This is a genomic window from Bilifractor sp. LCP21S3_A7 (genome assembly GCF_052118825.1).
Lineage (GTDB): Bacteria > Bacillota > Clostridia > Lachnospirales > Lachnospiraceae > Bilifractor.
This window is the reverse complement of record NZ_JBQKGL010000007.1, coordinates 1-57,671: the sequence shown is the minus strand read 5'-3', so window position 1 is coordinate 57,671 and position 57,671 is coordinate 1. Positions and strand designations below refer to the sequence as shown.

Genomic DNA, 57,671 nt, shown 5'->3' with positions numbered 1-57,671 from the left:
GCGGGACTGCCAGGAGCCCAGCGGCCGCGTGCCCAACGTCTGCCCCCGCATCCGCAGCGCAGAGGGCAAGCGCGACATGCTCAACGGCGCGATCGGCTGGGCGGATGCCGCGGTCATCCTGCCCTATACGCTGTGGAAACTCTATGGAGATGAGCAATTCATCCGCGAAAACCTGGAGCTGATGCTGGGCTGGCGAGACTATATGATCCAGGCGGCTGCGGACAAGAGCTTTTATCATCTGCCGGACGGCATGCCCGTCAAAAATCAGATCGCACCCTATCTGCTGGGCGATTCTCCCTACGCCAAATACATCATCGAGAGCGGCCTGCACTGGGGTGAGTGGTGCGAGCCGGGCGTGGACAGCGTGGAGGAGCTCCTGCGGCCGAAGGCGGAGATCACCACCGCCTACATGCACTACTCTATGGAGCTTCTCGATGAGATGCTGCGCTCGGTGGATCTTCCGGAAGAGGCTGCGCTCTGCCGCGAGTACGCCGAAGGAGCGAAGAAGGCATACAACTATCATTTCGTCCGGGACGGGAAGATCCAAGCCCCGCGGCAGGCGCCCATGGTGCGCGCGCTGGCGCTGGGTCTGCTGGACACGGAAACGGCCGGTCGCGTGGCGGCGGATCTGAACCGCTCGGCCGTCGAGCGGCAATACACCGTCGGTACGGGCTTTCTCTCCACGCCCTTTGTGCTGGGCGTGCTGGCACAATACGGCTATCTGGACACGGCTTACCGCATGCTGGAAAACACCGTAGCTCCCGGGTGGCTGGCCATGGTGGAGCAGGGCGCCACGACGGTCTGGGAAAACTATCTGGCCTATGATGAAAACGGGCACCCGCTCAAGCAGTCTATGAACCACTATTCTCCCGGCGCGGTCTGTGCGTTCCTGTTTGACACGGTCTGCGGGATCGAGGTGAAAAAGGAAAACCGCTTCACAATCCGGCCCCTACCGGGCGGGAGCCTGCGCTGGGCCGAGGCAAGCTACGACTCCCCCTACGGAACCGTGTGCAGCCGCTGGGAGCGCACGGCAGACGGAACTGCGTTTCAGATTGAGATCCCATCCAATACCGAGGCGGAGCTGACGCTTCCCGACGGGACGCAGAGGATCCTCTCCTGTGGAAGCTATTCCTATCTGCTAAAGCCGATTCCCGATCAAAAGCAGTGATCAAAAATCGCCGCCACCCGTAAAACGGGTGGTTCGGTCCGGGCTATAAGCCCGTGTTGCTAGGCCAGCGTCTCAAGGCGCTGGCTTTCACTTTATGGCTACGGGAAATTTCTTTGATCACTTCCCGCAGCTCCGTTCAAGCCACATTGCTTTTTACTCGTCGCTGCCCCTCAAGGGGCATCCGTATTACTTACCCTGACCCTTAAAAGGGTCTTTGTATTCCTTTACGCTCAGCTTGTCCTGTATGATATCCGCCCGCTCCTGGTCTTGGATATATTTTCTGATGGCAGCTTCATTTAACCCTACTGTACTGACATAATATCCCCCCTTTCCGCACCTCCGGATTCCGGTAATAACTTTGATCTGACCATCCCACATATAGGAAACAAGCTGGTGAAGATAAAGATCAAGTTGTATCATTGACGCCTCCTGATCTCCGAGCGGGTCGCGGTACCCGCCATAGTCAAAATCCTACTTTGCAAAGCAGTCATCGGCGCCCTGAGCGGACTTGCCTTCGACCAGTTTCTCCGTCTGACAAAATACCGTCACAAGACGGAGCGGCGCATCCACGATCTCTGCGAGCGGGAGCACTGCGGCTGCGAGGACGAAGACGAGGGCAGCATTGTGCATGCCGCCCTCGTCCATACCATTCACATTGTGCTGTTTATTTTTCTGATTTCTCTCTTGCTCACGATCCTCGTGGAGGGATTCGGCGAGAACCGGGTCGCCGGCATTCTGACAGACCGGCCTGTGGCCGGCACAATCAATGACCGGCGGCTTCCGCCCTTTTCTCACTCCGCTTATTCCGCCGTCGCCAGCACAGCCATCCACGGCCTGCCCGGCAGATCCACCCAGACTTCCCCAGCAGCGCCCTGCTGCACGGTCTGTCTCGTCATATTCCAGGTATCGATCACCTCCAGACGGTACGTCTTTCCTCCCGGCAGTTCGATCCGCGCCTTGCAGCTGCACTGAATATCGTAATAATGCAGAATCACGCTGTCATCTGCCGTCCTGCCGATGACCTCCGTCTCACAGGCAAAAAAGCGGGCGGCCTCGATCGGGCTCATACGCAGCGCGCTCTTCAGGAAGAACCGGAAGTCCTGCGGAACCTTCCGCTCCTCCAGAGCCCGATCCACCTGCTCCTCCGGCAGACCAGCAAGCATCATCACCTGCTCCAGCTGTGAAGCCTGCGGCTCCAGCGGCGCAGGCAGTGATTCCACGATGCTTCGCAGAAACGCGATCCGCGCCGGACTCTTTCCCACGAGCTTTCCGCCCTTTGCCCACCAGACAATCTCCTTCTCATCCGGATAAAATGTCTCTCCATGTGTGCAGACTGCCCCGCGTACCGTCGCCCGCCAGAACCGCGCCGTCATCTCCTCTCCAGAGATCGCGCCCCACTGGTCCGGCAGATTTCCCTCATAGCAGCACTCATCAATGCAGACAGGCTTGCCGTATTTTGCCTGCATCTCGGGAATGCGGGAGAGCTGCTTCGTCTGCCATGACATATGTGTGATGGCCGGGCGCGCCACGTCATAATACTGGAAACAGTTGTGATTCGACAGCAGATGATGCCAGGGATCATGCTCCGCAATAAACTGCTCGATCTCATGCCAGTCATCCATCGTCTTGGCAGCACAGAAATCATACTCGTTCGCCATGCTCCACCAGATGCCCGGAAACGCCGCGAACCGGCGCAGCAGATAATCCAGATAGATCAGATTGTCCTCCTGCGGCATCGTGGCAAATCCCCAGTTGTCATAGGGATGAAACAAAATCAGATCCACCTGGATGCCAGCCTCAAAGAGCTGGGAGAGCCGCTTCTCGAATGCATCCCAAAAGGCATAGCACGGATGAGCCGGATCCCACGCCCCGTCCGCGCCTTTTTCGAACGCGTAGTGCTGCGGCTCGTTGTGATTGTACTGATAGTGCTTCGGGAAGACGCATATACGGATCTTGTTGAACGGTGCGTGGCGAAGCGTCTCGATTGTCTCATCCATCAGCGCATCCGTCTGAGATGCCAGTGCGTAGACTGTCGTGCCGAATCCATAATACGGCGTCCCGTCGTCAAAATAAAAGTGTATGCCTCTGGCGCGCACCACGCCGTGATGCCCTTCCCGCGCGGGTTCTACGGCAAGTGTCCCTTCGTCTGCCGCAAGACCGCGCACCTTGTACGTATATGTGCCTGCCTGCTCCGGCAGAAAACGGACCATACAAGTGCCGTTTCCCGCATAGAAGCCGCGCACCTCGGTCACACTCCCGTCCGCCGCGCAGGTAAATTCCGCCGCAAGGTCAATCTGCGCCTCATTCACCGCATCCGGCACTGCCGCATAAGTCAGTTCCACAGTCTCGTACTGATACCCTTTTGCAATCATTTCCGTTCTCCTCTGTGATCTCCCATGGCAAACCTCCCTGCTTCTGCAGCTTCCCACTGCCATTTCTGTCACTATGAATGTACATGAACCGTCTCTTAATTTCAGTAATAAATTCAGTATTAATAGCTTAATTATTTACTTAATCATTGAAACTGAACCTTCCTGAAATCATAATGGAAAGTATAGACATCGATGCTTTTTCCGGAGGAAAACGCCATGGGAATTACTGCCAAGAAACTGGCAAAGAAACTGAACTTAAGTGCCGCCGTGTCAATGGCACTGCACGATCAGCCCGGCGTGAGCACAGAAACAAGAAAGCGTGTCAAACTCGCCGCCGGAAAATACGGCTATGACCTGTCCCGCATCCAGAACAGAAAAGCGCAGGGCGGCTCAATTGATTTCCTGGTAAATAAAAAGAGCGGCGCCATCGTCGGATTCGACAACCTCCCCGCCGGAGAGGTTATCAACCCGCCGCTCACCACCATCAACGTTCCGAAACGCGCGCTCGGAGAGGAAGCCGTCCTACGCCTCGTCCGCCGCATTGAGAATCCGAATCTCCCTATAAATCGCCGCCACCCGTGAAACGGGTGGTTCGGTCCGGGCTATAAGCCCGTGTTGCTAGGCCAGCGTCTCAAGGCGCTGGCTTTCACTTTATGGCTACGGGAAGTTTCTTTGATCACTTCCCGCAGCTCCGTTCAAGCCACATTGCTTTTTACTCGTCGCTGCCCCTCAAGGGGCATCCGTATTACTTACCCTGACCCTTAAAAGGGTCTTCGTATTCCTTTACGCTGAGCTTGTCCTGTATGATATCCGCCCGCTCCTGGTCTTGAATATATTTTCTGATGGTAGCTTCATTTAACCCTACTGTACTGACATAATATCCTTCTGACCAAAAACATCGAGCGCATCTCTTTCAGAGATGTAGAACGGGTCGTGACACTTGATAAAATCATACTGATCACAGCCAGGGAAGGCCGTGTCGCTGCCATGAAGAAAGACGGGTTCCTGGACGGAACACCGGAGGAATGCACAGCATATATCCGGGAGCAGAAGAAGGCGTGCCGATGACACGCAGTTTCAGAGCTATGGAATTGTCATTCGTTTTTCTCTTTCAGGGGTTCCTTTTTATCGTTTATGATTGTACGGACCAGGTAGAGCGGTCTGTGTTTCACTTCCATAAAAATGTTGCCGACATAGATACCAACTATTCCGAGTGCGGATAATATAAGACCGCCCATAAGAAAAATGGATGCTATCAGGCTTGTCCATCCAGCAGGTACATTTACTGTAAAATGACGGATGATAATCACGATCACGGCAACAAAGGCAAGGAAAGAGATCGCAAGGCCGGCCCGGAGCATAACCCGAAGGAGCTTGTCTGACTGTGAAGTCAGAATTTCTGTAGCGGCATTGATCCGTTTTTTCAGGTTGTATCCGCTTTTTCCGGCAAATCTCTCATGATGCTGCACATCAACCGATGTCTGCTTAAATCCCATCCATTGAATGTACATTACATAAGCTCTGTGAAGCTCACGCATCATGCAGTAGGAGTCAACAACCCTCCGGCTGCATATCGAGAAGTTGCACAGTGCCGGATCGTATTTTACATCCGTTGCCCAGGAATATAATTTGTAAAATAATCCGGAAAGAAATATCTTGGATTTCGAGTCCTGCCTCTCTGATCTTCTTGCAAATACTACATCATAACCTTCTCTGGCCTTATTATACAGAGTAATAATTTCCTCGGGTGCATCCTGCAGGTCACAGTCCATAACGACGGTCCAGTCTCCGGAACTGTAATCGAGTCCTGCAAGAATAGCCTTGATCTGTCCGAAATTTCTGGACAGATCAATTCCAACCACATGCCTGTCCTTTTTGCAGATATCGCGGATTCCTTCCCATGAATTTCCGGGACAGTGATCGTTGACCATGATAATTTCGTAATCATCACCGGCAAGCTTCGTAAGTGTTTCTGTCAGTCTTCTGTGCAGTTCCGGGATTGCCTCCGGACAGCCATACATAGGGATTACAACTGAAAATTTCATAATGGTAATTATTTATTCTCTCTTTCGGATTACTTATTCGCCCAGAGACTGTCGAATCGTCTCAGCTTTCTTTCTTTTTTGTAGTCTTCCAAATACCTGATATACGGATATTCGGGTTCATATCCGAGCTCTTTTCCGGCCTTGTCTATATCCATGACAAAACTTGTGAACTGATCATGCATTGGAACCTCTATGATCTGTGGATGCGTCCCCTCCGGCGCAAACACATCAATGATGCCCTGTATCTGCTCCCGAAGCGTTGTCCTGATGCCGGTTCCGGCATTGTAGGTTCCGCCGTCAACCTCCGCAAACAGCGCCTTGTACATCATCCGGCAGAGATCCTTTACATACAGAATATCCTTGAACGCATCAGGATTACCCCATAGCTCTATATCCGCTCCCCCGGATGCCTGCTGAATCATCCACCGATAACCGATTTTCTTTTCCTTCCCGTCAACCAGATATGTCATCCGCGGTGCATACATATAGACATTGGGAAGACGGAAGACAAAATTTTTTACACCGTATTCCTGCTTATAGTATTCCATGGTATCGGCAATCATACACTTTGTAATAGAATAAAACGCATGATCTCCGGTATAAAGGAGTTTTCTCGGAAGATCCGGAGAAAGGACCTCCATTTTCCCCCAATATCCTGCCTGTTCCGCCCAGGTCTGCGTGTATAGAACGCGGTCTGCCTTCACCTTCCGCGCATATTCCATAATGCGAAGACTTCCCTTGATGTTTGTCTCAACATATGCGAATGGATCATATTTCTTAAGGTAAGCAGGAAGAAGACCTGTCAGATTGACAATGGCGTAAATATCATCTGTCGGAAGATTTTCAAAATCCTCTGCATGGCAAATATCAACACTTACCGTCTTTATGCCTTCGGCCCCGAAGTATGCCGTGTTTCTTCTCCCAACCGCAATGACCTCAAATCCCTGCGGAAGCTGTTTTGTGCAATAATCTGTCAGGTAAGCGCCGATATAACCGGTTGCGCCGAAGATTACAATTCTTTTCATGTTATTTTGTCCTGTAAAAATCTTTTATAGCTGAAACGACTGTCTTCCGATCCTCATCTGTCAGACCATAATACATCGGAAGTCTTACAAGCCGTTCACTTTCTCTGGTCGTATAAACATCATCTCCGTCAAAACGTCCGAACTTGTACCCTGCCGGCGCCGAATGAAGCGGTACGTAATGGAATGTGAGCTGAACGCCACGTGATTTGCAGTAGTTGATCAGGGCGGTCCTTTCCTGCAAATCCCTGCATTTAATGTAATACATATGTGCGTTATGCTGACATTCTGCAGGAACTGCCGGCACATCGATCCTGCCTGCACTTCTGAGCTCCTGCAATTCATGATGATAATAATTCCAGGTTGTCATACGGTTCTTCTCGATTTCGTCTGCATTCTGCAGCTGCCCCCAGAGATATGCAGCATTCAGCTCGCTGGGAAGATAGCTGTCTCCAAAATCGACCCATGTGTATTTGTCAACCTGGCCACGGAAGAATTTCGATCGGTTCGTGCCCTTCTCCCGGAGGATTTCTGCTCTTTCATTGAATTCCGGTCTGTTGATGACAAGAGCACCGCCTTCGCCCATGGAAAAATTTTTTGTTTCGTGGAAGGAATAGCAGCCGAAATCGCCGATGGTGCCGAGGTATCTGCCCTTATATGTGCTTGTTACAGCCTGTGCAGCGTCTTCAATAACCTTAAGTCCATGGCGGCGCGCTATGTCCATAATTGCATCCATTTCGCATGCAATTCCGGCATAATGGACACAGCAGATAACCTTGGTTCTGTCTGTTATCGCCTGCTCAATTTTCTTTTCGTCTATATTCATCGTGTCAGGACGAATGTCAACAAAGACCAGCCTGGCTCTGCAGAGAATCGGTGCGTTCGCCGTACTGGAGAAGGTATAACTTGGCAAAATCACCTCGTCGCCGGGATTCAGGCCGCATAATTCAAATGCCATATCCAGGGCAGTGGAACCGCTGGTGGTCAGCATAACCTTTTGCGCCTTGAAAGTATCCTCCATCCAGGCATTGCATTTCCTGGTAAACTGACCGTCTCCGCAGATTTTATGAGAATCAATAGCCTGTTTCACATACGCCAGTTCATTGCCCACAAAGGGCGGAACATTAAAATCAATCATTGCGATACTCCTCTTGTTTTCTTATACCATATTAGTGCAATCAGACACAACAAACCAGATATAGAAGCAATGAATCCTTCCATCTGAAGTGGCTGTCTGTAGTGCAGCTCTACAATATTTACACCAGATGGTATCTTAATCGCCTGAAACCCGATATCTGCTCTGTATATTTTTTCCTGATGACCATTGACATCTGCAGTCCATCCTCTGTCCCACGTAACCGGGAGATAGAGATACCCATTTGTCGATGAATCAACCTTTATCAGCATATGACCGCTGTTTTTTCCTGTCCATACTTTTACTGTGGCTGGTGATTCCGGAGCTTGCTTGTCTGTTGATTCATAGTCCGGGTCCTCCAATACCAGGGTAGTATCCAATATCTTCTGCCTTTGCGTTTCTGGAAGATCAAGGAAGTCACTCTTCCTCATGGTATTTGTAAAGACTCTGCCAAATCCCGGAGAATTTTTGTTTTCATATATACTTATACCATCCGCTCCGGTTCCGATTAGCGAATAATTATGCGTGATCGGAGTTTTTGAAAGGACATACCGCACGCCCAATAAAGAGGCCATTTCACTATTATCTGCATCTGCAGTAAATGTCACATAAGATCCGGGATTATGGGAAACATTCACCGTTTTCGGCCATACTTTTGTCACAAACGATATTACATACCTGGAAAATGTTGTGTTGTAATATGAGATACCTTTATAATTTTCCAGGACGGCATCGTTATAATAATTGTCGATGTATGTCTTTTCAATACGAAATAATTCTTTACTGCCCGGCTGTATTGTCTCAAGGGCATGGCAGGTGCTCTCAATATTCTTCCTGCTCTCACTGTCTGGCGTGATATTCATTCTCACCGGGTTCGTCATTGCGGAGTCGGTAATCATGCTGAATGTTATTATGCAAAACACTGTAATGGTAAAAATCCTGTTCTTCGACTTACCTTTCGGACGAGATATCATGATGACGGCAAAAACCAGCAGGCATATCATAATCCCCTTCAGGTAGTAGCTAATTGTAATACTGTCCGGGGTTTTTCCCCTCACATACATCACATAGATGACGCGCAGCATAACAGCAAAAAATACAGTACAGCAAAATGCGGTTATCCGGGTGTCCCGGTGCAGCTTTTCATAATGAGAAAAAAACCACGCTATCATGTAAGCCATGAAGGGGATATAAACAAAGCTATATCTGGTAGCTACGGTTACAAATCTATTGCAGATTGCCCCGCCTAATGGGAGCAGCATCATGATACCTGTGATAGATGCCAATAACACATAAAGCCACCGCTTTGAATCATAATGAATTTTTTCAGTGAAAAAAATGATCATCATGGATGGCCCAAGGCATGAGAAAAACAGCTGGCTTAATTCATAGTAATTCATCGGACCTATATAATTATTACCTATTCCATAAAGATTATTGGAAAATAATCTTGTAAAGATTGCGCGGAAGGTATCGGGATCAAAAAACACAGGAATCGATATATTTCCTCCAATTCTCGCGCTTACCTCTGTAAGCTGATAGTATGCCGGTAATGATAGGATGCCGGAAATTAAACCGGCTATGATCACATCAATGAGAATCGCTGCAAATTTTCTGATTATTTTCCGGGTATCCCATGTATCAACCAAGAAAAAACACCTGAATACCAGATAGGCCAGGCAGGTTAGCGCAATCGAAAAAGCTGTATAAAGACTTGTTGCAAGCGTCAACGCAATCGATAGTATCATCCATACAGACTTCTTTTGATTTTTTATCGTTCTTTCTATCTGATATATGTCCAGTATCGTGAAAACACATGCCGTGGCAAGAAAATAGTGTTGCCCCCACAAAACTAAAAAACCATTAAATGCACATACATACGCTCCCATAACTCTTCCGTACCAGTTAAGGTTAAACTCTGACAGCCATAGGAAGGTAAGGTATCCCGTAAGAAGGCATTTGACTATATGGATGTAAATCAATCCGGAGGCCATGACCCAGCGTCCTCCCACCAGGTATAAGATTACCAGCGGAATGTTAAACGGATCGCAGATGATGGATTGATTGTTGATCAGATCGATACCTGTACCCCAGTTCATACACCAGGGGGAAAGATCACCTGATTTGATTTTTTCAGCGAGCATGGTAAGTACCGGGAAATAATCATCCCATGTATCAGCGCCTATGTCACTGAAGATCCAATAGTTATGACCGAAGAGGTATTTATTATATATGAATAAAGCTGTTCCCAGCATCATGATCATTAATACAGCCAGAGGGTGAAGAGATGCATGATCTGTTTCTGCTTTTATCTGTCTGTTATATCGGCTCGTTGTAATCATAATGACATCATGCCTCCTGAATTGATAAAGGTTTCCCTGTTTATTCCTCAAGACCTCTCATTGTTGCCTCATGTAAGAACAATCCGGTATTTCATGGCAACCGGTGCATGAACGCCGGCGGTATTTCTCAATCATTCCGCCGGCATAAACGCAGCGGGCAGAGATGCCGCCGGCAGAAGAAGCGAAAGCACTCGTCATATCGAGGCAACGATGATCCCTGCTATAATCATGATTAATGCGAGGAGCTTCATCCTGTTCAGCTTCTCATGAAAAAACCTCATGCCAAATATCGTAATATAGATATAGCTTGTCGACTCCAGTACCGGACCAAGTGAGAGCGGCACACCACGGTATGCAAATACCGAACACAGTGTTGCGACAACAAAGATCAGATATGCAGTGATAACAAGAGGGTTTAAATACTCCCGTATTTTGCTGGGATAGGTTTTCAGGGCGGCTTTTTTCAACAATACCTGCGAGATAGCACTGATGAACGTTCCAAACAGGATAAAAAGGGAGTATAAGGCAACTGTTTTATTCATAGCGAATCCCTCTTTTCCTTTACCGATGCATTATCCGGTCTGCTGCTGTCTGTGGATGAATCGTTCTGCTCTGTATTGTCTTTATCGAAAAGCGCATAAATAACCACGCCGAGGAAGACAAGAAGAATCCCTATGATTTTGTTAATATGGATCTTCTCATGGAAAATGAAAAATCCCCAGACAGCGCCCCATATGACAGTCACTGCCCGGTTTGCATATGCCGTGGTGAGCGGAAGAATCTTGATTATCTGCTGCCAGGCTATGGCATAAAAGCCCAGAAGAAAAATTACAAGGCCATAGAACAATATGAATTTCGGACTCAGGAAGGACTGCCCGGAGGCCATTTTGCTGCAGATACCGCTCATGGAATAGATCATCAGCATAATGTGCAGAACAACATATGTAAGAAGTGTTTTTTTCTTCATCATCGTTTCTCCGGCAGATATTTTGTAATATTTCTGGTGCTGCCCGATGTGAATACATAACATCCGAAACGGGTGGAACTATCGGATACTGCAGTATTTGTAATTGGACGGACCTCTTCATAGACAATATGAATCTCCGGATCCTTCTTCATCCGGTTAAGAACATCGACGTCTTCCCTGCTGAATATGTAGCGGACACCGGCCGGGCTTCCTATGCGGTCAGGCTTAAGATCCGGTTCCTCACCCAGGGCAATCTGAATTACGGCTTTCACAAAATCTATGCCTGTCGAAAGATGAACAAGTGTGCTTCCAATAAAATCACCACCCATTCGGCCGCCGATTTCAATAAGACGGATATGTCCGGATTCATCGATTTTAAGCTCTGAATGAGAAGCCCCGTATTCAATGTGAAGAGAGGTAAGGGCATGAACTACAACCTGCCTGACCTCTTCGAGTTTTTCTGCTGAAACCACAGCCGGTTCCAGGTGACCGGTTTCGATAAAATGAGGAGCGCCGGTTGTGTATTTCTGCGTCAGCTGGAGGAAATGATGCTTCCCCTTCCAAGAGACATATTCAACGCTATACTCCTGCCCGGAAGCGAATTCCTCTACCAGAACCTTATGCTCGAAGCTGACTTCTGATGCTTTCTTTACAGCCTCCGCTATTCCCGCTTTAGTCTGCAATTTAAAAATTCCGCGGCTCCCGGATCGGTCGGTGGGTTTTACAATAACCGGATATTGAAAGCCCTTGCTGTTTAAAAGCATGTCTACAGAGTCGTCAGTCATGCCATTCGGAAAATCCTGCATGCGGACCTCTTCGCTCTTTGGCGAAGGGTCACCGTTTTGAAAGAAACACTCTCTCATTGCCTTTTTATTGGTAGAAACTTCTGAAGCATAGGGAGAATTTCCTATAAGTCCCAGTTTATCGGCGACATAGTTTACGGTCGATGCGCCAAGATCCGTCGCAATGGTGCAGATTCCGTCCACGCCGATTTCACGGCATTTATCTGCAATTAAATCTTTTTCAACAATGCTGATCGGGTAGAAAAAATCAGCGCTTTTTTCGCCCACGTCGCCTGCTGCCCATGCAAAAACATGGGTCTCAATTCCCATCTGTTCTGCCTTTTCAATCAGCGGTTCCTGTAAGTATGACGCACCGATAATGGCCAGTTTCTTTTTCTTCATTCCTTTTTGCCTGATGATCTCAGAAGCTGAATCAACATTTCCTTTCTATTTTCTGCGAATTTACCTTTTTCTTCAGTGAATTTTTTCTTCTCGGTAAATTTGCCTTTTCGGTGATTTTATCTTTCCCGGAGGGGTCACCTTTTCCCGTGAATCTCGCGGGGATTCGATCATCTGCTGCCAGATGATTGATTGGCAGCGCCGGCGATCTGATAGTCAGGTCCGTCGTAATTGCGAATATTATTCTAAACCAATAAGGGTACTGATTGCAACTGCTTTCATCCGGTTGCCGTATCTTCCCAAAATGAAATTTTATTTTCCGATCATAAAGCTATAGGCAGAGGCTGGTTTCGCCCGTGATTTTTTGAGACTGGTCATTGACAACTGGTTCTCCATCGGCGAAACTGAACATACGTCGAAAAAGCAGAAATGCTTTTGTAAGGGCTCTATCGAAAGATCGGGCCCTATTTTTCTGACCCCAATATCCTGCAGGTCATTATCGTTGCACCTGCAGGTTTTTAGCTTTCCCTGAAAACGGAAAATCAGCAATATGTGTATCCTCGCCCTTAATACATGTCAGGCTTTCAAACTGTTTTTTGATGTTCGAAAGCTCCGCCGGCAGGAATAGAAAGAGACCGCCGACAGGGCTGGATCCTATTAAAAATAGAATCCGATCCTGTCGGCGGCCTCTCATGTAATTTATCTGGTTAAACCAGCCGATAGTTACAAATCGGTTCCTGAATATTTTGGCCTTATAGACGAAAAGATCAATTTGAGCATATTCCGGCATAAGGCAGTCTTTATGGTATGCAAAAAATCAGAACTTTCTGTACAGCCTGCAACTTGTTATACAATGTCTTGATCATCTTTTTTCTGTTGCTCCTCTATAAGCCTGTCGAACAATGCACTGATTTGAAAAGCCGCATCTTTAGCGATCTCCTCCGGTGCACGGTTCTCCATACCTACTTTAACTACAAACAATCTGTCTGATTCTTCTGCTTTTCTTACTGCCATAATAAATTTCTCCTCGCATCACTGAATCTATCCAGATCCGCTGCCATGCTCGTGACCTCATCCAGAAGATTCATCCTACCATGTGCCGATTATCTTATGAATCAGAAGATCGTTTCTTTGCCAAGCAGGAAATCCAGTACATTGATATGACGAATGCCGTTTTCATCCGTAAATGACGCCGGAATATCCCGACGCATAACGATTTTCTCAAAGAAATCATTCGTCAGTCGCAGAGAGTCCAGTTCACTGGTTGTCTTTTCTGTATGAGACATTTCATAGGTGGATTGGATATATACCTTTTTGTCTCCTTGATTGACAACAAAATCAATTTCCTTTTGCACCTTCTGATCTTTTCGCCTGTCGAGGACGACACCAACATCAACGGAATATCCCTGTATAATCAGTTCATTGTACAGGATGTTTTCCATGATATGACCCGGATCAAATTGCCGGAAATTAACTCGCGCATTACGGAGCCCGATATCTGTGTAATAATATTTGTTTGGATACTGAAAATATCGTTTTCCCTTGATATCCCAGCGTTTTGCTTCGCTGATCAGAAAGGCATTCTTCAGGTATTCCAGGTAACTTGAAACAGTTTTAGGGCTGATGTTCGCTTTTTTTGTACTGTTCAGTGTGTTTGCAATATTGGTGGGATTTGTCAGCGAACTGACAGATGACGCAAGAAAGTCCAGGATATCAGAAAGTACATCAGGGCGTTCAATTCCCTCGCGCTCAACGATATCCTTGATATATACCTCATTAAACAGCTGCGCCAGATAGTCTTTTTGCTGTCGGTCTTCCTTCAGATTCAGAAGGTATGGCATCCCGCCATAAAGCATATAGCGGTCAAATGCATCTCTTTTATCTCCACCCACAGCGACAAAGAATTCCCGGAAAGAAAGAGGATATACATGGATCTGAGAAGAACGGCCGCGAAATTCTGTCACGATATCGCTTGACAGCATCCGGGAATTGCTTTCTGTGACATACACATCAAGATTTTTGTATCCCCGCAGTTCATTCAGCATGTCATAGATTGTTACCTTTTCGCCGGGCAGATCCGGATCTGGAACGGAAACAGACAGCTGAATTTCATCGATAAAGAGATAGTACTGTTGTGCGCTGTTTTGTATCTTTGCCTCGACCATACTGCTGAGAGCAATCGGGCTGCGGAATTTTACATCTTTGCGTTTATCAAGTTCGATTGTAATGATGTTCTCGGCACTTGTCCCCTGTGACAGCAGATAGTCACGAAACAGTTCGAATAAAAGAACGGACTTTCCGCACCGCCGGATCCCGGTAATAACTTTGATCTGGCCATCCCACATATAGGAAACAAGCTGGTGAAGATAAAGATCACGTTGTATCATTGACGCCTCCTGATATTGCGCACTTAGGCCGTAATCGTCTTAAGATCGTAATTAAAGTATAACCCGTTGAGCCCTGCTGCTCAACATCAAATTACGTATTTGGGACGTAAGTGGCATAAGATAGTAATCAAATATAACATCAGGGCGATCGAAGCCGACAGGTATTGAGCTCCTCTGCGGCTTTCTCCTGTGTCATACCTTTCGCTTTGCGGAGAGTTTTCAGGCGTCCTGCAAAATTGGCGGTTTCTAAACTATACATACTTTTTCCTTTCCGCCTGATGCGGGAAGCGGAAGGATACACCTGCATGCAGTACGGTCCGGAACCTTCAGAGCCTGACAAGGGCGCAAAAAGATAAGGGTACCGATACTGCTTTTCCCAAAACGGGAAATCAGCACGAAGTGACGCGTAAGCGGTATGGAAGTGCGAATACCTGTTAGCGGCACGGAAGCTGCGAAGCAGCGAAGTGACGCGGGGACTTATACAGTATGTAGCACGATTTATCGTATGATGGTTACTGGATCCACAATGTCTGGGAAGCACCGAAGTGGACAGAAGAACTGGCAAAGTATTTCGATTCCGACATCCTGGATCTGAACGTCATCCGCATATGGGAAAAGGAGATGAAATAAGATGAGCAAGAAAAATATTGGAGCAACACTCGCACTGTATCCCTGTCCGGTCATCGTAGTCGATGAGTCCTGGCTGAAAGATGCGGACCGGATGGGAACCATCAGCGGCAATAAGGCGGATAAATCTAACACCTTTGCATGGACAATGGGCGAAAACGGCGCTCCGCTGATTAATGAGGCGAAGGTGCGCAAAATAGCGTGCACCTCACATCGTTTTATAATTTATACCTGATACCAAACGTCATCTATTCATCATACCTTCCACAGTTCATACCCCTGCCGTCTGGCAGAGTCGTAGACCGGCTGCATATTCTTCTGCAGAATAGAAGTAAATTCTTCTCTTGTGTTCCCGGGTCTGTACAGTTCCTGACCTGCCCAGATAGAATGAAGATTATCCCGGAAACATGCCTCATATAATCTTCTGATGCCAGGCTTTTCCTGAACCATCTCGTATAACAAATACTGATTACCTGCAAAACGTAGGAAAAACGGATCCCACTTAGGCAGTCGATTGCTCTTGGAGGAATTGAGTGAAGAATCCATCGGCATTAAATTCCAAAGCTCGTCATTCATCACAAAACTCCAAGGGATGAAATGGTCTACATCATAAGCTTTCCTCTGTATAAACTCATCTGTAAACACATCTCTGACTGGCCGGATTTCAATAATCGCATCCCAAAGCTTATGTACATGTTGCAGTTTACGCATCTTTTCATCCAAAGGTGCCAGCTTATATACCAATCCGGGAACTTCCGGATTATTCATCTGCAGCCATTTAACCTTCTCGTACTGAATCCATCCAAGAATAGAAACTGTGTTGTCCTGGATCATCTTTGCCCAAACAGGACTGATATGGACTTCCTTTTTCAGCTTGCTGCTATCTCCAAGCGTATATGGCAGAGTAATCACCGTGTTATTGATACGCTGAATATACTCCACCATTCGCACGGTACTATTCCAGTTTGCAGCCTCATCACTGCGATGAAAAAATCCCGCCAGCGCCCTGTAGGGAACCATATTAGTAAGCTGCTCTTTTGCTGCTTTGAGTTCTTTGTTATGCTCACGAATGGCGTTTCGTATCTCCGTCTTTGATGCATTTGAAGGCAGATCACTAAGCTCAGCCAGCAGAATAACCGCTCTTTCCAGGCCATCTCTGACAGCGCCAGCCTGTATTCCACTAAGGTGAATATGGAATTCTCTGACGGAATACCAGGCATTTGAGATCATCTCATCAATGATCTCATCAAAGGTTGTTTCCAGACGGCCTTCTGAAATCAGGATCACCAATGCCTCTAGCCAGTAAAACTTATAGCAGTATGAAGGATCCTTCATCATGAGAGAGAAGCTCTCTATATCCAGTGTATTAACATAATCGCCTTTTATCGTCAGCTGATAATCGACTTGCGAAGGATAATATTCAGCCATTTCTCATTACTCCGTTCCGGTCGGACATCCGCAGACACCCACATCTTTTCAATCGTTAATTCAGGGAATGCTCTGATAAAGTCTCTGAAACCAGCTTCATCAAAGTCTGTAAAATATCGTTCTCCACGGAAGCCCTCAAATGCGCCATACTTGAAGGACGTATAGATATAACCCTGCTCCTTCAATGCCAATATCATCCGCCGGAAAATGTCCGGTTGTACCGTTCTTCCTGCATGAAGGATAGAAGAGCAGGCCCAAATACCATCATAGCAATTCTCATCCTGCAATTCCTGAAACAGCAACTTACGGACCTTAACTCCGGTATATGCTGACGCTACTTTGCAAAGTTCTTCTGAACCATCCGTTGCCACAACATGATATCCTTTTTCAAGGAAATACCTGGTATCCCGTCCGGAGCCGCAGCCAAAATCCAATATAGAAGACTCCTGTGGGAGGAAAGAAAGGAATAAATCCTGCGTATCATGGAAATCAACGGTCTGAGTTCCAAAAACGAACTCATCTGTTTTTTCGTTGTAATATGTGAGAGTTTTCATTGTCCTATGATCCATTGAAATCCCCTTCCTCTGTTAACAATTATAGTTCCAAAGCAGCCCTAGTACATTGAATAATTATTAACTGGCACATATTTTCTCGTTAGATTTGACACCAGCCTCCTTGGCTTCGGCTACGCTGATCATCTGCGCCTGTCTGCGCACGAAGATCAGTGATATGTGCCTCTGTATAGTTCTCTCGTGAGAGCATAGTTTCATCCTCCCTCAATCTAACCCTGCCAGAATTTCATATTAGCGAAAATAAGAATGTGGATTTATCCAGTGTTTTCAAGGCTTTGGGGTCGTTGAACCAAAGACCCGAAAATTGGTAAATAATCTGCTCGTTAGAAGAATCGCCATTATTTTAGATTCCAGCTAATATGTAGAAGGGGTTTTAGACGGAAATCGTCTTGTGAGATAAAAGAAGCGGGAACCGATTTTTTTCGGTCCCCGCCCTCCAAATTAGCGTTCCTGGGCGGATTCGAACCGCCGGCCTTCCGCTTAGGAGGCGGACGCTCTATCCTGCTGAGCTACAGAAACAAATATATAATGATATCTGCTCAGACGAACAGATATCATTATACCTCATTTCGATTAAAAATTCAACCTTCCCTGAAGCCAGATTATTGCTTTCAATCTTCGTCCGACTTCCGGTTCTCCCGTCAGATCCTTTTCGTTAATGCAGACATCCAGAGGGACGTCATTACAGATAACACCGATCTGGTATACCTTTTCTCCGGTTGCGTGATTTCTGACCTCCTCACAGCTCGTGATATCACCCATGATATTGTACAGGTCACATTCCATACCATAAGGCATAAAATAGGAATCAACAATGGTGTAGATATCCTCATTCTGTACCCGGTGCGAGAGCATGGTGTAGGTATCGTAATCCTCCATCGTCAGGCTCTCAATTGCATCTTCATCTCCATTCTGTGCCGCGTTGAACAGTGAACTGCGCTCCTCCAGTTTCTTCCGGTCCACGGGAAGCGATTTCTGTTCTTTCCTTACAGGGAACAGTACCGTGCCGCTTTCCGCAAGTGCAGAAAGGGAAACTGAGGTTGTCGTGTCATTTAACTGTCCGCCGCCACACATGCTGATGTATTCACCTGCATTGGACACATAAAAAATCAGTGTCGTGCCGACTCTCATATCGTCACAAGCCCCGGCAAACGACTCTGTGGCCAGATGGCGTTCAACGGCAATCTGCTCATACGAGGTGACCTGCGATCCCCAGAAAAACGGGAACAGATATTCCATATGGAATAAATTTTCATTGTCGTAGGTGCCGCACACGGTCACGCCCATGTCTGTAGCAAATTCCTTTGATATTTCTGCAAAAAGGTGACCTTCTTCATCCACTGCTGTTTTTTTGAAATCATAGTGAACGAGGACATCCTGAATCAGGCGGCCGAGATCGTCAAGCTCATGTAATCTGCTGAAACCGATTGATCTGAGGAATTTATGCATAGGCAACTCCTCTCAATATTTTTTTGAAACGACAGATCTGTCCATGTGGATTTCCTCATGGCTTCCGTTTCGTTCCATTATTTTTCCAGGCAGGATTTTCTCGGAACAAGCTTGTCCTTTCCACCCATATACGGACGAAGCGGCTCCGGAATCGATACTGTACCGTCTGCATTCAGATTATTCTCAAGGAATGCGATCAGCATACGCGGCGGTGCGACACAGGTATTGTTCAGGGTATTGGCGAGATATTTCTGTCCGTCCTCTCCCTGAACGCGGATTCTCAGTCTTCTTGCCTGAGCGTCTCCGAGGTTGGAACAGCTTCCTACTTCAAAGTATTTCTTCTGACGTGGAGACCACGCCTCTACATCGCAGGACTTTACTTTGAGATCCGCAAGATCTCCGGAACAGCATTCCAGTGTGCGGACCGGAATATCCATGGAGCGGAAGAAGTCAACCGTGTTCTTCCACAGCTTGTTGTACCAGTCCATGCTCTCCTCCGGCTTGCAGACAACGATCATTTCCTGCTTTTCAAACTGATGAATCCGGTATACGCCTCGCTCTTCGATTCCATGCGCACCCTTCTCCTTGCGGAAACACGGGGAATAACTGGTAAGCGTAAGCGGAAGCTTCTGTTCCGGGATGATCTGATCGATGAAACGTCCGATCATGGAATGCTCTGAGGTTCCAATCAGATACAGATCCTCTCCCTCGATTTTATACATCATCGAATCCATCTCATCGAAGCTCATAACACCGTCTACTACCGCGCTGCGGATCATATACGGCGGAATTACATAGGTAAATCCGCGATTAATCATAAAATCACGTCCGTAAGACAGAACTGCGGAATGAAGCCTTGCAATGTCTCCGAGCAGATAATAGAATCCGTTTCCGGCGACACGTCCTGCCGCGTCCATATCGATACCATCAAAGGATTCCATAATATCCGTGTGGTAAGGAACCTCGAAATCCGGAACCTTCGGCTCACCGAATCTTTCAATTTCTACATTCTCGCTGTCATCTTTTCCGATCGGGACGGAAGGATCGATGATATTGGGAATGACCATCATTCTCTTCCTGATTTCCTCGTCCACAACCTTCTGACGGTCTTCAAGCTCGGCAATTCTCTTTCCCGTATCAGCAACCTTTGCCTTGATTGCCATTGCTTCATCCTTTTTCCCCTGACCCATCAGCTTTCCGATTTCCTTGGAAATCTTATTGCGCTCAGCCTGAAGCGCTTCCTTCTCCTGAAGAAGTTCTCTTCTCTCTTTATCAAACTCGATGACTTCATCAACCATCGGAAGTTTTCTGTCCTGGAATTTGTTGCGGATGTTCTGTTTTACTACTTCTGGATTTTCTCTCAGAAACTTAATATCAATCATGATTTCTTCCTCCTGATTCTGCTTTGAATACTATATAATATCGCTCATGAATTTGCAAGGTACTGTATAAGCTCTTCGAAAACGCAGACAGGATCGTCGCACGCGAAGCGCGCGTAAGAGACTGTATGCGATTTCGAAGGCAACAGGTATGAGCACGAAGTGACGCACAAGCGGCACGGAAGTGCGAATACCTGTAGGATTGCGGGAGTGCGAAGCACGGAGCAATCCGTAGCTTATACAGTATGTGGCACGACTTATCGTATGAGGTTTACAGTATAAGCTCTTCGAAAACGCAGACAGGATCGTCGCACGCGAAGCGTGTGTAAGAGACTATATGCGAATATCTGCAGGATTGCGAGAGTGCGAAGCACGGAGCAATCCGTAGCTTATACAGTTTGTGGCACGATTTATCATATGGGCGTCTACTGAATGTTTTCCTCTCCATAATGATATGCGGTCCGCAGTGCCTCTACTTCCTCATCACTCAGCATGATATACGATTCTCCTTTTACGATTTCCTTGATATAGAGATAGCAATTATCCCGGCTGTGGATGGCGTTCAGTACAAATCCGCTGTTCTCCGAATCGAGCATTGCAAGCGCAAAGCTCATCTTACCCCCTACATCCTCGAATGCGTCATACTTCACAATTCCGTATTTTGTCAGCGATTTATCGTATATTTTTTGCAGGTTCTTCAACGACGATGCATTCTCCGCCTGTCTGCTGTCCAGCTTGTCGAGCGCCTTTATCTTTGATGCCATCGCTTTTTCTACCGATTTTCCATCATTTCCCTTCATGAAAATCCGGTACTTTCTTGACAGATGGTTGAGTCTCCTGTTTGTCTGTGCCAGTGTAACCGCGAGCAGCACCACGGCTACTGCAAGGATAATAATTATGATTCCGGCTGCTGTGCTCCCGAATAGAGTTTTCATTATTTATACTTCCTTCCTGTGCCCTCGTTCAGCCGATCATATCAATGATTCTTTCTAGTTCTTCCTGCGAATAATATTCAATTTCGATTTTCCCTCTGTCTCCCTGTGGCTTAATCTGTACTTTACTTCCCACCAGTTTCTGGAGATTTTCCTCGATGGATTTATATGCAAGTGCTGTCTGCTCATCCATCTCCGGCTTTGTGCGCTGTTTTCTCGGGTTCAAAATATTCTTCACAAGTTTTTCCGTTTCACGCACACTCAATTTTTTCTGAATCACCTGATGAGACGCATTGATCTGCACTTCTTCATTCTCAATTGCGAGGAGTGCTCTTGCGTGTCCCATGGTGATGTCCCCATTCAGCAAAAGATATCTCACAGGTTTTGCAAGCTTCAGAAGTCGCAGAGCATTTGTGACTGTTGATCTGCTTTTTCCTACTTTTACCGCCACCTCATCCTGTGTCAGATGGAATTCGTCGATGAGTCTTCGATAAGCTTCTGCTTCTTCGATTGCATTCAGATCTTCACGCTGAATATTTTCAATCAGAGAGATCTCCATCTGCTCCTGATCATCAAAGTTTTTCAATATTACAGGAACTTCCTTCAATCCTGCTTCTTTTGCCGCTCGCCATCTTCTTTCTCCCGCAACGATGACGTAATACTTGTCCTTCTTCTGAACAAGAAGCGGCTGCAAAACTCCATACTGCCGTATGGAATCGGCCAGCTCGTGGATTGCCTCTTCCTTGAAGTCCTTACGTGGCTGATCCTGATTGGGAACAACCTCGGTCAGCGGTACCGTAATCACACGGTTTTCTGCAGATTCTTCAGAAATATTTTTTTGTGCTGCGGATAGATCTGAGGAATGTCTGGTATTATCCGGAACGCTATCGGATAAATTTCCTGCCTTTAACGATGTGCTGCCAGACATGGACTCCGTCGAAACGTTTGTGATATTGTCTGCGTCATCATTGCTTCTGCCATTTTCAACGATGTCATTTTCAGCATTTTCAGTACTGTCTGACGATGGTGATTTTGATATACTTTTATGGTTACGCGGCCCTGCCTCTTTTTCCTGTTCTTCCTCATTGTCAATTTTGTGAGGAATCAGAGACTCTAATCCTCTTTTCTTATTTAAACCTCTTGATCCCATTACTCAACTTTTCCCTTCTTAACCAATTCTTTTGCAAGCTTACGGTAGGCTTTTGCTCCTTCTGATTTTCTGGCATAAATATTAATCGGAAGACCGTAACTTGGTGCCTCCGCCAGACGTACATTCCTGGGTATGATGCTCTTAAATATGTGAGCATCCAGGTTTTCTTTTACATCATCAATTACCTGACCGGAAAGCTTTGTTCTTGAGTCATACATTGTAAATACAACGCCTTCGATCGTCAACTTATCATTTAATCTCTCCTGTACCAGATTGATCGTATATAAAAGCTGTGCCAGTCCCTCCAGCGCATAATACTCACACTGAATCGGTATAAGAACGCTGTCGGCAGTAGTAAGCGCATTGACCGTCAGCAGATTCAGAGAAGGCGGACAGTCAATAATGATAAAATCATAATTTTCCCGTTCTGGTGCGATTTTATCTCTGAGAAGATACTCCTTATTTTCTGTCTCAATCAATTCAATATCTGCGCCCGCCAGATCTACATTCGAAGGCAGAAGAAAATATTTCTTGATTTCATCATTTTTCTTATACTTCAGCTTAATTATACAGTCTTCGAGCGAGCATTCTCCGAGCAGGAGATCATAGACTGTATTTTCAATTTCCTGCTTGTCGATTCCGACTCCGCTGGTAGTATTCCCCTGCGGATCCATGTCGATTAAAAGCACTTTTCTGCCAAGTTCGGCAAGAGACGCAGAGAGATTAATAGCGGTGGTGGACTTCCCGACACCACCTTTCTGATTTGCAATAGCGATTACTCTGCTCAAGTGATTTATTCTTCCTTTCAATCAAAAATATTGTTGTGTCCGTTTAACACTTTAACAAAGAAACAACATTCTGATTATACCATTTTTCAAAAATAATCGGTAGATGTTTCACGTGAAACATCTGTTTATTTTCAAATTGTACTATCTTCAACACGTTCTAAATAATTCTAATGTTTCACGTGAAACATTTCCCTGTATTTCTTAATTTCGATTCAGAGCGAGAATACGATTGCTGTGGTATATTCTCATCGTGTTTTACATGGAACTTCGCTGATATATGCATTGTTCTCTTTTTTACTGTATGCATTTTCGAAGGCAACAGGTATGAGGATGAAGCGCGAACGCGTGAAATCCGAATACCTGTAGGATTGCCGGAGTGCGAAGCACGGAGCTATCCGTAACTTATACAGTATGTGGCACGATTATCGTATTGGCGTCTACTGAATTTCGGCTACAGACAAATATCTCATTAATGTTTCACGTGAAACATTATCTTAATTTCATGATTATATTTCTGATGAAACATTTGCTTTCTATCAAATATCCAAATGTCGAAATAATGATTCAGATTTTATCCTTGTCGTGCTATATAAATTATGAGTAAAAAATTCCACGTGATTCATCTTGATCTTTTATGTCAAGGGCAATTGATTTACGTCTTAGACATAAATTCCTTCATGATGTTTCACGTGGAACATTTATTATTATGATACGTTTATGATTGTGCTATGCATTTGTTTGATCAGAGCTTGTATTATCTCTAATATTGCAGTTTATAAGAGTTTATATCGGACTCTTAATCTTTGATATCCTATAAAGGTTTTTTTGTCGGTGTTCCTGCCTTTCGAGGATATGCTGCGGATATCTTTTTGACTTTTTTTATGTCAATGAGGGTCCGTTCTATTTTTTCGTTGTCTGACGGGTTATTCATAAGGAACGTTTCTGTCCCGGCTATCTTACCTCCGAGTGTAGCTATTGCTCTTCTGGATGTTGCGATTTCTTCTTCCGCTTTATTTGACTTGTAAGCGATGAAGTCGCCGTTTACCTTTACAAGCGGCAAGCAGTATTCACAAAGAGGAGAAAGGTTTGCAACTGCTCTGGATACTGCAATGTCATACTGTTCTCTGTGCATCGGGTCTCGTCCGATATCCTCGGCTCTTTTCTGCAGGACGGTTACGTTTGTCAGATTAATTTTTTCAATCAAAGCTGTCAGATATTTTACTCTCTTCAAGAGTGCATCGACCAGTACAAACTTCACATTTGGAAAAGCGATTGCAAGAGGTATTCCCGGAAATCCGGCACCTGTCCCCATATCGATTACCTTTAAATCTTTACGGTTGACTAGTTCATCTCCGATCTTTTTGATCCGGACAAGAGAGAGACTGTCGATGAAATGCTTTGTAATCACATCGTCGAAATCTGTGATTGCAGTAAGGTTCATTACCTTGTTCGTTTCAACAAGCATCTCATATGTAAGCATAAACTTTTTGACCTGTTCGTCTGTCAGGGAGAGATGAATCTCTGCTAATTCGTCTCTGAATCGATCTGCAGAGTGTTTATGTTCATATAAATCATTTGCTTCATTCATTTCATTTACACCTATAAGTGAAACTCATTCTCAGTTGGTCTACTGTATTTCCCTACTTCTTTATTTCTATATTTTTTTGCTTCTGCTTTATGGTTATCAGATTTTCCGCGGCTGCCGCATTTTCTCAGTCTTTCTGCTGCCGCCTGCTTTCCAGATATACCATGAGTACGGATATATCGGAAGGAGAAACTCCGGAAATACGCGATGCCTGCCCGATGCTGATGGGGCGGTACTTTTCCAATTTTTGACGTGCTTCTATTCTGAGACTCGATACGGCTTCATAATCGATATCATCCGGAATTTTCCACGATTCTTTCTTTCTGAACTGCTCCACCTGCTTCATCTGTCTCTTGATATAACCTTCATACTTGATGTTGATATTAACCTGTTCACCAACATCCTCCGGCAAGACCGGACGGTCATGATCAATTTCAGCAAGCATTTTGTAATTCAGCTCCGGACGCCGGATGAGCTCCGCTATGGAACTGCCGCTTTTCAGCTCTGTTGAATGATTACTGCTCAGGAAGTTCTGTACCTCTTCTGTCTGTCCGACAAAAGTATTTGTGACTCGTTTAATCTCGTCTTCAATTTCTTTCTGTTTCTTCTGTGTCTTTTCATATTCCTCATCACTGATCAGACCGACCCGATGTCCGTATTTTCTCAGCCGGAGGTCAGCATTATCCTGGCGAAGCAGCAGTCTGTATTCAGCCCGACTCGTCATCATCCGATAAGGCTCAAATGTCTGCTTGGTACAGAGATCGTCTACGAGAACTCCGATATAAGCATCCGAACGATCGAGAATCAGAGGTTCCTGTCCTTTTACCTCCATGGCCGCATTGATACCCGCATAAAGTCCCTGTGCCGCCGCCTCTTCATAACCGGAGCTTCCGTTAAACTGTCCGCCGGAAAAAAGTCCGTGTATTTTCTTGAATTCAAACGTAGGCTTCAGCTGAACCGGGTTGATGCAGTCATACTCTATGGCGTAAGCGTTCCGGACAATTTTCGCATGCTCCAGACCGGGAACTGTACGATACATCGCATCCTGCACATCTTCAGGCATCGAGCTTGACATGCCGTCCACATACATTTCGTTTGTATATTTTCCTTCCGGCTCGATAAAAACCTGGTGACTGTTCTTGTCTGCGAATTTTACCACCTTATCCTCAATGGACGGACAGTATCTTGGCCCGGTCGCGTGAATCTTGCCTGAATACAGTGGAGATCGGTCCAGATTTGCTCTTATTATTTCATGCGTCTTCTCATTTGTGTGCGTCAGCCAGCAGGATTCCTGCTCGATCTGAACTGAAGCAGGATCTGTTGAGAATGAGAATGGAATGACGGGATCATCGCCCTTCTGTTCCTCCATCTTTGTGAAATCAATGGTACGTTTGTCGATGCGCGCAGGTGTTCCAGTCTTGAAACGGAACATCTCAATTCCATTTGCCTTCAGTGAATCGGTGAGATGTGTGGCAGACTGCAATCCATTTGGTCCTGTATAATTGACGGTATCCCCGTACAGACACCGTGCATTGAGATACACTCCGGTACAAAGTACCACTGCCTTGCTGTGATAAATGCCGCCGGAAAAGGTTCGGACTCCTTTACAGACACCATTCTCGACGATCAGATCAGACACCTCTGCCTGTTTGATGGTCAGATGATCCTGATTTTCCAGCACACGTCTCATGCTTCTGCTGTACTCACTCTTATCCGCCTGTGCTCTGAGGGAATGAACGGCAGGTCCTTTTGATTTATTCAGCATTTTGGACTGAATAAATGTACGGTCAATATTTTTTCCCATTTCGCCGCCCAAGGCGTCAATCTCTCTCACAAGATGACCCTTGGAGGTTCCGCCGATATTCGGATTGCACGGCATCATTGCAATATTATCCGCGCTGACGGTAAAAACAATCGTTTCAAGGCCAAGTCTTGCACATGCAAGGGAAGCCTCGCATCCGGCATGACCGGCACCTACAACTACTACATCGTAATACTTTTCAATCACAGGCATGATGTCTTCCTTCGTCTGATTTTCATCAGTTATCAACAAATTTCCTCAGTTATCAACATAAACCTTTTAAGTTTGTACAGCATATGGCACGATATATCGCATGGGATTTAAAATTAAAATGAAAATTCGGATACGGCTACAGTGAGTTATGATGATATATATTATATATATTTTTTCATTTTAATAATATATTATATTGATCATATCATTATCATTTTATCGCTAAAGTCGCATTTCTCTCTTCCGTTATTTTCTGAGCAATATTTCGCGGAGATTTCATCGACAAGATCTTTCATCTATTTTCCCATGCAGGATTAAAATTTCGCAGAGATTTCACTGACAAGATCTTTTATCTATCTTCCCATGCAGGATTAGAATATCGCCGAGATTTCATCGACAAGATCCTTCATCTATTTTCCCATGCAGAATTTTGCAAAGATTTCATTGACCAGATCTTCTCCCAGTGACTCCCCGGTTATCCGGCCAAGTGCGTCTATTGCTCCCATCAGGTCGATGGACCAGAAATCCTCCGGCATCTGATCATCAATACTCTTGATCACGTAATCAAGGGAGTTTTCCGCATCCTCGAGTGCTTTTTTATGGCGGACATTTGTGACATAGATCTGATCGTTGAATTCTATCTTACCATTGAAGAACATTTTTTCAATCTGTTTTTCCAGACCTTCCAGCCCCTCTTTTTCCTTCGCCGAAAGATTCAGAATCACAGTTTCGGATATGCCGGCAGAGTCACTCACATGCTCATGCAATCCGGCAGAGTCAGTCATCGTCTCATGCTGACCGCCGGAATGTTCCACAGCTGAAGTAAGTCCCGGATGAGCCGCAGTTGGAGTAAGTTCCGAATGATTCGCGAGCTCCTCCTTCAGCATATCTTCGGTGACCTCGGAATCCAGATCACTCTTGTTCAGGACAATGATAGTCCTCTTGTTTTGGATCAATTTCATGATCTCGTAATCATTCTGATCCAGAGGAACCGACCGGTCTACGACATACAGGATCAGATCCGCGTCCCTGGCCTGATCAATTGCGCGATTGACACCGATCTGCTCGATCTTATCCGAGGCGTTCCGGATTCCCGCGGTGTCCAGTATACGCAGGGTAATTCCACGGACATTGATCTGTTCCTCCAGAACATCTCTGGTTGTGCCGGCGATATCGGTGACAATTGCTCTCTCTTCCCCCAGCAGAAGATTCAGCAGAGAGGATTTTCCCGCGTTCGGCTTTCCCAGGATCACGGTCTTGATTCCCTCCTGAATCAGCTTTCCTGAGTCGGCGGACAGCAAAAGCTTCCGGATTTCCGTCCTCTGCTCTTCCACAATCCTGCGAAGTTCCGGTCCATACCCCTCCAGGCTGATGTGCTCCGGATCATCCAGTGCTGCCTCGATATGCGCGGTCTCATATAAGAGCTTCTGGCGAACCGTCTCTATTTTTTCCGAAATTGATCCCGACAGCTGCTGCTGCGCGCTTCTCAGAGCATAATCATTTTTTGCCGAGATGATGTCCATAACAGCCTCTGCCTGTGACAGATCCATACGGCCATTCAAAAAGGCCCTCTTTGTGAATTCGCCAGGATCAGCCGGCCGCGCTCCGGCATGAATTACCGCCTCAAGAACTCTCCGGGTCGCCAGCACTCCTCCGTGACAGTCAATTTCTACCGTATTCTCACCTGTGTAGGAATGCGGCTCGCGCATCACCAGTACCAGAACCTCGTCTATTTTTTTTCCGTTATCGGATATGTAACCGTAATGAATCGTATATTGCTTCTGATCAGACAGCCTTTTCCCTTTTTTTCCTGAATAGACACGATCAGCAATCGCAAAGGCATTTTTGCCGCTGATCCTCACAATGCCGATTCCAGAGGGCGCCATTGCAGTTGAAATTGCTGCGATTGTATCTTCAAAGTTTTCAGCCATATCCGATTTCACCTTTCTTTCATGTCGCCAGATTTTTCGTAAACGCTCACACAATCATACCGATAAATTGCTTTTTATCAACATTGAACGTAAGTTATCAACATAATCCGGTTTCACAAGAATATCATTCTCTTCCAACGAGATAAAACACGCTGCGCGAGTTTTATCTCGCTATCGCGACGCTCGCCGCACACGAATACTTCGCATTCGACTGCGGCTCACTGTTCGCGTAAATAAAAAACCCGCATCGAAAAAACATATAGCGGCATTCTCCGGATCTGTCCGGCATGTCGATATGTTCTTCCGATGCGGGCGACATATACATTCTGTAGTGATCCGCCTGCGGGTCATGACCGTTTTCTCTCTGATTCAGAGCAGGAAAAAATCAGTCCCGGTAACCGCCCTTTTTCGGAGTTACAACGACATGACGGTACGGTTCATTTCCCTCACTGTGCGTTTCCACATATTTGTTGTTCTGCAGTGCGGAATGAATGATTCTTCTTTCATAAGGATTCATTGCTTCCAGAGAAACCGCGTGATGACTTCTGCGGACCTTATTTGCGATATTGTTCGCCAGATTCTCCAGGGTTTCCTTGCGGCGTCTGCGATAATCCTCGGTATCAAGCTTTACGCGGACATAGTTTTTCTGGTCCTTGTTCACGACAAGAGATACCAGATACTGAAGAGAATCAAGAGTCTGTCCTCTCTTACCGATCAGAATACCCATGTCATCGCCCTCAAAATCGATGTCGAGGCTTCCCTCTTCCTGGTTGTACTCAATTGTGATATTGACAGGAAGTTCCATTGCCTTGAAGATACCGTCCAGGAATTTGGATGCGGAAGCTTTCATCGTAACAATTTCTTCCGCCGTTCTCTCTACCGGTACTTCCTTCTTATCCGGAGTCTTTGTCTCTGCCGGCTTCTCATGTCCCGGCTCTTTCTCTGCTTTTTCTGTGTCAGAAGACTCCGCCGGCTGCGCTACTTTCCTCTCCTCTCCGCTTTTCCCGGATTTCTCTCCGGACGTCATCCGCTGATCGGAGGTCTTTTCTGCACGAACCGGTTTTTCCCCGTTTTTCGCAGGTTCTGCCTGTGCCGCGGAATCCGCACTTCTCACAGGTTCTGCTTTTATCTCTGATCCATGATTTTCCGGAACCTTTCCGGATTTCTTTCCTGCTTCCTTTTCCTCTTTCCGGCGGACCTGAATCACTGCCGGTTTACTGCCGATTCCAAGGAAGCCTGAACTGCCTTCACTGATCACCTGGATATCCAGCTGATCACTGGAGAGTCCAAGCTCAATACATGCTTTTGTAATGGCGTCATCCACGGTTTTCGCGGATACTTCCATAAAGTTCATGTTCATGCCTCCCGTTATTTCCTTCCACTATTCCTTCCGATGTTTTTTTTCTCATCAAAGCTCTTTACCCAGTTTGCCTTTGCAGTGATGCTGTCCGGGTTCAGATTCTCCGTATCCTTGTAAAACTGAGAGGAATCAATATCTTTTCCGTTTGATCGTGAATTCTGAATATGCTTCACATTTGTACGGGCATTCTGTGTTACGTTGGTGACGTAATCCTTGCTCTTTTCTTTTTTCTTTTCTGCCTTGACCGCCTGTTTCTCGATCATCTCCTCGACATCAACTGTGCCTATGCTGCGGTTGATGATTACCTGCTGTATGGCACGGATGACTGCACCGGCAATCCAGTAGATACCAATACCCATGCTGAAGGTAACGCAGATAACTGCCGAGAAAATCGGCATGATCATGTTCATGCTGTTCATCTGCCGTGCCATAGCGTTGTCACTGTCTGTGCTCTGCTGCGGCATCAGCTTCATGTTCAGCCACTGTGTAAACCATGCAAGTACCGGAACCAGGATACCCGCAATCAGTGCGCCGATAATTGCGGCTGTCGCCGTTCCTCCGGCAATGTTGCTGAAACCTGATTTGATGGCATCCCAAGGAGTCTCGGAAATGTTGATTCCCAGGAAGTTGTTGATTCTCGCGGACTGCGCGGCAACACTGCCCATTTGATCCTTAAAGGATGCAAACTGCCTGATGCCCTCAAGCTTAGCCCACTGTGACGGCTTCATCACATACATCATGTCGATGATCCGGTTTACGGTGTAATCACCTTTTCCGTTCACACGAATTTTGTTGTTTGCCACAAAATCGGTGATAATCTTCTGGTATCCGTCAACCGTGGAAATCTTGACGGCAAGGCTGTTGAAAATATTCGCAACCCTGGATACATATCCGGGAATGTACAGAATTACCTGATACAGGCCGAACAGAATCGGCATCTGAATCAGCAGAGGCAGACAGCTTCCGGTAGGCGACACTCCGTACTTCGAGTACAGTGCCATCGTCTCCTCCTGCATCTTCTGCTGAGAAGCTGCATCTTTCTTTCCCTGATATTTTTTCTGCAGTTTCTGAAGTTCCGGCTGAATTGCGTTCATGACCTTGGAGCTCTTCTGCTGCTTGATCTGTACTGGTGTAAGGAATAAATAGATGATAATGGTGAAGAATATGATACAAAGACCGATATTCGGAATACCAATTTTGTAAAGTACAAAATAAATTCCATTCATCAGCCATCCGAGCAGCTGCGCAATGTATTTGATCAAGGGCATGCTGGACTTGCTTAATAAAAGTTCCAAATTATCTTCCTCCCGGAATTTTCTTTCTGGCTCACGGTACCGGATCAATCCCGCCGTGTGAGAACGGATTGCATCTCAGGATTCTCCAGGACGCCAGCAAGCCGCCTTTGACTGCACCATATTTCTCAATCGCCTGTACGGCGTACTGGGAACAGGACGGAATGTAAGGACAGCGAATTCCTCCCTTTAATGGCGACAGATATTTTTGATAAAGACGAATCCCCTGTATCATGACATACCTGGGTTTCATTTTCTGATTCATTCTTTATCCTCCAGTATGTGATGTCTTCTGCCCAGATGATAGAGCGCGTCCGCGATCTCCTTCTGTGTGCAGGTCTTTGATCCGACTCTGCAGATGACAACCACATCAAAGCCCTTGGAAAAACTTTCCTCCTTTAATCTGTAAGCCTCTCTGACCAGTCTGCACAGATGGTGACGAACCACACTGTTGCCGACCTTCTTGCTGACAGAAATACCGATTCTGTTTTTTTTCAGTTGATTTTCCAGGATGTACATGACAAGATATTTATTTGCTGCTGATGTTCCCTGTCTGTAAACCTTCTGAAAATCCGTGTTTTTCTTCAGACTTTCTGAAAACTTCATGTGTATTCCTTTTCAAAAGTATTCTTTCATAAGAAAAGACCACAGAATAAACTGCGGTCTCCGGTCTGCTTCAATCTATGCTTATGCTAATACTTTTCTGCCTTTTGCACGTCTTGCAGCTAAAACTTTTCTTCCGCCCTTTGTAGCCATTCTTGCGCGGAATCCGTGAACTCTTTTATCAACCTTCTTCGGCTGCCATGTCATCTTACTCATAATTATCTTCCTCCTTGCTTTCCTCAACATGCCGCTCTGAAATCATGCGGCGAGACAAATCTTTTTTACTTCCGGATCCGTCAATCATAAAGGTCAGATCCGTGCAGTCATATACCTCTTTCCAGAGAACATCTGTTTTATTATAAGCATTCAAAGGCGGCGCGTCAAGGCCTTTATGTATGAGAACTCCGCAATTTATGTATAAGAATTTCTCAATTCTGACAGTCACGCATCAGCGTTTTTTCTTCCTAATATCAATACAGATTCTGAACCGTCCTAACATCAGTACAGTTCCTGTCCTAATATCAGTACAGTTTCTGAACTTGACAATCATGGGATTTATGGTAATGTGAAAATCATATTTGCGAGCTTGTTTCTGCAGGCACAGTAAACCCTCATGCCCCGCAGGCGGGGCGCCACAACATGTACAAAGCCAATTGTTCTCCTTTTCATCAGGCGTGAACCGCGATGCAAAAGCATTATGGCTGAGTCTGCAAATGTCATTTTGATAAACAGTGGGATATCGACATATGAATTTTGGATTTGTAATTCTGCATTACAGGACTTATGAGATGACCGTCAGATGTGTGTCATCCATACTTAAGCTGTTTTCCTCAGACAATCTTCACATTGCTGTTGTAGATAATGCATCTCCCGATGGAAGCGGGAAGCGTTTGCAGGAGCATTTCTCAGACAAATCACAGGTAGAGGTAATTCTGAATCATGAAAACCTGGGCTTTGCCAGGGGAAACAACGCAGGCTATGATTTTCTGATTCAGCACTACGATCTCGATTTTGTGATTGTGATGAACAATGATGTCATCATTGAGCAGTCAGATTTTCTTCAGAAAATCGCAGAAAAATATCAGGAAACGCCTTTCTCCGTTCTCGGACCGGATATCTATTCGACATCACGTAAGGTTCATCAAAATCCCTTCAGTCTTTCCGTAATATCCGAAGAGGAATTGACCCTGAAAGCACAATATTACCATGAAATTATGGAACATCCCGGATTTATGTATCTGGAGGAGTCTCTGCGATATTTTTTCATCAATATTAAGCCGGTATATTTATTTGTTCACGCTCTGTCGAATCTCGCGAGAAGAATTCTCGGAAAATACTCCGCAGAAGATGAAATGCAGAAGAAAGCCGAGCGTGATCATCAGGAACAGCTGAAGACGCTCTGGCAGAAATATCAGGAGGATGTAGTTCTTTTTGGCGCATGCTATATTTTCTCACGCGATTTTATCCGGAAACGCCCCTATTGTTTTTACCCGGAAACCTTTATGTACTTCGAAGAGCAGATCCTGGGGTATGAATGTCAGCGGGATCATTTAAAGGTCGTTTATGATCCGGCACTCCAGGTACTCCATTTTGAGGATGTATCAACCAGACAATCCCTGAAGACCGGTTATCAGAGATTTCTTTTTAAATCACGTGAAATGGAAAAATCCTGTAATTTACTTCTGTCATTAATGAGAAAGGACAAGGAAGCGATTCCGCCTCATTCTTAAATTCTGCAAAGATGATGCATAAGAACGAATCACTTCTCAGATAATATGAGTAGCCAGTCATCTCTTCGTAAAAACGCTGTCCTCAACACGATCAAACAGATCTGTGCAATTATATATCCGATTATTACTTTCCCCTATATATCACGTGTACTGGGGAAGTATTATTATGGAAAAGTTAATTTCAGTAATTCTATCGTAAGCTACATTCTTATGATTGCTGCCCTCGGCATAACCAACTATTCCATTCGCGAGGGTTCAAGAATTAAAGACGACAGGAAGGAACTTCAGAAGTTCTGCAATCAGATCTTTTCTATAAATATCTGTTCTATGATTGTGGCATATATTGTTCTTTTTCTGCTGATCTGCTTCTGGAAAAAACTGGACGGGTATACTCTTCTGCTGTTAATTCAGGCTTCTACGGTACTTTTTAATACCATTGGTACCGACTGGATCAATTCCATATTCGAAGATTATGAATTTATTACCATCCGATACATTATATGTCAGGGAATTGCAGTAGTTCTGATGCTTTTGCTTGTACACAGCAAAAGCGATTATCTGCTTTACGCGGTTACCTGCTCCATTGGAACAATATTGGCAAATATTATGAATGTCACCTACATTCGCAAGCACTATGATCTGCATCCGCGTCTGACTCTTCATATGGATCTTCACCGTAATATGAAGCCCATTTTCATGCTCTTCGGCTCCGCGATTGCCACGACCATTTATGTGAACTCGGATATTACCATTCTCGGTCTTCTGAAAAATGAATCAGAGGTAGGTCTTTATACCGTTTCATCGAAGTTTTACACCATTCTGAAACAAATGCTGAATGCATCTCTTACGGTTGCTGTTCCGAGAATATCTCACGAGAGGGACAGTGTAAAACCGCAGACGCTGAATCGTCACCTCAGCCAGATCATAGGCAGTCTGATTATTTTTTCCTTCCCTATAAGCGCAGGACTCTTCAGTCTGGCCAGGAATATTATTGTTCTGTTTTCTGGTGTTGAATATGAGATGGCTTTCACATCTCTTCAGATTCTGAGTGTCTCCATCATATTTGCGACCATGGCGTCCTTCTTCATTAATGTAATCATGATTTCCTTCGGGATGGAGACACAGGTACTTTATGCCACTATGTTTTCGGCACTCATTAATATTGTTCTCAACTTCGTCCTCATTCCTGCCTTCGGACAAAATGCTGCCGCATTCACCACATTATTGTCGGAGATTTCTATTTTCTGTCTTGGTATATTCTACACCCGGAAGAAGGTTAAGATTTCAATCAGACGGAATATGGTCATTGCCGCCACAGAGTTTGTCACTGTCATGTTAATCTGTGCAGGAATCAAACACTTTCTGAGCAGTAACAATTTAATCACGATCTTTCTCTGTGTCATTCTCTGCGCGGCGGCATGCCTTGGAATTCTATTCTGCCTCGATAAAGATGATGTTAAAAAGCTGATTCATTTTCGGAAGTGAACCGGTAAAATGTATTCCAGAAGGACCGCATTCTACAGGGACCTAAGTCCCTGTTCTACTTTTTGTCCGATCTTCCCCAGAGTCCCATGTGATTTGCAATCATACGGACCAGAATGGAAAAACTGAATTTTGTATGCAGACTTTCTCTGAGAAAAATCCCTGCCTTTTCAGAATCCCCATCAACTGCGCACGCATGTGCCATCATGCGCAGCTGATGAGCTTTGGATAACGGGTATTTGTCATACCATGATTTATATTTCTCGTAGATTTTCTCTCCGGCGGTATTGGTTACCCTCGATGAAATGCTGTCGTCCATGACTACACTGTTTACCAACGGTTTTTTGATATAACCGATTTTGTACCCTTTAACAGCCGTATGAATTACAAAATCCCAATCCTGGAAACGCCTGAGCTTTTCATCAAACATGATATCCAATGCCACCTCACGCCGTACAACGATCGTCTGCGTACTGATCAGATTGCCATATAGCAGCTGATCCACAGCATCCCCGGTCTCATCAAAATCACGGAGCGGATGGTAAGTCGTCGTTCCGTTTTCAATACGATTCATTCCGCAGAAAACCAGATCCTTTTGGTTCTGAATCAGATATTTAGATTCCTCTTCCAGCTTTTCCGGCATCCATTCATCGTCACTGTCCTGAAAGGCAATAATCTTTCCTGACACCATGCGGATTCCTACGTTTCTTGCATGATTTGCTCCCTGATTTGATTCGTATCGATGATAAATGACACGTCTGTCCGGAAAATCACGGAAGATCTCTTCCGTTCCGTCGGTAGAACCATCGTCAACCACGATTACCTCGAGGTTCTGATAAGACTGATTCAACACACTTCTCAGACAATTTGTAATAGAATCTCTGCGGTTATATGTCGGTATAACAACTGATATTTTCTCTTGTTTTTCATTCATAATACTATACCTGCTTTAATCTGATTCTGAATAAAAATCTACCTCTTCTGCCGGATCTGTATCATCATCTTACAGATCTGTTGCAGCTTCTGCCAGATCAATCAAAAATTTTCATATGAATCGTGCCTGATCTGATGATTCTCCCTGAAATCTTCTGGCGATAAAAGGTTGATTTACATCTAAATATATCATCGACCCCCAACTATTTCAACTAACGCGGTATGGCGATTTCACACGGCTTCACGCTCATACCTGTTGCCTTCGAAATCGCATACGATAAGTCGTGCCACATACTGTGTAAGCTACGGATTGCTCCGTGCTTCGCACTCCCGCAATCCTGCAGGTATTCGGATTTCGCGCGTTCGCGCTTCATCCTCATACGATAAGTCGTGACACATACTGTATAAAGCCAGCTGCTCCGTTGCTTCGCAACTCTCGCAGCTGCCACATGTGACCGACTTCGTCGGTCTGCCGCGGCGTTCGCCCCACCGCTTCACACTTTGTGTGAGCGGATGTGGCTCACTGCCCGCGCATATTCGCATTCTCGCGGTGTTTCACACCGCTCCATGCTCATACATGTTAGCGTCGTTCAAGCATGCAGTTTTCTATGCATGCTTCGCATGCCCAAAAACTGCCCGCTTGACGACGGCTTTATACAGTAATATCAAATTGTAAGCTTTCCTTGTTTGTGGTATCATAAATGAACATGTAAAGGGCCATAGACAGTCTTGTCCGCATCACTTCGCTGCTTAGAAGATTCCGAATGATCACCCACTTATATTTGCATGATCTTTATGATTCGAGCTTTCAAGAACTGATAAATTCGAATTTTTTCGATAATCGGACACTAAAGGTACATATCACCAAAACAGCCACGATCATTCCATGCACAACAACAGGACCGGCTGCGCGTGGAGGAGTAGTCGATGAGCAGGGAAATTATATCGGTTTTTCCGGATTCGATACTCTTTCAGATGTTGACAGATATAATCCCCCGGTTGATTCAGATTGCCAGAATGCCGCCAGAGATACATCCCTGGACAATGCAATTTATTTAAGGTTTGTACGCAGACACTGAGGACATTTTTTAATTGATTCGCTATCAAGGTTATGGTATGTGATAAAAGAGAATTCCTCTGCTCCATTATTATATTTTGGCGAAAAAATTCAGGAGAATGGAACAGATGCTGCTGAGACTATTGAAAAGATGCGCAAAAAGACAAGGCAAAATGGAAAACTATTTGTTTTCTGAACAGCATCGATTTGACTTGAAGGTATCTGATAAATTACTCAGAAAATATTTCAAAATAAGCTCTTCGAAAACGCGTACAGAATTGTCTCACGCGAATCGTGTGCAGCCGACCGGATGCGATTTCAAGGGCAGCAGGTATGAGGATGAAGTGTAAAGTGAAGCAGCAGACAATCAGTGTAATCACACCTTTTTACAGAGGAAACAAATACATACACTCACTTGCAGACATTCTGGAATCCAACGCGGAAAGAATATCTGCCACGATCCAATGGCTCATCATCAACGACAGCCCGGACTGTCCTGTGGATATGACGAACATAACCCGTAATGCCTATCCTCTCCTCGAAACAGAGGTGATCCGGCTTCCGGAAAATGGCGGAATTCATCACGCAAGGATCGAGGGGCTCAAAAGAGCATCCGGTGATTTTGTTCTCTTTATTGATCAGGATGACCAGATATCGCCGGATTTTTTAAGAATCATGAGCCGTCTGATGACAGAGGATGTTGACATAGCGGTCTGCAACGCCTGGCTGGAACAGGAGGATGGCTCCATGTTTCCCGCTTTTCTCAAAAAAGCTGATCTGGATGATGTACGTAATCTTGCTATATATATCAGAGTCAGAAACCCCATTCGTTCTCCCGGACAATGCCTGATCCGGCGTTCTTCCATCCCGGAGGAATGGTTCCTTCATCCAATGAAAAAAAACGGCTCCGATGATCTTCTTCTCTGGATTCTGATGCTGTGCAGAAAAGCAGGATTTGCAGTTACGCCCGACTGCCTATATACACATAAATATACCGGTTCTAACCTGTCGGATTCGTCTGCTCAGATAAAGACATCGTCTATGGAAGTAGTCGATGTCCTCCAGTCAACCGGCGCTTTAACGTCCGGGCAGTTAAGGGATCTGGAACTTTCTGTGGAATGGGCAGCTCTTCGCTCCGCAGGACAGCAGCCTCTTTTTTCCTTAAAATTTGCGAGGATTATTTTTACCAGGATCTCCTGTAAATTCAGACACCTTGTCTCGCCCCGCATCCATATAACCTGCAGGATCAGCCCGGAACATTAAAAAGGAGTATTTATGAATTCAAATTATGATCTTTCTTCCATAAAAATCGCAGTTGCCGGAACAGGCTATGTCGGCCTCTCCATTGCCACCCTGCTTGCACAGCATCATCATGTCGTTGCCACAGATATTCTTCAGAACAAAGTAGACCTCATCAATGCGCACAAGTCTCCCATACAGGATGAATATATCGAGAAATATCTGGCCGAAAAAGATCTCGATTTAACCGCAACCACCGACGCGGAAAAAGCATATTCCGATGCGGATTTTATTGTGATCGCCACCCCGACGAACTATGACAGTGTGAAAAATTATTTTGATACCTCTGCTGTAGAATCGGTGATCGAGCTCGTATTAAAATTAAATCCGCAGGCAATCATGGTTATTAAATCCACCATTCCGGTCGGATATACCAGACATGTTCGCGAGAAATATCATACGCAGAATATTATCTTCAGTCCGGAGTTCCTTCGTGAGTCGAAGGCTCTCTATGACAATCTCTATCCCAGCAGAATCATTGTATCTACAGACCCGGCAAATCCGGAAACGGTAAAGGCATCTCACACCTTTGCCGCTCTCCTGCAGGAAGGCGCTCTGAAGGAAAACATTGATACTTTGTTTATGGGATTCACGGAAGCGGAAGCCGTTAAGCTCTTCTCCAATACTTATCTTGCGCTGCGCGTTTCCTTCTTCAATGAGCTGGACACCTACGCGGAAATGAAGGGTCTGAATACAAAGGAAATTATTGACGGCGTGTGTCTCGATCCCAGAATCGGCACGCACTACAACAACCCAAGCTTTGGTTACGGCGGATATTGCCTGCCTAAGGATACAAAACAGCTGCTGGCAAACTATGCTGATGTCCCGGAGAACCTGATTCATGCGATCGTAGAAAGCAACCGGACACGGAAGGATTTCATCGCTGACCGTGTACTAAGTAAGGCCGGATACTACGACTATTATCACAACGGAGACTACAATGCCGCTGAAGAGAAAAAATGCACCATCGGCGTATATCGCCTGACCATGAAATCAAACTCCGATAATTTCAGACACTCCTCTATTCAGGGCGTAATGAAGAGAATCAAGGCAAAAGGCGCCACCGTGATCATCTACGAACCCTCGCTGGAAAACGGCAGTACCTTCTTTGGATCAGAGGTTGTCAATGATCTGGCCTCTTTCAAGTCAAAAAGCGACTGTATTCTGGCAAACCGCTATAACCGCGATCTTGACGATGTCAGGGATAAGGTTTATACACGTGATCTGTTCATGCGTGACTGAATAGCTCGCCCCACCGCTCACACAAAGTGTGAACCGGTGGGGCGAACGCCGTTTATTTTACGCGAACAGTGAGCCGCAGCCGAATGCGAAGTATTCGTGTGCGGCGAGCGTCGCGATAAGCGAGATAAAACTCACGCAGCGTGTTTTATCTCGTTGCATGCTCATATATTACATGGTCATATATTGAATATCCGCTTACTTAGCGGGATATTCAACCTGCGGATAGAACTTTTTCCCTTTCTCCACCGCTTCATCCATCAAATGTATTCTTCTCTTTTTTTCATCGTCCGGAAGAGAAGATTTTCGAATCCGTTTCTTATGCATCTCTCTTCGAATCCAGAAAAGTATTCTTCCCTTTATTCCCTCCCGGCGGTACAGAACGGTTTCATTTCGATACATATAGCCAAAGCGTTCCAGCAGTCCCTCATCCGCGGTTTCAATCGCAGGTCCGTCATTATTTTTTGATTTGTGCACCACAACGCTCTTTGCGGAATAATAGCAAGGATATTTCAATGAGATTCGTCGTGTATATTCCCAGTCATCCGTCCAGATCACGAATTCTTTATACGGCAGACCTACATTCTTCACTACAGATGCAGGAACGAAAAGAGAGACAAAGGTAGCCAGGACAATCTTCTGACAATCCTTCTCTGGTTCATTCAGTTTCTTAACCAGCGAAATTTTCTGCTGGTTCATCCGACATGGTGTTCCATCCTTCCAGAGAACCCGGCTGGACAGAAACCCGTAATTGCCCTGCAGGGAATTTCCAAGCTTCAGTAATTCCTTCAGTGAATTTTCTTTTACGATACAGTCATCATCCATAAGCCATAAATAATCATAGCCCATCTCACAGGCTTTCCTTATCCCGTAGCAAAAGCCTCCGGCGCCTCCAAGATTAGAACCTGTGTTATCATAATGCACCCTGGAATTTTTCAATTCATCCGCAATGTATTCCGGAGTCCCGTCCGTCGATGCATTATCAATAATCAACACATCGCATTCTTTGACAGACTGCTTCAGGAGTGCCTGCACACATTCCTTAAGCAGTTCTTTCCGGTTATAGGTTACAATAACAGCAGTGATTCTTCCCTCATGTAAATCATTCATGGCTATTTATTACTCCTATTTGTTAAAACAGAACATTCACAGCTTTTCTCACGCAAACCTGTTAAAACAGAACATTCACAGCCATTCTCACGCAAACCGGGTTTCCAGTCCTGACACATAGAAAATGGCAGAAGGATGAATGGATTGAATACGGTTTCGGTTAATCTCGGTTCCGTCACACATAATAAGCAGATTATTACCAGACTCATGGTCAGAAAAGAATCCGAGACCTTTACCGCCCGATATATCATGTAGCTGTACAGGATAATCACAGCCCCCAGAAGGATTGCTCCCTGTTCCAGCAAAACCTGAAGATAGGCACTGTCGACATAGTTATATGCTGAAGGATTTTCCCATCCGATCCAGGAAATCGGCTGTCCGAATAAGGTGATTGGATATTTTAACAGGGCGTTGTGTCCGAGCCGGAGCCGCTGTGTCAGAAGCGTATTCAGTTTTGACAGAAACGGATTGTATTTGCTGTATGCTGCCTGAAGATAAATGGCCAGCGCAGCTGAGACGGCAGGGATTGCCATAAATATTTTTTTCCATGAATTCTTCTGTCTGGTTTTTCTTTTCCTCTGCACACGAATCCGGAGTCCGATCAGAAAAGCCAGTAAAATCGCACCCGCATTCAGTAAAAAGATAAATCGGCTGTTTGTCATATAAAACAGCCAGTATGCGAGCATCATGAGGATCGCATATTCAGCGACTGTCATTTTCTCTCTGCGGATACAGAAATAACATAAACTGATAAACAGAAGAGCTGTCGGAGCATACGTCGTCCAGGAAAAACCCAGGTAATGTCTGGAACGATCCGAGATATCCCGTATGGTATCCTTCAGGACACCTGCCTGACTGAGAATGACTATTCCGGCGAGCATTGCCGACCGTACGATCAGTGAAACCTTTAAGATTTTTTCCGGATCTACAGAAGAAGCTCCAAAGATCATCCAGAAAAGAAATAATCCGGACCGGTTATCTGAACGCACAGAAACCAGAAGTCCAATCACAAGAAGGATGGCCATTGCCAGCATACTTTTTCTGGTATGATAGTCATGAATCAGTTTGATCAGAACACCTAAGTAACACAAATATCGAATATTTTGTAAAAATGACTTGAAGCCGGCTGTGTTGGAAAAAACACCAACCTGCAAAAATACAGCTGCAGTATAGATAACCAGTATGACGAGATAGAAGCCTTCCCATCTTGCTGCTTCCACTTCTCTCGCCGCAGGTCTATCTGAAAAAATCCCGGCCTTTTCCGTCACCTTCCCTGTGTATACCATTATTTTCCTTTCTAACCGGATTTCTTCCGCCCCTTCTGCTCAAATATAATCCGTCAGCGAACAGAAATTCTGGTGAAGTGAAAGAACATCATACATCTTTATACAGATTCAGAAAAGACTGAATGGTATCGTTGATATCAAACCCCTCTTTTCTCAGAAACGGAACCATGTCTGTTCTTTCTAAATTCATCTGATCTTTCATGGCACGCACCCACGCGTCTATATCCTTTTCCTCAATTCCTGCAAATGAGACGCGTTCTGTCAAAGCGGCCTCGCGAGTAATCCGGTCTGAATAGACAACCGGAAGGCCACAAGCCTGTGCTTCCACTCCTACCACAGGAAGTCCTTCAAACCGGGACGGAAGGACAAACAGGTCCATCGCCTGCATCATCCGTTCTACATGGTCTGTCGTTCCATAGAAAATAACATCGTCAGAAAGTCCTGCCTGTGCTGTCATCTCACGGATCCGGTCCCATATTTCCTTTGTACCGTCATGGGATCCGATCAGAAGGAGTTTTGCCTTTGGAACTTCTTTTTTAAACGCCTCGAATACACGAATCAGATATTCATGATTCTTCTGGTAAGAAAACCGTCCTACATGACCGACAACAAAATAATCCGACAGGCCAAGCTCTTCTCTCATCTCCCTGCGTGTATCCGCGTCAAAGCGAAAACGATTCAGATCAATTCCATTGTTGATCTGAATAACCTTTTCTTTTGGAATTCCGGGGTACATCCACGCAGCTGCCAGGTCGGAACAAGCCGCAAAACTTGAACCGATCTTTTTCAGCCGTCCCCTATATACACGATGAAGAAATTTCTTCACGATCAGGTAATTTCCATCAACCCCAGCAGCGTGAGAATGAAAAATAATCTTTCGCACACCGGCGCGTTTTGCGGCATGTCCAAACGCATACATTCTGTAGGCCGTATCCGCGTGAATATGTACACAATCATATTTATTTTTCATGAGGAGCTGATAGAGGTTTTGCTCAAGATCCCTCATACTCACATGATTGTGTCCCTCTCTCCCGATAAAATATACCTGTGTTCCTCTGTCATTCAGTTCCTTAATATGCGCGTTGTCCGCGAAATGCATGATGCAGGCAATATCCATCTGATACCCTTCCGGTTTTCCCAGAATCACGGAGCGCACCAGAGAATATACGCCTCCCAGGCCCTGATCATCTACATTTACTTCGAGAATTTTTTTCATTTTACCCTGTTCCACTTATCTTTCAGGTTATCGTTTCTTTTCTTCTCTTGTTTACCTGTAAATCACAATTCCAGACTTCTCAGATTTATTTATCTTAAAACGAATCAGGAAATCTGACTTACTTTACACAAAATTCTTTGCCCATCCATTATTGATCTAAGATTATGCTTCCGAGAATTCTCTTCTCGTATGTATGAAGCGTTTCAAGAATGCGGTCTGTCTTCCGGTAATCAGAGCTTCCGATACTGGCAATGATTACTGCTGCGTCTGTTTCCTTCAGACTGTGCAGAGCAGCCGGTGAACTGAGAATATCCCCGGGCGTCTTAATCTGCAGCTCAGATGTCTCCTTGTTCATTTCCGCGGCAATTTTTTCAAGCTGTCCGGGATCAACATCCCCGATCAGCGCAACCGTACCTTTTCCATTCATCAGTTCCGAAAGATTTTCATTTGCAATCTGCCAGCAGATCTTTCTGTCTCTGCTGCTGTAATAATCCGATGCATCCCGATGCGTGAGACGATCCAGTCCTTTTCTCTTTTTTGCGTTGGAAGAAGGTACTACAGCAATTTTGGAAAATCCGTACTGACGGTTCATCTCTGAAGCACTATATACCTTGCCGGATGCAAGCAGAGACAGAATCACAAGGAGAAAATACAATACAACTCCTCCGACAAATCCCGCACCGGCATATTTTACAATCGGTTTCAGCAGGTCACTTCTGCTGACGCTTACCTGAGAATTGTCTGTATTTTCGGAATTCATCCCCAATGTAGCTGTCGCAGTCCCGAAGGAATTATTTCCATTGATCAGATTATTGAGCATGGTCAGCTGGCTGTTTGCCCTATCCGTGACAGTCGTATCTGTCACCGTCGTGGTAACCCGGTTATTGATTACAAGCGTATGTTCTCCATATGTTTTTGTCACGGAAGAAGTATAATTCTGTATCTGTGCAGTCAGCTCATCCATCAGTTCACCGGCGCCCTGCTCATTTGGAAAACGAATGACGATCTCTGTGGAAATTATATTATTGATATGATTTCCGCTCAGGTCCACCAGTTCCTGAAGATACTGAGGTTCTGTATTGTACTTTTCAGCCATCGCTGTCCAGTCTGTTTCGTAAAGGATAAACTCTTTATATGCGTTCAGGATATTATTTGCATCCTGCTCCGCGGAAGTGGTGACAACAACTGAACTGTCATCGGAGGATGTATTTGAACTTTTTATCTCCGTCTCATCTATACTTCCCAGTTCCACCGTAGCCAGAGAATCCGGATCATTTTCTCCTTCTTCCTTAAGTTCCGGTGTAGAAACTGAGATATCTACAGAAGCCATTCCGACGGCGTTCGGATCCATTTGTGTATAAAAAGATTTATTTGCATACTCGGAAGCATGTTCAATCTGCTGTTTAAAATAATCACTATTTTTTTTATAATCTGCTGCTGAAGAAACTCCTGTATCCGCGCTGCCTGTGTTCTCAGAAGGTGCTGCGCTCTCTTCCTTTCCTGCTCCTTTTATCTGCGGCAATAAACGGTATGCCTTCCACCCGGAGATCAATATCATAAAAATTACACCGCAGACAAGCATTCTTCTCCATTTCTGAAAAGCTGTCTGAATCAGAAGTCTCATACTAATTGTTTTATCTCTCATTGTCCCTTCCCCTGACTGAATGTCATTCCTTCATCCTTTATTCGCATTTATCCACATTTACTGAGTTTTATCAACATTAATCAGCAGATTACAGTTTCATTTTTCTCTGATCATTGCAGTTTGAGGAATCACCTCTTCTGAAACCTGCGAACTACTCATTCTGTTTCTCCAGTTTTTTCACGCATTCCTGGAATGCCCTCCGGAAAAAATATCCTTCCCTGAGCTTTTGTCCCACTTCAGCGGCATTTGCACACATTTCACTGTATTCTTCGTCAGATACCCGTCTTATGGTCTCTGCTGCTTCATATAAATTCCGGATTGTAATTCCCACATGATATTTCTTCACAAAATCAGCAATTGCTGCCTCTTCCCACACCATGACCGGCATGCCGGATGTCAAATATAGAGATGCCTTGTGAGGATTATTATATCGAAGATATTCTCCTGTGTTTCCCACGCAGCTCTCAGCAGAAGGTCCGTCCCACACAAGCCCGAAATCGCCCTTCAGTACTCCCGGAAGTTTATCGGCCGGAAAAGCACCCTGATATCGGATGCCTCCAAATACCCCGTCGCTCTCAAAATTAATGCCATAGGCATTGACCGTAAGCTCTTTGTTTTTCGCTGATCCGCTGTTCCGGAACATCTCGTAGAGATATCCGGACTTCCCGGGATGCAGATTACCTGCCACAGCAAGGGAAGGTTCCTTTCCCCTGACTCTGTGACACATCTTTTCATTTGTCAGATAATCGAAGATTTCCAGATTGACCAGCTTTTCGGGTTCAAATCCCTTCTCGATCAGATACTGTCTCATATGTTCATTATGACAGATCACTGCGTCAAATTGTTTCAGAAGATTATGATCTGAGATCTCCGCAGTTTTCCTGTTTTTTGTGTACAGTCCATGAACTCCCATTCTCAGGGACTCCAGATCATGAATCAATGCTATAAAGCGACAACCCTTTTCTCTTTTAATAGCAGGGATATATTTTAAAGCTGCTCTGGCACCATACATGGGATGCTGATATAAAACGAGATCACCCTCCTTAACCGTGCGGCGCAGTTCTTCCCATTTTTCCGAACAGGTCCTAAACAGCCAGATTTTTCCCCTTATTACATCGATTCCCTTAGGAAACATATATTTCTGAGCAGGAAATGAAAATCCGGTCATTCCCATTTCATGTGCAATCGAAGAGATATCTGAAGGAGCTTTTACTCCTGCATGTTTTCCTCCTTCAGACTGCAGATCGACAGAATAAAAGATACTCATTATCCATCCTTTCCCTTCGTAACCACCATACTGTATATTGTGCTACTAGCTTTATAAGCTGCGGATTGTTCCGTGCTTCCGCAATTATACAGTAAACACCCATAGCCCGCAAGCGGAACGCCACAATATGTATAAGTCACCGCATCACTTCGCTGCCCCGCATCTTCCATGCTGCTAACAGGTATAAACATTCTCGCATTGGTTTACGTAAGTTATCAACAAAATTGTTGATAACTTGTGGATAACTCACAAAAATATGGTTCATATTTTTGTAATTTTTTTGTAAACAGTTTAATTTACGCGGTTTTTCTTACGTGTATAAGTGGATATCATTCTGTGCACAAACTGACATCTGCACTGCATTATCCACATCGCCCTTCAAACAACTGTTCTCGTGTTGATAAATTTCGTATTTTAGTTTAATATAAAAGAGGTGTTTTGTCTTCTTTTTTCGGCGCAGCATATTTATGTAACATACTGAAATGGATTGTGCCGGTTACAGGAAGAAATTTTATCAACAGCAGAGGTTATGATGAGCATTATCGAAGAAAAGTGGGATCAGATTCTGGAACGTGTAAAGGAAGAGCATGAGCTTGGAGAGGTTTCCTTTAAGACATGGATCAAACCCCTGAAGGTATACAAGGTAGACGGTCATGATGTCACCATTCTCGTTCCATCGGAACAGGTCGGTCTTGACTATGTATCCAAGAAGTACAAGCTTCCGATCAAGGCTGCCATCGGCGAACTTACCGGAATGGACTGCGAGATTTATTTTATTCTTCCCCAGGACGCGGAGAAAGCCGGACGGGAAAAGCAGGTCAAAAATGAATCCATTCTTACCGGACTGAACCCGAAATATACCTTTGATACCTTTGTCGTAGGCAAAAACAATCAGTTTGCTCACGCAGCTTCTCTTGCTGTTGCAGAATCACCGGGTACGGTATACAATCCTCTGTTTTTATATGGAGGCGTGGGACTGGGGAAGACCCATCTGATGAATTCCATTGCACACTTCATACTCGAGAATAATCCCTCGATGAAGATTGTGTACGTCACCAGTGAAGAGTTCACAAATGAAGTAATCGAAGCAATCCGTGCAGGAAGCAGCACGGCGCTCACAAAGTTCCGTGAAAAATACCGAAACGTGGATGTTCTCCTCATCGATGATATTCAGTTCATCATCGGAAAGGAATCCACGCAGGAAGAATTCTTCCACACCTTTAACGCCCTGCATTCAGCCGGAAAACAAATCATCATTTCATCCGATCGCCCTCCGAAGGATATGGATGTCCTGGAGGAGAGAATCCGGTCCCGGTTTGAGTGGGGTCTGATGGCGGATATCCAGAGTCCCGACTACGAGACACGAATGGCTATTCTTCGGAAAAAGCAGGAACTTGACGGGTCCAACGTGAGCAATGAAGTTTTGGAATATATTGCCAGCAATGTGAAGGCAAATATTCGAGAACTTGAGGGCTCTCTGAACAAGGTCATCGCCATGGCCAACCTCGAACAGAAGGAGATCAACCTTGATCTGGCTCAAAATGTTCTCAAGGATATAATTTCTCCTAATGAAAAGCGGGTAGTCACGCCGGAGTACATCATTGACATTGTGGCGGAACAGTTCAATATCACTCCGGAAGAGATCAAAAGTTCCGTAAAGTCTCGCAGAATTTCTTACCCGAGACAGATCGTCATGTATCTCTGCCGGACGATGACATCAAATAATTTGCAGGCCATCGCGGAAAGCATCGGTGTACAGAACCATACAACCATTATCTACGGCATCAACAAGATCGACAAGGATTACAAGACCAAACCTGAGACAAAGGAGGTCATTGATCTCCTCAAGAAAAAGATTTCTCCGGAGGGCTGATCATACCCGTTCTCCTGAAGGAGTTTCTTCTATATATATAGTGTTCCAGATCCATCTATCCACAATTTATAGACCATGTGGATAAAAACAGAGTGGATAAATGTGGATTATTTTCCATTTACATTTTTCTGACAGCCGATTTCATCGATACTGACAGACTTATGATCCTCTTTTTTCCGCTTTTTTTCACGGAAAAATGGAGTTTTCCACATTTCAACCTCCCCTAAGACGAAGTCGAAGAATTTTTTTATTATTCTTTTCTATCTTTCCCGTTTTTCAACCCACGGGATTGTCAGTATCGCACAGACAAACCGAAAGGAGTCGCACAGGCAATGAAGCTCGTTTTTAATCAGGCAGATCTTGCAGACAGTGTAAGTATCGTAATGAAGGCCGTACCTTCCAAGACCACAATGCCGATTTTACAGTGTATCATGATTGAAGCTTCCTTCAACCAGATTAAGTTTACGGCAAATGATATGGAACTCGGCATTGAAACCATCGTAAAGGGAGAAATTGAGGAAAAGGGAAAAATTGCTCTCGATGCCAAAATTTTCTCGGACATCATCCGTAAACTTCCGAATAGCAAGGTCTTCATCGAAACGAATGAAAATGATGTGGCGACGATTACCTGCGAAAAGGCTAAATTCAGTATTCCAGGAAAATCCGGTGATGATTTCGCATATCTTCCGGTAATTGAGAGAAATGACTTTATTTCCATTTCACAGTTTTCACTGCGGGAGATTATCCGTCAGACGATTTTCTCTATTGCCGTGAATGAGAACAATAAGCTGATGACCGGAGAATTATTTGAAATCCGGAATAATGTGCTGAAGGTCGTATCTCTTGACGGTCACAGAATTGCCATCCGGAATCTGCCTCTTTCCGGAGATTGTCCGGATCAGAAGGTGGTTGTGCCGGGCAAGACATTGAATGAGATCAGCAAGATTCTGTCCGGCGAAATGGATGATATGGTAAATATCTATTTTGCAGAGAATTATCTGCTGTTTGAATTCAGCAATACCATTGTTCTGTCACGTCTGATTGACGGTGAATATTTCCGTATTGATCAGATGCTGTCCAGCGATTATGAGACAAAGATCACAATCAATCGGCAGGAATTCATGGACTGTATCGACCGGGCGACTCTTCTGGTAAGGGAGAGTGATAAGATGCCGGTCATCATTGATGTGACAGACGGGCAGATGGAGCTTCGAATCGATTCTTCGATCGGTTCGATGGACGAGGAAATTGATATTGAGAAGACAGGGAAGGATATTATTATCGGATTTAATCCGAAGTTCCTTCTGGATGCGCTTCGGGTCATTGATGACGAGAGTATTTCCATTTACTTCGTGAATGCGAAGGCTCCCTGCTTTATCAGGGATGAGAAGTCGTCTTACATCTATCTGATTCTTCCCGTAAATATCAATGTGAACAATCGCTGAAGAGGGCAGAAAAAGTAAATGGAGAAAATCACGATCAAAGATGATTATATCAAGCTCGGTCAGGCAATGAAGCTTGCCGGTCTGGTAGATGAAGGTGTGGAAGCGAAGATTGCGATTCAGAATGGCGAGGTTTCGGTAAATGGAGAAACGGATACCAGGCGGGGGCGGAAGCTCACGGACGGTGATGTTTTTTCCTTTAACGGCAGAGAAGTCATGGTGACCAGAGCAGAAGCTTAATCCGGAAATATGTACGTAGAATCACTGGAGCTAAAAAATTACAGGAATTATGACAGAATTTCTCTCCATTTTGACCGGGAGACGAACGTTCTGTACGGCGACAATGCCCAGGGAAAGACAAATATACTGGAGGCCATCCAGCTCGCGGCGACGACAAAGTCTCACAGAGGAAGCCGTGACCGGGAGATCATCCGGTTCGGAGAGGAAGAGGCGCATCTGCGCCTCGTCTTCCGTCGGAATGAGGTGTCTCACAGAATTGATATGCACCTGAAGAAAAATGGTAAGAAGGGCGTGGCAATCGATGGAATTCCGATTCGCAGAGCCTCAGAGCTGTTCGGGATGATCAGTGTTGTCTTTTTTTCTCCGGAGGATCTGAATATTATCAAGAATGGTCCGGGTGAGCGAAGAAGATTCATGGACAGTGAATTGTGCCAGCTGGATAAGGTTTATTATACCGATCTGACAGAGATGAACCGGATCATTACCCAGAGGAACGCACTTCTGAAGGATATTCCTTTTCATCCGTCACTGGAGCAGACACTTGATGTCTGGGATGAGCAGATGGTCAGTCATGGCATTCACATTATCCGGTCGAGAAGATCTTTTATCGGACATCTGAATGAAATCATCGGAAAAATACATGAAAATCTCACAAATGGCAGGGAAAACATTGAGATTGTCTACGAGCCGAATGTGGAGGAGGAGAATTTCAGGGAGATTCTTTCCGGCAGCAGGGTAAGGGATCTCAAAATGAAGACCTCTACGGTGGGACCGCACAGGGATGATTTCAGAGTTAATGTGAATGGAATTGATATCAGGCATTATGGTTCTCAGGGACAGCAGAGGAGTGCGGCTCTTTCGCTTAAGCTGTCCGAGATTTATCTTGTGAGGGAATCGGTCGGGGATACACCGGTACTGCTGCTGGATGATGTCCTGTCCGAGCTTGACAGAGGAAGACAGGCGATGCTTTTGAAGCGAATGGATGAAGCGCAGACGTTCATCACATGTACAGGGATGGATGAGCTCATTGAGAATCATTTTCCTGTTAACAGGGCTTTTCATATCGTGAACGGAACAGTTGAAAATCAGGAGGACGTATGGAAACAGAATCAACCGTTGTGACAAATGAATATGGAGCTGATCAGATTCAGATTCTGGAAGGACTGGAAGCAGTAAGAAAACGTCCCGGTATGTATATTGGAACCACATCCTCCAGGGGGCTTCATCATCTGGTTTATGAGATTGTAGACAATTCTGTGGATGAAGCACTCGCCGGATACTGTACGCATATTGAAGTGACGATCAATCCGGACAACTCCATTACGGTTATTGATGACGGACGTGGAATTCCTGTCGGAATCAATCATAAGGCCGGGATTCCGGCAGTAGAGGTGGTGTTTACGGTTCTTCACGCGGGAGGAAAGTTCGGCGGCGGCGGATACAAGGTATCCGGAGGACTCCACGGAGTGGGAGCCTCTGTCGTCAACGCCCTTTCTGACTGGCTGGAAGTTCAGATCTATCACGATGGAAAGATTTACAAGCAAAGATATGAGCGCGGAAAAACCATGTATAAGCTCAAGGTGGTCGGTGAGTGCAATCCGAAGAAGACAGGAACCCGTGTTGATTTTAAACCGGATGGGACGATCTTCGAGGATACCGTGTATGATTTCAACACGCTGAAGACAAGGCTTCGTGAGACAGCTTTTCTGACAAAGGGGCTGAAGATCACTCTCAGAGACAAGAGAGAGAGAATGGAGCAGGAGAAGGTCTTCCACTACGAAGGCGGAATCAGGGAATTTGTCCAGTACCTGAACCGGAGTGCGGAGGTATTGTATCCGGATGTCATGTACTTTGAGGGAATTCAGAATGGTGTCATGGTTGAAGTTTCCATGCAGCATAACGATTCTTACAATGAAACCGTGTATGGATTTGTCAATAATATCCTGACTCCGGAGGGCGGTATGCATATCGTCGGTTTCCGGCAGGCGATAACCAGAACCTTCAACGACTATGGACGGAAGATGAAACTGCTGAAGGACAGCGATGAAAATCTGACCGGCGAGGATATCCGGGAGGGACTTACCGCCATTGTCAGCGTAAAAATTGAGGACCCTCAGTTTGAGGGGCAGACAAAACAGAAACTTGGAAACAGTGAAGCAAGAGGAGCGGTTGACGCTGTGGTCAGCCAGCAGCTCTCCGTATATCTGGAGCAGCATCCGGATGTAGGCAAGATCATCATCGAAAAATCGGTAATCTCCCAGCGCGCCAGGGAAGCTGCCCGAAAGGCAAGAGAGCTTACCCGGCGGAAAACAGCTCTTGATGGGCTGGCGCTTCCGGGAAAGCTGGCGGATTGCTCCGATAAGGATCCGAAGAAATGCGAGATTTTTATCGTTGAGGGAGATTCCGCCGGAGGTTCCGCAAAATCGGCGAGAAACAGGAAGACACAGGCGATTCTTCCCCTCCGCGGAAAGATTCTTAATGTGGAAAAGGCAAGGCTTGACCGGATATACGGAAACGCCGAGATCCGTTCCATGATCACAGCCTTTGGAACGGGAATTCATGAGGATTTTGATATCACAAAGCTCCGATATGATAAGATCATTATCATGACCGATGCCGATGTTGACGGCGCGCATATCGCAACGCTGATGTTGACGTTCCTGTACCGGTTTATGCCGGAGCTGATCAAGCAGGGACACGTATATCTGGCAAAACCGCCGCTATACAAAATCGAGAAAAACAAAAAAGTATGGTATGCATACAGCGATGATGAACTGAATCAGATCATGAATAAAATCGGCAGAGATGCGTCAAATAAGATTCAGCGTTACAAAGGACTCGGCGAGATGGATGCGGATCAGCTGTGGGAGACTACGATGGATCCTGAAAACAGAATCCTGCTCCGTGTGAATATGGATGAGGATGAATCTTCAGAGATTGATCTTACCTTTACGACTCTGATGGGAGATAAAGTAGAACCACGGCGTGAGTTCATCGAGGAGAGAGCAAAGGATGTTCAGAATCTGGATATCTGACAGGATAAACCGGTAACCATTCTGATCCTGTGGTCCGGATTTTTCAGAGCACAGGTTTACGCGAGAACCAGGATAAGGGGACAGAACCATCAGAAAGCGTTTTTTCCCGTATCACAGGCAGATAGATGAAGCATAAATAATGGCAGAAAGCTGTCCCAAAAGAAAGGCACATGAAAATGGATGATAAAGTCTTCGATCGAATTGAGGAAGTAGACCTCAAGAAGAAAATGGAAGATTCCTACATCGATTACGCGATGAGTGTAATTGCGTCACGAGCGCTTCCGGATGTACGTGACGGTTTGAAACCGGTACAGAGAAGAATTCTGTATTCCATGATAGAATTGAATAACGGACCCGACAAGCCTCACAGAAAATGTGCCCGTATTGTCGGTGATACGATGGGAAAATATCATCCGCACGGAGACTCTTCCATTTACGGAGCGCTTGTCACGATGGCGCAGGACTGGAATATGAGGTATACCCTCGTTGACGGCCATGGAAACTTCGGTTCGGTCGACGGAGACGGAGCTGCGGCAATGCGTTATACAGAGGCAAGGCTGAGCAAAATCTCGATGGAGATGGTTCGTGACATGAACAAGGATACGGTTGACTTTGTTCCGAACTTCGATGATACGGAAAAAGAGCCTACCGTTCTTCCGGCAAGAATTCCGAATCTTCTGATCAATGGCGCATCGGGAATCGCTGTCGGCATGGCAACGAATATTCCGACGCATAATCTCCGGGAGGTTGTTGGTGCCGTAGTCAAAATCATCAATAATCAGATTGAAGAGGACAGAGAGACCACCCTTGATGAAATCATGCAGATCATCAAGGGACCGGATTTTCCGACTGGCGCCGAGATTCTCGGGGTGCGCGGAATTGAAGATGCCTACCGGACCGGACGCGGAAAGATCCGTGTCCGCGCAATTACCAATATCGAGACTCTGCCAAACGGCAAGAGTCAGATTATCGTCACAGAACTTCCGTATATGGTGAATAAGGCGCGGCTGATCGAGAAAATTGCCGAGCTTGTGCGCGATAAGAAAATCGACGGAATCACGGGTATCAATGATCATTCCAACCGTGAGGGAATGAGAATTGTGATTGATCTCCGTCGTGACGCAAATGCGAATGTCATATTGAATCAGCTTTACAAGCATACGCAGCTTCAGGATACCTTTGGTGTTATCATGCTTGCCCTTGTGGACAATCAGCCAAAGATTCTGAATCTTCTTGATATGCTGAAATATTACATTCAGCACCAGGAAGAGGTCGTCACCAGAAGAACACAGTATGACCTGAACAAGGCGCAGGAAAGAGCCCATATTCTGGAAGGACTTCTGAAGGCTCTTGATATTATCGATGAAGTGATCCATACCATTCGGGCATCCGCAAATACCGCAGAGGCAAAGGCAAACCTGATTTCCAGGTTCGGCTTTACCGATCCGCAGGCCCAGGCGATTGTAGATATGCGTCTGAGGACACTGACCGGTCTGGAAAGAGAGAAGCTTCAGGCGGAGTATGATGAGCTTCAGGCCAAAATCATCGAATACAAGAAAATCCTGAGCGACCGGAAGCTCCTTCTCGGCGTAATTCGTGATGAGATCAGTGAAATTGCGGAAAAGTACGGGGATGACCGGCGTACCAGAATCGGATATGACGTCTACGATATCTCCACTGAGGATCTGATCCCGCAGGAAAATACCGTGATCACGATGTCCAGACTCGGATATATCAAGAGAATGTCACCGGATAATTTCCACAGCCAGAATCGCGGCGGAAAAGGAATCAAGGGCATGCAGACTCTCGACAACGACTATATTGAGGATCTGTTCATGACCATGTCTCATGATTATCTGATGTTCTTTACCAATATGGGACGCGCATATACCTTAAAGGCATACGAAATTCCGGAGGCAGGAAGAACCGCCAGAGGTACAGCAATCGTAAATCTCCTTCAGCTGCTTCCCGATGAAAAAATAACAGCTGTAATCGCAATTTCCGAGTTTCGAGAGGATCAGTATATTTTCATGGCGACAAAGAAGGGTATTGTCAAGAAGACTCCGGTGCCGGCATTCCGCCACATGAGAAAGACAGGTCTCGCCGCAATTACGTTAAATAATGGTGATGATCTGATCGAAGTGAAATATACAGATGGAACACAGGATGTAATTCTGGCGACGAGAGATGGAATGTCCATCCGGTTCAATGAGAAGGACGTGCGTCCGACCGGAAGAGGATCCATGGGAGTGCGTGGAATTGCTCTTCGAAACGGCGATGAAGTGGTTGCCATGCAGATCCGTCAGCAGGGGGAATACCTGCTCTTTGTCACAGAAAACGGAATCGGAAAGCGCACCCTATTTGACGACTTCCGCATTCAGACCAGAGGCGGCGTTGGAATTAAGGCGATCAATCTCAGAGAAAATACAGGAAAACTGATCGGAATGAAGGCTGTGAACAGCGAAGATGAAATTATGCTGATCACAAAGGGAGGTATTATCATAAGGACTCCTGTTAAGGGAATTTCTGTTCTGAAACGCAGCGCAACCGGAGTGAAGATCATGGATGTCATGGATTCCGTGGCGGGAATCGCCAAGGTTGTCGGCGAAGATGATGAAGACCCTGAATCCGGGGAAATACCGGATGAGAGTCAGACAGCAGAAGACGAAGATGATTACAAGTCTGAAGAATTCGCGGACGGGAATTCAGGTGAACCTGCATCCGGAGAAGTGTCAGACAGGAAGGCGAATGAATCTGCATCCGGAGAATTGTCAGACGCAAATGCGGACGAGCATGCATCCGGTGAAATCTCAGAGGATAATCGGGAAGAATGAGGAATCGATGATGAGAGATATTGATGTCAGTGAAGTGACAAAAGCGGTAAAGGAAATGTGTATTTCTGTCAATTACGAGCTTTCCGATGACATGAAGGAATGTATGAGATCATCAGTGGATAAGGAACAGTCTCCGCTCGGAAAACAGATTCTGAACCAGCTTCAGGAGAATCTGAAAATAGCAAGGGAAGACCGGATCCCGATTTGCCAGGATACCGGAATGGCCGTTGTGTTTCTGGATATCGGTCAGGATGTTCATTTTGAAGGTGGAGTCCTTGAGGATGCTGTCAATGAGGGGGTCCGTCAGGGTTATACAGAAGGATATCTTCGTAAATCCGTAGTAAGGGATCCTCTGGATCGTGTAAACACAAAGGATAACACACCGGCGGTCATTTATTATAATATTGTGCCAGGAGATCAGGTGAAGATTACCGTTACAACGAAGGGCTTCGGCAGTGAAAATATGAGCAAAATTGTCATGCTTAAGCCGGCGCAGGGAGCAGAGGGAGTCAAGGACGCAATCGTTCAGACGGTAGAAGAAGCCGGACCGAATGCATGTCCTCCCGTATTTGTCGGTGTCGGTATCGGAGGAACATTCGAAAAGGCAGCGCTGATGGCGAAACAGGCACTGACCAGACCGGCTGGGCAGCATTCTGAAATTCCATATGTAAAAGAGATGGAGGAAGAACTGCTGGAGCGCATTAATCATCTCGGAATTGGTCCGGGGGGACTTGGAGGAAAGGTTACCTGTCTTGGAGTGAATATCAATACCTATCCGACTCACATTGCAGGACTTCCGCTGGCGGTCAATATGTGCTGCCATGTGAACAGGCATGCAGTCAGATATCTGTGAGGGGATCGGACTGTGTTTTCTGTATTCGGATATCGTTGACAGAATGCTGCAGGAGTGTGAGAGTGCGAAACACGAAGCAATCCATAGCCTATAAGTATGTGGTGCCCGCCTGCGGGGCATATCGGTTACGGTTTAGCCGCGAATTGTTCCGGAAATAGAGGATATCAAACAATGGAAAGAAAAATGAATGTTCCCATGAGCAGGGAAGATATCAGAAGTTTGCATGCGGGAGATTATGTGTATCTGACAGGAACCGTTTATACGGCGAGAGATGCTGCGCATAAGAGAATGAAGGAAGCCATTGATCAGGGAAAGGAACTTCCCTTCGATGTTCGTGGTAATATAATCTATTACATGGGGCCATCTCCTGCCAGAGAGGGAAGACCGATCGGGTCGGCAGGTCCGACGACGGCGGGAAGAATGGATAAATATGCTCCTCAGCTCATGGATCTCGGATTAAGCGGGATGATTGGAAAGGGACGCAGAACACAGGAGGTTGCCGACGCAATTGTGCGCAACGGGTGTGTATACTTCGCGGCGGTAGGAGGAGCAGGTGCTCTTCTGTCAAAGCGGATTCTCTCATCGGAGGTGATTGCCTATGATGATCTCGGTACAGAAGCAATCCGAAGGCTGACAATCAGGGATTTTCCAGTGATAGTTGCAATTGATGCTGAAGGGAATAACATATACGATATTGCTCTGGAAAAATATCGTGTCAAAGCATGATATAGACCAATGATGGAAAAAGTCACAGCCTACGACTGTTGAAAAAGGCAGGGATTTTATAGCTCTGCTGTTATTCACAGTCCGGCTGCGATAAAGGGAAAGATACTAGTGTAAAAGAGTGAAAAAAGCGCGTAGAAAATAATAAAAAAGCGTTGACAAAAGAATTGTACTTTTGTATAATCACTAGTGCGTCGTGTAAATGACGCGTTAATTTTTTACCTGTTTTTGGTAAATCAAGTGGTAACAACCATTCTTGACACGGGCTTGGAGAAGTACTCAAGAGGCCGAAGAGGCGCCCCTGCTAAGGGTGTAGGTCGGGAAACCGGCGCGAGGGTTCAAATCCCTCCTTCTCCGTCTTTCAGATTTTTCAAAAAAGTTGTTGACAAACTGAAAGATATGAGTTATAGTAAACAAGCTGTCGCCGAAAGACACAGCAAAAACATGAACATTGACAACTGAACAGTAAAACACATCCTCGAAAATTCAAATGAAGTTTTATAAATTTTTGTTTGAACGATCGATGAGTATTCATGGATGTAACGTTCAGATGAACGATACATGAAGTGATTACGATCCTTTAAAACAGTAAAAAGGGATGAATTAGCCAAGTGTTAATTCTGAACGAATCAATCTTTTTTATGAGAGTTTGATCCTGGCTCAGGATGAACGCTGGCG

Annotated in this window: 48 protein-coding genes, 2 tRNA genes and 2 pseudogenes (1 of these 52 running past the window's edge); 17 read left to right on the top strand and 35 right to left on the bottom strand. The window is 45.5% G+C overall.

Annotated elements, in window-relative coordinates:
- Positions 1-1,168, top strand: partial view of a family 78 glycoside hydrolase catalytic domain gene (locus ACTQ1O_RS07905; protein ID WP_441486811.1) — the 3' portion only. The gene continues 470 nt to the left of window position 1, outside the view; only the last 1,168 of its 1,638 coding nucleotides appear in the window; its start codon lies beyond the left edge, outside the window; its stop codon occupies positions 1,166-1,168.
- Positions 1,169-1,354: 186 nt separating this feature from the next.
- Here ACTQ1O_RS07905 and ACTQ1O_RS07900 read toward each other — a convergent pair.
- The 3 genes and pseudogenes from ACTQ1O_RS07900 to ACTQ1O_RS07890 all read right to left on the bottom strand — a co-directional run.
- A pseudogene (locus tag ACTQ1O_RS07900) lies at positions 1,355-1,495 on the bottom strand (IS200/IS605 family transposase); the annotation flags it as partial.
- Between the two features lie 144 nt (positions 1,496-1,639).
- Entirely contained in the window at positions 1,640-1,963 is a 324-nt protein-coding gene (locus ACTQ1O_RS07895) for a hypothetical protein (protein ID WP_441486810.1), read from the bottom strand.
- A 5-nt stretch (positions 1,964-1,968) separates the two neighbouring features.
- Positions 1,969-3,540, bottom strand: a complete 1,572-nt coding sequence (locus tag ACTQ1O_RS07890; protein WP_441486809.1) for a DUF5605 domain-containing protein — start codon at positions 3,538-3,540, stop codon at positions 1,969-1,971.
- A 216-nt stretch (positions 3,541-3,756) separates the two neighbouring features.
- On the opposite strand from ACTQ1O_RS07890, the gene ACTQ1O_RS07885 reads away from it, so the two are divergent.
- Complete coding sequence (locus ACTQ1O_RS07885) at positions 3,757-4,122, top strand: substrate-binding domain-containing protein (protein WP_441486808.1); 366 nt, start codon at positions 3,757-3,759, stop codon at positions 4,120-4,122.
- Between the two features lie 163 nt (positions 4,123-4,285).
- On the opposite strand, the pseudogene ACTQ1O_RS07880 reads toward ACTQ1O_RS07885, so the two are convergent.
- A pseudogene (locus ACTQ1O_RS07880) lies at positions 4,286-4,441 on the bottom strand (IS200/IS605 family transposase); the annotation flags it as partial.
- A gap of 32 nt (positions 4,442-4,473) precedes the next feature.
- On the opposite strand from ACTQ1O_RS07880, the gene ACTQ1O_RS07875 reads away from it, so the two are divergent.
- Entirely contained in the window at positions 4,474-4,608 is a 135-nt protein-coding gene (locus ACTQ1O_RS07875) for a hypothetical protein (protein WP_441486807.1), read from the top strand.
- Positions 4,609-4,634: 26 nt separating this feature from the next.
- Here the strand turns inward: ACTQ1O_RS07875 and ACTQ1O_RS07870 are convergent, their stop codons facing one another.
- The 9 genes from ACTQ1O_RS07870 to ACTQ1O_RS07830 all read right to left on the bottom strand — a co-directional run bounded on the left by ACTQ1O_RS07870 (position 4,635) and on the right by ACTQ1O_RS07830 (position 14,619).
- Positions 4,635-5,585, bottom strand: coding sequence for a glycosyltransferase family 2 protein (locus ACTQ1O_RS07870; RefSeq protein ID WP_441486806.1), 951 nt, complete (start codon positions 5,583-5,585; stop codon positions 4,635-4,637).
- Positions 5,586-5,614: 29 nt separating this feature from the next.
- Positions 5,615-6,610, bottom strand: a complete 996-nt coding sequence (locus ACTQ1O_RS07865) for an NAD-dependent epimerase/dehydratase family protein (RefSeq protein WP_441486805.1) — start codon at positions 6,608-6,610, stop codon at positions 5,615-5,617.
- A gap of 1 nt (position 6,611) precedes the next feature.
- On the bottom strand, positions 6,612-7,745 hold the full coding sequence (gene rffA / locus ACTQ1O_RS07860; RefSeq protein WP_441486804.1) for a dTDP-4-amino-4,6-dideoxygalactose transaminase: 1,134 nt from the start codon (positions 7,743-7,745) through the stop codon (positions 6,612-6,614).
- On the bottom strand, positions 7,742-10,084 hold the full coding sequence (locus ACTQ1O_RS07855) for a YfhO family protein (RefSeq protein ID WP_441486803.1): 2,343 nt from the start codon (positions 10,082-10,084) through the stop codon (positions 7,742-7,744). Before ACTQ1O_RS07855 ends, rffA begins: the two co-directional genes overlap by 4 nt.
- A gap of 194 nt (positions 10,085-10,278) precedes the next feature.
- A complete protein-coding gene (locus tag ACTQ1O_RS07850; RefSeq protein WP_441486802.1) occupies positions 10,279-10,626 on the bottom strand; it encodes an EamA family transporter in 348 nt (115 codons plus the stop codon).
- Positions 10,623-11,054, bottom strand: coding sequence for an EamA family transporter (locus ACTQ1O_RS07845; RefSeq protein WP_441486801.1), 432 nt, complete (start codon positions 11,052-11,054; stop codon positions 10,623-10,625). The genes ACTQ1O_RS07850 and ACTQ1O_RS07845 overlap by 4 nt, the downstream gene beginning before the upstream one ends.
- Complete coding sequence (locus ACTQ1O_RS07840; RefSeq protein ID WP_441486800.1) at positions 11,051-12,235, bottom strand: ATP-grasp domain-containing protein; 1,185 nt, start codon at positions 12,233-12,235, stop codon at positions 11,051-11,053. The genes ACTQ1O_RS07845 and ACTQ1O_RS07840 overlap by 4 nt, the downstream gene beginning before the upstream one ends.
- A gap of 843 nt (positions 12,236-13,078) precedes the next feature.
- Entirely contained in the window at positions 13,079-13,246 is a 168-nt protein-coding gene (locus tag ACTQ1O_RS07835; RefSeq protein ID WP_441486799.1) for a hypothetical protein, read from the bottom strand.
- Positions 13,247-13,347: 101 nt separating this feature from the next.
- Positions 13,348-14,619, bottom strand: coding sequence for an ATP-binding protein (locus tag ACTQ1O_RS07830; RefSeq protein WP_441486798.1), 1,272 nt, complete (start codon positions 14,617-14,619; stop codon positions 13,348-13,350).
- Between the two features lie 631 nt (positions 14,620-15,250).
- Between ACTQ1O_RS07830 and ACTQ1O_RS07825 the strand changes: the two genes are divergently transcribed.
- Positions 15,251-15,481 carry a hypothetical protein gene (locus tag ACTQ1O_RS07825; protein WP_441486797.1) on the top strand — a complete coding sequence of 77 codons (231 nt, stop codon included), beginning with the start codon at positions 15,251-15,253 and terminating at the stop codon, positions 15,479-15,481.
- A gap of 20 nt (positions 15,482-15,501) precedes the next feature.
- Here ACTQ1O_RS07825 and ACTQ1O_RS07820 read toward each other — a convergent pair whose 3' ends face one another.
- From ACTQ1O_RS07820 to rpmH, 16 genes are all read right to left on the bottom strand, one after another.
- Positions 15,502-16,674: an HNH endonuclease domain-containing protein gene (locus ACTQ1O_RS07820; RefSeq protein ID WP_441486796.1), complete on the bottom strand. Its 1,173-nt coding sequence runs from the start codon at positions 16,672-16,674 to the stop codon at positions 15,502-15,504.
- Positions 16,635-17,243, bottom strand: coding sequence for a class I SAM-dependent methyltransferase (locus tag ACTQ1O_RS07815; protein ID WP_441486795.1), 609 nt, complete (start codon positions 17,241-17,243; stop codon positions 16,635-16,637). Before ACTQ1O_RS07815 ends, ACTQ1O_RS07820 begins: the two co-directional genes overlap by 40 nt.
- 448 nt (positions 17,244-17,691) lie before the next feature.
- Positions 17,692-17,765, bottom strand: a tRNA-Arg gene (locus ACTQ1O_RS07810).
- Between the two features lie 54 nt (positions 17,766-17,819).
- On the bottom strand, positions 17,820-18,695 hold the full coding sequence (locus tag ACTQ1O_RS07805; RefSeq protein WP_441486794.1) for a DUF3881 family protein: 876 nt from the start codon (positions 18,693-18,695) through the stop codon (positions 17,820-17,822).
- 77 nt (positions 18,696-18,772) lie between these two features.
- Complete coding sequence (gene serS, locus ACTQ1O_RS07800; protein ID WP_441486793.1) at positions 18,773-20,077, bottom strand: serine--tRNA ligase; 1,305 nt, start codon at positions 20,075-20,077, stop codon at positions 18,773-18,775.
- A 422-nt stretch (positions 20,078-20,499) separates the two neighbouring features.
- A complete protein-coding gene (locus tag ACTQ1O_RS07795; protein WP_441486792.1) occupies positions 20,500-21,009 on the bottom strand; it encodes a DUF4446 family protein in 510 nt (169 codons plus the stop codon).
- Positions 21,010-21,037: 28 nt separating this feature from the next.
- The gene (locus ACTQ1O_RS07790) at positions 21,038-21,934 is read right to left on the bottom strand and encodes a ParB/RepB/Spo0J family partition protein (RefSeq protein WP_441486904.1); all 897 of its coding nucleotides are present in this window, start codon (positions 21,932-21,934) and stop codon (positions 21,038-21,040) included.
- A gap of 221 nt (positions 21,935-22,155) precedes the next feature.
- Positions 22,156-22,944, bottom strand: coding sequence for a ParA family protein (locus ACTQ1O_RS07785; RefSeq protein ID WP_441475295.1), 789 nt, complete (start codon positions 22,942-22,944; stop codon positions 22,156-22,158).
- 811 nt (positions 22,945-23,755) lie between these two features.
- Positions 23,756-24,532, bottom strand: a complete 777-nt coding sequence (gene rsmG / locus ACTQ1O_RS07780) for a 16S rRNA (guanine(527)-N(7))-methyltransferase RsmG (protein ID WP_441486791.1) — start codon at positions 24,530-24,532, stop codon at positions 23,756-23,758.
- 124 nt (positions 24,533-24,656) lie between these two features.
- Positions 24,657-26,543 carry a tRNA uridine-5-carboxymethylaminomethyl(34) synthesis enzyme MnmG gene (mnmG, locus tag ACTQ1O_RS07775; protein ID WP_441486903.1) on the bottom strand — a complete coding sequence of 629 codons (1,887 nt, stop codon included), beginning with the start codon at positions 26,541-26,543 and terminating at the stop codon, positions 24,657-24,659.
- A gap of 410 nt (positions 26,544-26,953) precedes the next feature.
- Positions 26,954-28,474: a tRNA uridine-5-carboxymethylaminomethyl(34) synthesis GTPase MnmE gene (mnmE, locus tag ACTQ1O_RS07770; protein WP_441486790.1), complete on the bottom strand. Its 1,521-nt coding sequence runs from the start codon at positions 28,472-28,474 to the stop codon at positions 26,954-26,956.
- A gap of 385 nt (positions 28,475-28,859) precedes the next feature.
- A complete protein-coding gene (jag, locus tag ACTQ1O_RS07765; RefSeq protein WP_441486789.1) occupies positions 28,860-29,828 on the bottom strand; it encodes an RNA-binding cell elongation regulator Jag/EloR in 969 nt (322 codons plus the stop codon).
- A gap of 14 nt (positions 29,829-29,842) precedes the next feature.
- The gene (locus ACTQ1O_RS07760) at positions 29,843-31,129 is read right to left on the bottom strand and encodes a YidC/Oxa1 family membrane protein insertase (protein WP_441486788.1); all 1,287 of its coding nucleotides are present in this window, start codon (positions 31,127-31,129) and stop codon (positions 29,843-29,845) included.
- Between the two features lie 31 nt (positions 31,130-31,160).
- The gene (gene yidD / locus ACTQ1O_RS07755; protein ID WP_441099336.1) at positions 31,161-31,391 is read right to left on the bottom strand and encodes a membrane protein insertion efficiency factor YidD; all 231 of its coding nucleotides are present in this window, start codon (positions 31,389-31,391) and stop codon (positions 31,161-31,163) included.
- Positions 31,388-31,732 carry a ribonuclease P protein component gene (gene rnpA / locus ACTQ1O_RS07750; protein ID WP_441486787.1) on the bottom strand — a complete coding sequence of 115 codons (345 nt, stop codon included), beginning with the start codon at positions 31,730-31,732 and terminating at the stop codon, positions 31,388-31,390. The genes yidD and rnpA overlap by 4 nt, the downstream gene beginning before the upstream one ends.
- 81 nt (positions 31,733-31,813) lie before the next feature.
- On the bottom strand, positions 31,814-31,945 hold the full coding sequence (gene rpmH / locus ACTQ1O_RS07745; RefSeq protein ID WP_004603371.1) for a 50S ribosomal protein L34: 132 nt from the start codon (positions 31,943-31,945) through the stop codon (positions 31,814-31,816).
- A 530-nt stretch (positions 31,946-32,475) separates the two neighbouring features.
- Here rpmH and ACTQ1O_RS07740 point away from each other — a divergent pair.
- Together ACTQ1O_RS07740 and ACTQ1O_RS07735 are read left to right on the top strand one after the other, a co-directional pair.
- A complete protein-coding gene (locus ACTQ1O_RS07740; protein ID WP_441486786.1) occupies positions 32,476-33,459 on the top strand; it encodes a glycosyltransferase family 2 protein in 984 nt (327 codons plus the stop codon).
- Between the two features lie 45 nt (positions 33,460-33,504).
- Positions 33,505-34,944 carry a flippase gene (locus tag ACTQ1O_RS07735; protein ID WP_441486785.1) on the top strand — a complete coding sequence of 480 codons (1,440 nt, stop codon included), beginning with the start codon at positions 33,505-33,507 and terminating at the stop codon, positions 34,942-34,944.
- A 55-nt stretch (positions 34,945-34,999) separates the two neighbouring features.
- On the opposite strand, the gene ACTQ1O_RS07730 is transcribed toward ACTQ1O_RS07735, so the two are convergent.
- Complete coding sequence (locus ACTQ1O_RS07730; RefSeq protein WP_441486784.1) at positions 35,000-35,875, bottom strand: glycosyltransferase family 2 protein; 876 nt, start codon at positions 35,873-35,875, stop codon at positions 35,000-35,002.
- Positions 35,876-37,270: 1,395 nt separating this feature from the next.
- On the opposite strand from ACTQ1O_RS07730, the gene ACTQ1O_RS07725 reads away from it, so the two are divergent.
- Together ACTQ1O_RS07725 and ACTQ1O_RS07720 are read left to right on the top strand one after the other, a co-directional pair.
- Complete coding sequence (locus ACTQ1O_RS07725) at positions 37,271-38,194, top strand: glycosyltransferase family 2 protein (RefSeq protein ID WP_441486783.1); 924 nt, start codon at positions 37,271-37,273, stop codon at positions 38,192-38,194.
- A gap of 12 nt (positions 38,195-38,206) precedes the next feature.
- Positions 38,207-39,472 carry a nucleotide sugar dehydrogenase gene (locus ACTQ1O_RS07720; RefSeq protein WP_441486782.1) on the top strand — a complete coding sequence of 422 codons (1,266 nt, stop codon included), beginning with the start codon at positions 38,207-38,209 and terminating at the stop codon, positions 39,470-39,472.
- A 195-nt stretch (positions 39,473-39,667) separates the two neighbouring features.
- Here the strand turns inward: ACTQ1O_RS07720 and ACTQ1O_RS07715 are convergent, their stop codons facing one another.
- From ACTQ1O_RS07715 to ACTQ1O_RS07695, 5 genes are all read right to left on the bottom strand, one after another.
- Positions 39,668-40,579, bottom strand: a complete 912-nt coding sequence (locus ACTQ1O_RS07715) for a glycosyltransferase family 2 protein (RefSeq protein ID WP_441486781.1) — start codon at positions 40,577-40,579, stop codon at positions 39,668-39,670.
- Between the two features lie 2 nt (positions 40,580-40,581).
- Positions 40,582-41,865 carry a hypothetical protein gene (locus ACTQ1O_RS07710; RefSeq protein ID WP_441486780.1) on the bottom strand — a complete coding sequence of 428 codons (1,284 nt, stop codon included), beginning with the start codon at positions 41,863-41,865 and terminating at the stop codon, positions 40,582-40,584.
- 88 nt (positions 41,866-41,953) lie between these two features.
- The gene (locus tag ACTQ1O_RS07705; protein WP_441486779.1) at positions 41,954-43,081 is read right to left on the bottom strand and encodes a glycosyltransferase; all 1,128 of its coding nucleotides are present in this window, start codon (positions 43,079-43,081) and stop codon (positions 41,954-41,956) included.
- A 148-nt stretch (positions 43,082-43,229) separates the two neighbouring features.
- Positions 43,230-44,726, bottom strand: coding sequence for a hypothetical protein (locus ACTQ1O_RS07700; protein ID WP_441486778.1), 1,497 nt, complete (start codon positions 44,724-44,726; stop codon positions 43,230-43,232).
- 151 nt (positions 44,727-44,877) lie between these two features.
- A complete protein-coding gene (locus tag ACTQ1O_RS07695; protein WP_441486777.1) occupies positions 44,878-45,639 on the bottom strand; it encodes a hypothetical protein in 762 nt (253 codons plus the stop codon).
- An 886-nt stretch (positions 45,640-46,525) separates the two neighbouring features.
- On the opposite strand from ACTQ1O_RS07695, the gene dnaA reads away from it, so the two are divergent.
- From dnaA to ACTQ1O_RS07650, 9 genes are all read left to right on the top strand, one after another.
- Positions 46,526-47,866 (top strand): chromosomal replication initiator protein DnaA, encoded by a 1,341-nt coding sequence (dnaA, locus tag ACTQ1O_RS07690; protein ID WP_441486776.1) that lies wholly within the window; start codon positions 46,526-46,528, stop codon positions 47,864-47,866.
- Between the two features lie 332 nt (positions 47,867-48,198).
- On the top strand, positions 48,199-49,311 hold the full coding sequence (gene dnaN, locus ACTQ1O_RS07685) for a DNA polymerase III subunit beta (RefSeq protein WP_441486775.1): 1,113 nt from the start codon (positions 48,199-48,201) through the stop codon (positions 49,309-49,311).
- 18 nt (positions 49,312-49,329) lie between these two features.
- On the top strand, positions 49,330-49,548 hold the full coding sequence (locus ACTQ1O_RS07680) for an RNA-binding S4 domain-containing protein (protein WP_441486774.1): 219 nt from the start codon (positions 49,330-49,332) through the stop codon (positions 49,546-49,548).
- A gap of 9 nt (positions 49,549-49,557) precedes the next feature.
- Positions 49,558-50,670, top strand: coding sequence for a DNA replication/repair protein RecF (gene recF, locus ACTQ1O_RS07675; protein ID WP_441486773.1), 1,113 nt, complete (start codon positions 49,558-49,560; stop codon positions 50,668-50,670).
- Complete coding sequence (gyrB, locus tag ACTQ1O_RS07670; protein ID WP_441486772.1) at positions 50,646-52,583, top strand: DNA topoisomerase (ATP-hydrolyzing) subunit B; 1,938 nt, start codon at positions 50,646-50,648, stop codon at positions 52,581-52,583. The genes recF and gyrB overlap by 25 nt, the downstream gene beginning before the upstream one ends.
- Positions 52,584-52,759: 176 nt before the next feature.
- Positions 52,760-55,417 carry a DNA gyrase subunit A gene (gene gyrA / locus ACTQ1O_RS07665; protein ID WP_441486771.1) on the top strand — a complete coding sequence of 886 codons (2,658 nt, stop codon included), beginning with the start codon at positions 52,760-52,762 and terminating at the stop codon, positions 55,415-55,417.
- A 7-nt stretch (positions 55,418-55,424) separates the two neighbouring features.
- A complete protein-coding gene (locus ACTQ1O_RS07660) occupies positions 55,425-56,270 on the top strand; it encodes a fumarate hydratase (RefSeq protein WP_441486770.1) in 846 nt (281 codons plus the stop codon).
- Positions 56,271-56,441: 171 nt separating this feature from the next.
- Complete coding sequence (locus ACTQ1O_RS07655; protein WP_441486769.1) at positions 56,442-56,996, top strand: Fe-S-containing hydro-lyase; 555 nt, start codon at positions 56,442-56,444, stop codon at positions 56,994-56,996.
- Between the two features lie 266 nt (positions 56,997-57,262).
- Positions 57,263-57,350, top strand: a tRNA-Ser gene (locus ACTQ1O_RS07650).
- The last annotated feature ends 321 nt before the right edge of the window (positions 57,351-57,671 follow it).

Coding starts and splice junctions, on each gene's coding strand:
- ACTQ1O_RS07820 (WP_441486796.1), bottom strand. CDS start 16,674: ATGGCTGAATATTATCCTTCGCAAGTCGATTATCAGCTGACGATAAAA.
- ACTQ1O_RS07655 (WP_441486769.1), top strand. CDS start 56,442: ATGGAAAGAAAAATGAATGTTCCCATGAGCAGGGAAGATATCAGAAGT.
- recF (WP_441486773.1), top strand. CDS start 49,558: ATGTACGTAGAATCACTGGAGCTAAAAAATTACAGGAATTATGACAGA.
- gyrA (WP_441486771.1), top strand. CDS start 52,760: ATGGATGATAAAGTCTTCGATCGAATTGAGGAAGTAGACCTCAAGAAG.
- ACTQ1O_RS07735 (WP_441486785.1), top strand. CDS start 33,505: ATGAGTAGCCAGTCATCTCTTCGTAAAAACGCTGTCCTCAACACGATC.
- ACTQ1O_RS07835 (WP_441486799.1), bottom strand. CDS start 13,246: ATGGCAGTAAGAAAAGCAGAAGAATCAGACAGATTGTTTGTAGTTAAA.
- ACTQ1O_RS07855 (WP_441486803.1), bottom strand. CDS start 10,084: ATGATTACAACGAGCCGATATAACAGACAGATAAAAGCAGAAACAGAT.
- yidD (WP_441099336.1), bottom strand. CDS start 31,391: ATGAATCAGAAAATGAAACCCAGGTATGTCATGATACAGGGGATTCGT.
- dnaA (WP_441486776.1), top strand. CDS start 46,526: ATGAGCATTATCGAAGAAAAGTGGGATCAGATTCTGGAACGTGTAAAG.
- ACTQ1O_RS07870 (WP_441486806.1), bottom strand. CDS start 5,585: ATGAAATTTTCAGTTGTAATCCCTATGTATGGCTGTCCGGAGGCAATC.
- ACTQ1O_RS07790 (WP_441486904.1), bottom strand. CDS start 21,934: ATGTCTGGCAGCACATCGTTAAAGGCAGGAAATTTATCCGATAGCGTT.
- ACTQ1O_RS07840 (WP_441486800.1), bottom strand. CDS start 12,235: ATGAAGAAAAAGAAACTGGCCATTATCGGTGCGTCATACTTACAGGAA.
- ACTQ1O_RS07705 (WP_441486779.1), bottom strand. CDS start 43,081: ATGAAAAAAATTCTCGAAGTAAATGTAGATGATCAGGGCCTGGGAGGC.
- mnmE (WP_441486790.1), bottom strand. CDS start 28,474: ATGGCTGAAAACTTTGAAGATACAATCGCAGCAATTTCAACTGCAATG.
- ACTQ1O_RS07700 (WP_441486778.1), bottom strand. CDS start 44,726: ATGAGAGATAAAACAATTAGTATGAGACTTCTGATTCAGACAGCTTTT.
- ACTQ1O_RS07730 (WP_441486784.1), bottom strand. CDS start 35,875: ATGAATGAAAAACAAGAGAAAATATCAGTTGTTATACCGACATATAAC.
- ACTQ1O_RS07710 (WP_441486780.1), bottom strand. CDS start 41,865: ATGGTATACACAGGGAAGGTGACGGAAAAGGCCGGGATTTTTTCAGAT.
- mnmG (WP_441486903.1), bottom strand. CDS start 26,543: ATGCCTGTGATTGAAAAGTATTACGATGTAGTAGTTGTAGGTGCCGGT.
- ACTQ1O_RS07680 (WP_441486774.1), top strand. CDS start 49,330: ATGGAGAAAATCACGATCAAAGATGATTATATCAAGCTCGGTCAGGCA.
- ACTQ1O_RS07795 (WP_441486792.1), bottom strand. CDS start 21,009: ATGAAAACTCTATTCGGGAGCACAGCAGCCGGAATCATAATTATTATC.
- ACTQ1O_RS07850 (WP_441486802.1), bottom strand. CDS start 10,626: ATGAATAAAACAGTTGCCTTATACTCCCTTTTTATCCTGTTTGGAACG.
- serS (WP_441486793.1), bottom strand. CDS start 20,077: ATGATTGATATTAAGTTTCTGAGAGAAAATCCAGAAGTAGTAAAACAG.
- rnpA (WP_441486787.1), bottom strand. CDS start 31,732: ATGAAGTTTTCAGAAAGTCTGAAGAAAAACACGGATTTTCAGAAGGTT.
- dnaN (WP_441486775.1), top strand. CDS start 48,199: ATGAAGCTCGTTTTTAATCAGGCAGATCTTGCAGACAGTGTAAGTATC.
- ACTQ1O_RS07740 (WP_441486786.1), top strand. CDS start 32,476: ATGAATTTTGGATTTGTAATTCTGCATTACAGGACTTATGAGATGACC.
- ACTQ1O_RS07725 (WP_441486783.1), top strand. CDS start 37,271: ATGAAGTGTAAAGTGAAGCAGCAGACAATCAGTGTAATCACACCTTTT.
- ACTQ1O_RS07865 (WP_441486805.1), bottom strand. CDS start 6,610: ATGAAAAGAATTGTAATCTTCGGCGCAACCGGTTATATCGGCGCTTAC.
- ACTQ1O_RS07815 (WP_441486795.1), bottom strand. CDS start 17,243: ATGGATCATAGGACAATGAAAACTCTCACATATTACAACGAAAAAACA.
- gyrB (WP_441486772.1), top strand. CDS start 50,646: ATGGAAACAGAATCAACCGTTGTGACAAATGAATATGGAGCTGATCAG.
- ACTQ1O_RS07885 (WP_441486808.1), top strand. CDS start 3,757: ATGGGAATTACTGCCAAGAAACTGGCAAAGAAACTGAACTTAAGTGCC.
- ACTQ1O_RS07695 (WP_441486777.1), bottom strand. CDS start 45,639: ATGGGAGTTCATGGACTGTACACAAAAAACAGGAAAACTGCGGAGATC.
- rffA (WP_441486804.1), bottom strand. CDS start 7,745: ATGATTGATTTTAATGTTCCGCCCTTTGTGGGCAATGAACTGGCGTAT.
- ACTQ1O_RS07845 (WP_441486801.1), bottom strand. CDS start 11,054: ATGATGAAGAAAAAAACACTTCTTACATATGTTGTTCTGCACATTATG.
- ACTQ1O_RS07805 (WP_441486794.1), bottom strand. CDS start 18,695: ATGCATAAATTCCTCAGATCAATCGGTTTCAGCAGATTACATGAGCTT.
- ACTQ1O_RS07720 (WP_441486782.1), top strand. CDS start 38,207: ATGAATTCAAATTATGATCTTTCTTCCATAAAAATCGCAGTTGCCGGA.
- ACTQ1O_RS07890 (WP_441486809.1), bottom strand. CDS start 3,540: ATGATTGCAAAAGGGTATCAGTACGAGACTGTGGAACTGACTTATGCG.
- ACTQ1O_RS07825 (WP_441486797.1), top strand. CDS start 15,251: ATGAGCAAGAAAAATATTGGAGCAACACTCGCACTGTATCCCTGTCCG.
- rsmG (WP_441486791.1), bottom strand. CDS start 24,532: ATGAATGAAGCAAATGATTTATATGAACATAAACACTCTGCAGATCGA.
- ACTQ1O_RS07830 (WP_441486798.1), bottom strand. CDS start 14,619: ATGATACAACGTGATCTTTATCTTCACCAGCTTGTTTCCTATATGTGG.
- jag (WP_441486789.1), bottom strand. CDS start 29,828: ATGAACTTTATGGAAGTATCCGCGAAAACCGTGGATGACGCCATTACA.
- ACTQ1O_RS07660 (WP_441486770.1), top strand. CDS start 55,425: ATGATGAGAGATATTGATGTCAGTGAAGTGACAAAAGCGGTAAAGGAA.
- ACTQ1O_RS07715 (WP_441486781.1), bottom strand. CDS start 40,579: ATGAATGATTTACATGAGGGAAGAATCACTGCTGTTATTGTAACCTAT.
- rpmH (WP_004603371.1), bottom strand. CDS start 31,945: ATGAGTAAGATGACATGGCAGCCGAAGAAGGTTGATAAAAGAGTTCAC.